The 57,671-nt window shown below is 58.2% G+C and carries 49 protein-coding genes and 2 tRNA genes (2 of these 51 running past the window's edge); 25 read left to right on the forward strand and 26 right to left on the reverse strand.

Features of this window, described 5'->3' with window-relative positions; all coding sequences use genetic code 11:
- The 6 genes from GOV88_RS12930 to GOV88_RS12955 all read right to left on the reverse strand — a co-directional run.
- Positions 1–1,173, reverse strand: the 5' portion of a protein-coding gene (locus GOV88_RS12930; protein WP_171240689.1) for a replicative DNA helicase. 318 nt of this gene lie to the left of the window's left edge; 1,173 of the gene's 1,491 nt are visible here — the first part of the coding sequence; it begins with the start codon at positions 1,171–1,173; the stop codon falls past the left edge of the window.
- Positions 1,174–1,411: 238 nt separating this feature from the next.
- On the reverse strand, positions 1,412–2,089 hold the full coding sequence (locus GOV88_RS12935) for an orotate phosphoribosyltransferase (protein ID WP_171211359.1): 678 nt from the start codon (positions 2,087–2,089) through the stop codon (positions 1,412–1,414).
- Positions 2,090–2,232: 143 nt separating this feature from the next.
- Positions 2,233–3,414 (reverse strand): ammonium transporter, encoded by a 1,182-nt coding sequence (locus GOV88_RS12940; RefSeq protein ID WP_171240690.1) that lies wholly within the window; start codon positions 3,412–3,414, stop codon positions 2,233–2,235.
- Positions 3,415–3,559: 145 nt separating this feature from the next.
- Positions 3,560–4,042, reverse strand: coding sequence for a CinA family protein (locus GOV88_RS12945; RefSeq protein WP_171240691.1), 483 nt, complete (start codon positions 4,040–4,042; stop codon positions 3,560–3,562).
- A complete protein-coding gene (locus GOV88_RS12950) occupies positions 4,039–4,536 on the reverse strand; it encodes a phosphatidylglycerophosphatase A (RefSeq protein WP_171124788.1) in 498 nt (165 codons plus the stop codon). Before GOV88_RS12950 ends, GOV88_RS12945 begins: the two co-directional genes overlap by 4 nt.
- Positions 4,533–5,663, reverse strand: coding sequence for a bifunctional 2-C-methyl-D-erythritol 4-phosphate cytidylyltransferase/2-C-methyl-D-erythritol 2,4-cyclodiphosphate synthase (locus tag GOV88_RS12955; protein WP_171240692.1), 1,131 nt, complete (start codon positions 5,661–5,663; stop codon positions 4,533–4,535). Before GOV88_RS12955 ends, GOV88_RS12950 begins: the two co-directional genes overlap by 4 nt.
- A gap of 184 nt (positions 5,664–5,847) precedes the next feature.
- Here GOV88_RS12955 and dusB point away from each other — a divergent pair, with 184 nt between their 5' ends.
- The 10 genes from dusB (at position 5,848) to GOV88_RS13005 (ending at position 18,537) form a co-directional block, all read left to right on the forward strand.
- Positions 5,848–6,831, forward strand: a complete 984-nt coding sequence (gene dusB, locus GOV88_RS12960) for a tRNA dihydrouridine synthase DusB (protein ID WP_256368395.1) — start codon at positions 5,848–5,850, stop codon at positions 6,829–6,831.
- Positions 6,828–7,895 carry a nitrogen regulation protein NR(II) gene (locus tag GOV88_RS12965; RefSeq protein ID WP_171121604.1) on the forward strand — a complete coding sequence of 356 codons (1,068 nt, stop codon included), beginning with the start codon at positions 6,828–6,830 and terminating at the stop codon, positions 7,893–7,895. Before dusB ends, GOV88_RS12965 begins: the two co-directional genes overlap by 4 nt.
- Positions 7,896–7,934: 39 nt before the next feature.
- Positions 7,935–9,302 (forward strand): response regulator, encoded by a 1,368-nt coding sequence (locus GOV88_RS12970; RefSeq protein ID WP_171121603.1) that lies wholly within the window; start codon positions 7,935–7,937, stop codon positions 9,300–9,302.
- Positions 9,303–9,401: 99 nt separating this feature from the next.
- Positions 9,402–11,690, forward strand: coding sequence for a PAS domain-containing sensor histidine kinase (locus GOV88_RS12975; protein WP_171240694.1), 2,289 nt, complete (start codon positions 9,402–9,404; stop codon positions 11,688–11,690).
- Positions 11,687–13,096: a sigma-54 dependent transcriptional regulator gene (locus GOV88_RS12980; RefSeq protein WP_171240695.1), complete on the forward strand. Its 1,410-nt coding sequence runs from the start codon at positions 11,687–11,689 to the stop codon at positions 13,094–13,096. Before GOV88_RS12975 ends, GOV88_RS12980 begins: the two co-directional genes overlap by 4 nt.
- 589 nt (positions 13,097–13,685) lie before the next feature.
- Complete coding sequence (trkA, locus tag GOV88_RS12985) at positions 13,686–15,062, forward strand: Trk system potassium transporter TrkA (protein WP_171211366.1); 1,377 nt, start codon at positions 13,686–13,688, stop codon at positions 15,060–15,062.
- Positions 15,062–16,600, forward strand: a complete 1,539-nt coding sequence (locus tag GOV88_RS12990; protein ID WP_171240696.1) for a TrkH family potassium uptake protein — start codon at positions 15,062–15,064, stop codon at positions 16,598–16,600. The genes trkA and GOV88_RS12990 overlap by 1 nt, the downstream gene beginning before the upstream one ends.
- A gap of 125 nt (positions 16,601–16,725) precedes the next feature.
- Positions 16,726–16,965, forward strand: coding sequence for an RNA chaperone Hfq (hfq, locus tag GOV88_RS12995; protein WP_010440340.1), 240 nt, complete (start codon positions 16,726–16,728; stop codon positions 16,963–16,965).
- Positions 16,965–18,236 (forward strand): GTPase HflX, encoded by a 1,272-nt coding sequence (gene hflX, locus GOV88_RS13000; protein WP_171240697.1) that lies wholly within the window; start codon positions 16,965–16,967, stop codon positions 18,234–18,236. Before hfq ends, hflX begins: the two co-directional genes overlap by 1 nt.
- 16 nt (positions 18,237–18,252) lie before the next feature.
- On the forward strand, positions 18,253–18,537 hold the full coding sequence (locus tag GOV88_RS13005) for a putative quinol monooxygenase (RefSeq protein ID WP_171240698.1): 285 nt from the start codon (positions 18,253–18,255) through the stop codon (positions 18,535–18,537).
- A 6-nt stretch (positions 18,538–18,543) separates the two neighbouring features.
- Here the strand turns inward: GOV88_RS13005 and GOV88_RS13010 are convergent, their stop codons facing one another.
- From GOV88_RS13010 to hemB, 4 genes are all read right to left on the reverse strand, one after another.
- Positions 18,544–18,939, reverse strand: coding sequence for a nuclear transport factor 2 family protein (locus GOV88_RS13010; RefSeq protein ID WP_171240699.1), 396 nt, complete (start codon positions 18,937–18,939; stop codon positions 18,544–18,546).
- Positions 18,940–19,046: 107 nt separating this feature from the next.
- Positions 19,047–21,509, reverse strand: coding sequence for a penicillin acylase family protein (locus tag GOV88_RS13015; RefSeq protein ID WP_171240700.1), 2,463 nt, complete (start codon positions 21,507–21,509; stop codon positions 19,047–19,049).
- A gap of 174 nt (positions 21,510–21,683) precedes the next feature.
- Complete coding sequence (locus GOV88_RS13020; protein ID WP_171240701.1) at positions 21,684–22,256, reverse strand: YSC84-related protein; 573 nt, start codon at positions 22,254–22,256, stop codon at positions 21,684–21,686.
- Between the two features lie 140 nt (positions 22,257–22,396).
- A complete protein-coding gene (gene hemB, locus GOV88_RS13025) occupies positions 22,397–23,395 on the reverse strand; it encodes a porphobilinogen synthase (protein ID WP_171240702.1) in 999 nt (332 codons plus the stop codon).
- A 120-nt stretch (positions 23,396–23,515) separates the two neighbouring features.
- Between hemB and GOV88_RS13030 the strand changes: the two genes are divergently transcribed.
- Both GOV88_RS13030 and mfd read left to right on the forward strand, forming a co-directional pair.
- Positions 23,516–24,040, forward strand: coding sequence for a component of SufBCD complex (locus tag GOV88_RS13030; RefSeq protein WP_171121592.1), 525 nt, complete (start codon positions 23,516–23,518; stop codon positions 24,038–24,040).
- A 21-nt stretch (positions 24,041–24,061) separates the two neighbouring features.
- The gene (gene mfd, locus GOV88_RS13035; RefSeq protein ID WP_171240703.1) at positions 24,062–27,514 is read left to right on the forward strand and encodes a transcription-repair coupling factor; all 3,453 of its coding nucleotides are present in this window, start codon (positions 24,062–24,064) and stop codon (positions 27,512–27,514) included.
- A 26-nt stretch (positions 27,515–27,540) separates the two neighbouring features.
- On the opposite strand, the gene GOV88_RS13040 is transcribed toward mfd, so the two are convergent.
- The 5 genes from GOV88_RS13040 to GOV88_RS13060 all read right to left on the reverse strand — a co-directional run bounded on the left by GOV88_RS13040 (position 27,541) and on the right by GOV88_RS13060 (position 33,371).
- The gene (locus GOV88_RS13040) at positions 27,541–28,194 is read right to left on the reverse strand and encodes an SH3 domain-containing protein (protein ID WP_171240704.1); all 654 of its coding nucleotides are present in this window, start codon (positions 28,192–28,194) and stop codon (positions 27,541–27,543) included.
- Positions 28,191–29,855 carry a hypothetical protein gene (locus GOV88_RS13045; protein ID WP_171240705.1) on the reverse strand — a complete coding sequence of 555 codons (1,665 nt, stop codon included), beginning with the start codon at positions 29,853–29,855 and terminating at the stop codon, positions 28,191–28,193. Before GOV88_RS13045 ends, GOV88_RS13040 begins: the two co-directional genes overlap by 4 nt.
- 57 nt (positions 29,856–29,912) lie before the next feature.
- Positions 29,913–31,121: a multidrug effflux MFS transporter gene (locus GOV88_RS13050; RefSeq protein ID WP_171124817.1), complete on the reverse strand. Its 1,209-nt coding sequence runs from the start codon at positions 31,119–31,121 to the stop codon at positions 29,913–29,915.
- 76 nt (positions 31,122–31,197) lie between these two features.
- Positions 31,198–31,857 carry a DsbA family oxidoreductase gene (locus GOV88_RS13055; RefSeq protein WP_171121587.1) on the reverse strand — a complete coding sequence of 220 codons (660 nt, stop codon included), beginning with the start codon at positions 31,855–31,857 and terminating at the stop codon, positions 31,198–31,200.
- The gene (locus GOV88_RS13060; RefSeq protein WP_171240706.1) at positions 31,854–33,371 is read right to left on the reverse strand and encodes a class I adenylate-forming enzyme family protein; all 1,518 of its coding nucleotides are present in this window, start codon (positions 33,369–33,371) and stop codon (positions 31,854–31,856) included. Before GOV88_RS13060 ends, GOV88_RS13055 begins: the two co-directional genes overlap by 4 nt.
- Positions 33,372–33,436: 65 nt before the next feature.
- Between GOV88_RS13060 and GOV88_RS13065 the strand changes: the two genes are divergently transcribed.
- Positions 33,437–34,060 (forward strand): helix-turn-helix domain-containing protein, encoded by a 624-nt coding sequence (locus tag GOV88_RS13065; protein WP_171121585.1) that lies wholly within the window; start codon positions 33,437–33,439, stop codon positions 34,058–34,060.
- On the opposite strand, the gene GOV88_RS13070 is transcribed toward GOV88_RS13065, so the two are convergent.
- Together GOV88_RS13070 and GOV88_RS13075 are read right to left on the reverse strand one after the other, a co-directional pair.
- Entirely contained in the window at positions 34,049–34,285 is a 237-nt protein-coding gene (locus GOV88_RS13070; protein ID WP_171121584.1) for a hypothetical protein, read from the reverse strand. The two genes, GOV88_RS13065 and GOV88_RS13070, sit on opposite strands and share 12 nt — an antisense overlap.
- A gap of 483 nt (positions 34,286–34,768) precedes the next feature.
- Positions 34,769–36,583, reverse strand: a complete 1,815-nt coding sequence (locus tag GOV88_RS13075; protein ID WP_171240707.1) for an extracellular solute-binding protein — start codon at positions 36,581–36,583, stop codon at positions 34,769–34,771.
- A 292-nt stretch (positions 36,584–36,875) separates the two neighbouring features.
- On the opposite strand from GOV88_RS13075, the gene GOV88_RS13080 reads away from it, so the two are divergent.
- A complete protein-coding gene (locus GOV88_RS13080) occupies positions 36,876–37,649 on the forward strand; it encodes a 3-hydroxybutyrate dehydrogenase (RefSeq protein WP_171121582.1) in 774 nt (257 codons plus the stop codon).
- Positions 37,650–37,712: 63 nt separating this feature from the next.
- Entirely contained in the window at positions 37,713–38,738 is a 1,026-nt protein-coding gene (locus GOV88_RS13085) for a patatin-like phospholipase family protein (RefSeq protein WP_171211379.1), read from the forward strand.
- Here the strand turns inward: GOV88_RS13085 and GOV88_RS13090 are convergent, their stop codons facing one another.
- From GOV88_RS13090 to GOV88_RS13105, 4 genes are all read right to left on the reverse strand, one after another.
- The gene (locus tag GOV88_RS13090; RefSeq protein ID WP_171121580.1) at positions 38,739–39,416 is read right to left on the reverse strand and encodes a DUF502 domain-containing protein; all 678 of its coding nucleotides are present in this window, start codon (positions 39,414–39,416) and stop codon (positions 38,739–38,741) included.
- Positions 39,417–39,478: 62 nt separating this feature from the next.
- Positions 39,479–40,384, reverse strand: a complete 906-nt coding sequence (locus GOV88_RS13095) for a pseudouridine-5'-phosphate glycosidase (protein WP_171124827.1) — start codon at positions 40,382–40,384, stop codon at positions 39,479–39,481.
- Positions 40,381–41,274 (reverse strand): PfkB family carbohydrate kinase, encoded by an 894-nt coding sequence (locus tag GOV88_RS13100; protein ID WP_171240708.1) that lies wholly within the window; start codon positions 41,272–41,274, stop codon positions 40,381–40,383. Before GOV88_RS13100 ends, GOV88_RS13095 begins: the two co-directional genes overlap by 4 nt.
- A gap of 45 nt (positions 41,275–41,319) precedes the next feature.
- A complete protein-coding gene (locus GOV88_RS13105; RefSeq protein ID WP_171240709.1) occupies positions 41,320–41,937 on the reverse strand; it encodes a thiamine phosphate synthase in 618 nt (205 codons plus the stop codon).
- A gap of 162 nt (positions 41,938–42,099) precedes the next feature.
- On the opposite strand from GOV88_RS13105, the gene GOV88_RS13110 reads away from it, so the two are divergent.
- Genes GOV88_RS13110 through GOV88_RS13120 form a run of 3 tightly spaced genes read left to right on the forward strand, consistent with a single transcriptional unit; the run spans position 42,100 to position 45,519 of the window.
- Positions 42,100–42,843, forward strand: coding sequence for an RNA methyltransferase (locus GOV88_RS13110; protein ID WP_171240710.1), 744 nt, complete (start codon positions 42,100–42,102; stop codon positions 42,841–42,843).
- A gap of 59 nt (positions 42,844–42,902) precedes the next feature.
- A complete protein-coding gene (gene ctaA / locus GOV88_RS13115; RefSeq protein ID WP_171240711.1) occupies positions 42,903–44,048 on the forward strand; it encodes a heme A synthase in 1,146 nt (381 codons plus the stop codon).
- Between the two features lies 1 nt (position 44,049).
- Entirely contained in the window at positions 44,050–45,519 is a 1,470-nt protein-coding gene (locus tag GOV88_RS13120; RefSeq protein ID WP_171240712.1) for a carboxypeptidase M32, read from the forward strand.
- 212 nt (positions 45,520–45,731) lie between these two features.
- Here the strand turns inward: GOV88_RS13120 and gyrA are convergent, their stop codons facing one another.
- Complete coding sequence (gyrA, locus tag GOV88_RS13125) at positions 45,732–48,455, reverse strand: DNA gyrase subunit A (RefSeq protein WP_171240713.1); 2,724 nt, start codon at positions 48,453–48,455, stop codon at positions 45,732–45,734.
- A gap of 192 nt (positions 48,456–48,647) precedes the next feature.
- Between gyrA and GOV88_RS13130 the strand changes: the two genes are divergently transcribed.
- Entirely contained in the window at positions 48,648–48,917 is a 270-nt protein-coding gene (locus tag GOV88_RS13130) for an usg protein (RefSeq protein ID WP_171121572.1), read from the forward strand.
- A 69-nt stretch (positions 48,918–48,986) separates the two neighbouring features.
- A complete protein-coding gene (locus tag GOV88_RS13135; protein WP_171121571.1) occupies positions 48,987–49,685 on the forward strand; it encodes a hypothetical protein in 699 nt (232 codons plus the stop codon).
- Here the strand turns inward: GOV88_RS13135 and GOV88_RS13140 are convergent, their stop codons facing one another.
- Entirely contained in the window at positions 49,686–50,639 is a 954-nt protein-coding gene (locus GOV88_RS13140; RefSeq protein WP_171240714.1) for a radical SAM protein, read from the reverse strand.
- 162 nt (positions 50,640–50,801) lie between these two features.
- On the opposite strand from GOV88_RS13140, the gene zwf reads away from it, so the two are divergent.
- From zwf to GOV88_RS13160, 4 genes are all read left to right on the forward strand, one after another.
- Positions 50,802–52,250, forward strand: a complete 1,449-nt coding sequence (gene zwf, locus GOV88_RS13145; RefSeq protein ID WP_171121569.1) for a glucose-6-phosphate dehydrogenase — start codon at positions 50,802–50,804, stop codon at positions 52,248–52,250.
- Positions 52,247–52,918 carry a 6-phosphogluconolactonase gene (pgl, locus tag GOV88_RS13150; RefSeq protein ID WP_171121568.1) on the forward strand — a complete coding sequence of 224 codons (672 nt, stop codon included), beginning with the start codon at positions 52,247–52,249 and terminating at the stop codon, positions 52,916–52,918. The genes zwf and pgl overlap by 4 nt, the downstream gene beginning before the upstream one ends.
- Positions 52,919–52,923: 5 nt before the next feature.
- Positions 52,924–54,534 carry a glucose-6-phosphate isomerase gene (pgi, locus tag GOV88_RS13155; RefSeq protein ID WP_171240715.1) on the forward strand — a complete coding sequence of 537 codons (1,611 nt, stop codon included), beginning with the start codon at positions 52,924–52,926 and terminating at the stop codon, positions 54,532–54,534.
- Positions 54,535–54,698: 164 nt separating this feature from the next.
- A complete protein-coding gene (locus GOV88_RS13160; RefSeq protein ID WP_171240716.1) occupies positions 54,699–56,318 on the forward strand; it encodes a long-chain-fatty-acid--CoA ligase in 1,620 nt (539 codons plus the stop codon).
- Positions 56,319–56,338: 20 nt separating this feature from the next.
- Here GOV88_RS13160 and GOV88_RS13165 read toward each other — a convergent pair.
- The 3 genes from GOV88_RS13165 to GOV88_RS13175 all read right to left on the reverse strand — a co-directional run bounded on the left by GOV88_RS13165 (position 56,339) and on the right by GOV88_RS13175 (position 57,609).
- Positions 56,339–56,413: transfer RNA gene (locus tag GOV88_RS13165), tRNA-Asn, on the reverse strand.
- 131 nt (positions 56,414–56,544) lie between these two features.
- Positions 56,545–56,619, reverse strand: a tRNA-Asn gene (locus GOV88_RS13170).
- A 75-nt stretch (positions 56,620–56,694) separates the two neighbouring features.
- Positions 56,695–57,609: an MBL fold metallo-hydrolase gene (locus GOV88_RS13175; RefSeq protein WP_171240717.1), complete on the reverse strand. Its 915-nt coding sequence runs from the start codon at positions 57,607–57,609 to the stop codon at positions 56,695–56,697.
- Positions 57,610–57,653: 44 nt separating this feature from the next.
- Between GOV88_RS13175 and GOV88_RS13180 the strand changes: the two genes are divergently transcribed.
- Positions 57,654–57,671 carry the 5' portion of an ATP-binding protein gene (locus GOV88_RS13180; RefSeq protein WP_171240718.1) on the forward strand. The gene runs 1,302 nt beyond the window's last position, so only the first 18 of its 1,320 coding nucleotides appear in the window; it begins with the start codon at positions 57,654–57,656; its stop codon lies beyond the right edge, outside the window.

A 57,671-nucleotide genomic window follows, 5' to 3' on the forward strand; every position in this document is an offset into this window, starting at 1 on the left:
GACCTGACGGGAAAGCTGCGACAGAGCGATGACCGGGATGTTCAGTTCCTTGGCGATGGCCTTCATGCCCATCGAAATCTCGGCAATTTCGTTCACCCGATTGTCGGACATACCCCGGCAGAGTTGCAAATAGTCGATCACCAGCAGGTCCAGCCCATGTGTCCGCTTCAACCGCCGCGCGCGGGCGGCAAGTTGTGAGATCGGCAGGGCCGGGGTGTCGTCGATGAACAACGGGCAGGCTTCCAACTCCTTCGCGGCGTCCACGAAACGGCGGAATTCGGATTCCGTCATGTCACCCTGACGGATTTTGTGGCTTGAGATTTCGGACGCTTCGGCCAGAACCCGGCCCGCCAACTGCTCGGCGCTCATTTCCAGTGAAAAGAACCCGACCACGCCGCCGTCAACCGCTCCTTCGGACCCATCCGATTTGGTGCCGCGCTTGTATGCTTTGGCCACGTTGAACGCCACGTTGGTCGCAAGCGAGGTTTTCCCCATCGACGGACGCCCGGCCAGAATGATCAGGTCCGAGGGGTGCAGGCCCCCAAGCTGTTTGTCCAAGTCGGCCAGACCGGTGGATATCCCCGCCATGCCACCGCCGCGCTGGTACGCTTCGTTGGTGACGTTGACGGCTTCTGTGACCGCCTTGAGGAAGGATTGAAATCCCTGTTCGGTCTGGCCCTGCTCGGATAACTGATAAAGCTGTTGCTCGGCCTCGACGATTTGTTCTTTTGGTTCGCTTGATACATCGACCCGCGCCGCCTTGTCCGAAATGTCCCGACCCAGTCGGATCAACTCGCGCCGAATTGCCAGGTCATAGATCATCTGGGCATAATCATGCACGGCAAACGCACTGATCGAAGCGCCCGCCAGTTTGACCAGATAGGCGGGGCCGCCCAATTCCTTCAGGCCCTCATCCTCGGCCATGAAGGATTTCAGCGTGACGGGTGAGGCCAGCGCATTCTTGGCGATGCGGTTGGCGGCGACTTCATAGATGCGGGCGTGGACCGGGTCATAGAAATGCTCGGCCCCGATGATCGAGGCTACCCGGTCATACAGATCATTATTCGTCAGGATCGCGCCCAGAAGCTGCTGCTCGGCCTCGATGGAGTGCGGCATAGTTTCGGCACTCTGAATCTGCGCCGCTGCCTGCTCGATGCTGCTAATCTCGTTCATTTTGTCCCCGCTGCCCGTGCGACAGTTCTAATCAATCCGGCGCCCGTTGGGCCATCTGTAAATCTCTGAAGATAAGTTGCGTATAACTCAGCTTCAGCTTGGGATAAGTTTGGACAACTTTGCCAAAGAACGCTGCGCCGCGCAACATTTAGTGCGCCATCCAGCCGGCGACACTAGATGCAAGCGTCTGGGGGCGATTCTACGCCGAGTTACCCCCAGCTTATGCACAGGTGGATTATCAGCTTTTGTGGGTTTCCTGCCATCCACGCGGATCATTCAGGAAGGCTTCGACCCCATCAAGTGTCTCTGCATCAAAGGCTTTCTGCGCCTTTGCTTCGGCCAGAACATCCCACCAGGTGCACAGGTGATGCAGCTTCACGCCGTGGTCGCCCAGGGTTTTTTCGGTCTCGGGGAAGATCCCATAGTAGAAGATCACCGCCGTATGGCCGCAGATGGCACCCGTATCGCGGATCGCGTCGACGAATGACAGCTTGGAACCGCCATCGGTGGTCAGGTCTTCGACCAGCAAGACCCGCTCACCCTCGGACATTGCGCCCTCAATCCTGGCATTGCGGCCATAGCCTTTGGGTTTTTTGCGTACATAGGTCATCGGCAGGGCCATGCGTTCGGCCACCATGGCGGCAAACGGGATGCCAGCGGTTTCTCCACCCGCGATGTTGTCGAACGCTTCGAACCCCGCGTCGCGCATCACGGTGACGGTCAGGAAATCCATCAGAGTCGAGCGGATGCGCGGATATGAAATCAGCTTGCGGCAGTCGATATAGGTTGGGCTAGGCAGGCCCGAAGCGAGCGTGAACGGCTCACGCGAATTGAAGTGGACGGCTTTGATCTCCAGCAGCATCCGCGCGGTCAGGCGGGCGATTTCGGTGCTGTCGGGGTACGAGCTGGGGATCATGGTGCAAACCTCTGGGCTGAAAACACGTTGCGGGCTGATAGCGCGCCCCGCCACCCAGAGTCGAGAGGGCGGGCAAAAGAAAAGCGGACCCCGCAGATGCGAGGCCCGCCATGGCCCAAAAGGGCCCGAGCGCCAAGGTGGGCTTAGCTGCTCATGTCATAGGCCCGCTCACCGTGTACCGACAGGTCGAGGCCGTTTGTCTCGGTCTCGGCGTCTACGCGAAGCGGGGTGATCAGTGCAACCACCTTGATCAACACAAATGTGACAACTGCCGTAAAGGCACCCACGATAACCAACCCGCCCAACTGTGCGGTCCAAGCGCCAAGGCCGAACACCGCGATCATGATCGTGCCGAAAATGCCTCCGACACCATGCACGGCAAAGACATCCAGCGTGTCGTCGATTTTCAGCACGTTGCGGATGACATTGACGGCCTCTTGGCACAACACACCTGCGACAGCACCGATGATCAGCGCCTGCACCGGATCGACATAGCCCGAAGCCGGGGTGATTGACGCCAGACCCGCAATCGTGCCGGTCACCAGACCAACCATCGAGGCTTTGCCGTACTTGATCCGCTCGTACAGCGCCCATGTCAGCGAGGCGGTTGCGGCCGAGATATGTGTCACGGTCATCGCCATCGCGGCACCGCCGTCAGCGGCCAGTTGCGACCCGCCGTTGAAGCCGAACCAGCCGACCCACAGCATCGCGGCACCAATCATCACGAATCCGGGGTTGTGCGGCGGCGTCGTGCGGTTAAGGCGGGGACCAAGCACCACGGCAATGATCAACGCGGCCAGACCTGCGGTTTCATGCACTACAATTCCGCCTGCAAAGTCGCGCACGCCGACCTCACCCAGAATACCGCCATCGGTCAGCATGCCGCCGCCCCAGATCCAATGCACCACCGGCGCATAGCACAGCAGCATCCACAGGCCCGAGAAGGTCAGCACGAAGCCAAAACCAACGCGTTCCACATAGGCACCCACGATCAGCGCGGGCGTGATGATGGCAAATGTCATCTGGAACGCGAAGAAAAGAACCTCGGGCAGATTGCCTGAAAGGCTGTCTGCATCGACGCCGTTCAGAAAGGCTTTGCCCAGACCGCCCCACAGGCCCGACCCGCCGTCGCCGAACGCAATCGAGTAGCCCGCGACCAGCCACAGAATGCTCATCAGGCATGCGATCGAGAAACAGTGCATGAAAACGCTCAGCACGTTACGGGCACGCACAAGGCCGCCATAGAACAGGGCCAGGCCCGGAAGTGTCATGAAAAGGACCAGTGCGGTTGCAACTATGATCCAGGCGGTATCGGCTCCATTCATTGGCCGCTCTCCTCATCAGCATGTGTGGCGGGGCTTGAAGCGGAGGGAGAGCGTGGAAAAAAGAGGCAATGATCGAAAAACCCGCCTATTTTGGGGGCTTTTTGTGAAGTGATGGTTAAATGCGCATCAATTCTGGCAAAATGCCTTATTTTTGGGCGAGTGTGAAAAGCCCAGTTGAAAGCAAGTTCAACGCGTGATCGCGCGCGGCAACGCGAACCTTGTCACGGCCGAGCGCGCCGAATTCGATGGTTTCAACATGCGTTGGCATCCCGCTGGCAGCTAGTCCGAAGCACACGCGCCCTTCGGGTTTGAACTCGGACCCGCCGGGGCCTGCGATACCGGTAATGGACACGGCCAATTGCGCCTCTGAATGCTCTAACGCTCCTTCGGCCATCTCGCGGGCGACCTGTTCCGAGACTGCGCCATGGGCGTCCAGCGTCCCGGCGTTAACACCCAGCATCTGTTGCTTGGCGGTGTTGGTGTACGTGACGAAACCGCGGTCAACCACCGCCGAGCTTCCAGGAATGTCGGTCAGCGCTGCGGCCACCATGCCCCCTGTGCAACTTTCGGCGGTGGCGATCATCACCCCTTGCACCTTGGCGCGGTCAAGCAGGTCAGTCAGGTTCATAGCCCAAGAACTCCATGTGCAAGCCCTGCCAGCAGTATCACACCAATGGCGGCGAATACCCCGGCGATCACATCGTCCAGCATAACGCCCATCGCATCCCCCTTGCGGTCGGCCCAACCAACCGGACCGGGCTTGGTGATGTCGAACAGCCGGAATAGCAGGAAACCGGCAATCCAACCGGGCCAGAGTGCGGTGATGTCGATCCCATGCGCCCATGAGGGGTAGGAAACCGCCCAAAGCGCGATGAACTGGCCCGCGACCTCATCTATAACGATCTCGGACGGATCGTGATCCTCTTGCCCTGCAGTCATCACGCGGGTCGCCCAAAGGCCACCCAGGAACGCTGCCAGCGTGGCGATCACCAGCAGGGGAAAGCCGCCCAGCGTATGCAGCAGCCACGCAAGGGGCAGGGCGACCAGCGATCCCCATGTGCCCGGCGCAGGGCGCAGATAACCCACACCGCAGACCGTTCCGATCAGGCGCGCGGCGGTCATGACTTCACCAGACAGGCGGTGGCAAGCGAGGCGATCCCCTCGCTTCGGCCGGTAAAGCCCAGACGTTCAGATGTGGTCGCTTTGACCGAGACCTGATCGGCCCGTAGGCCCATGATCCGGGCCATTTCCGCGCGCATCGCGCTCGCATGGGGGCCGATCTTGGGGTATTCGCAGACCAGCGTGCAATCCACATTCGAAATTGAGTAACCCATCGTTTCGGCCAGTTCGACCGCGTGACGCAGGAAAATCTCGCTGGCCGCGCCCTTCCATTGCGGGTCCGAGGGCGGGAAGTGCTGGCCAATATCACCCTGTGCCAGCGCGCCATAGATCGCATCAGTCACGGCGTGCATTCCCACATCTGCGTCTGAGTGGCCCTGTAGGCCGCGATCATGTGGAACTTTCACGCCGCACAGGATCACATGATCCCCGTCGCCAAACCGATGCACGTCGTACCCGTTGCCCAGTCTTACATTCATATTCGTTCCCATTATGCGTTCAGCCCGGGCAAAATCCTCGGGCCGTGTAATTTTCAAGTTGTCCGCATCACCTGGAACAATCGCCACGTCCAGACCCGCCGCGCGTGCGGCTTCGACATCGTCTGCTGCGCCTCCGGGATGGGCCGCGTGGGCTGAGACAATCGCACCATAGTGAAAGCCTTGTGGCGTTTGCGCAGCGAACAGGCCGGTTCGGTCCTGTGTTCCCGAAACGAAATGTCCATCTCCGGTCCATAAGGCATCCGTGACGGCAAGCCCCGGAGCGGCAGCAGGGGAATCGTTCAGGGCCGACAGAACACACTGAATAAGATCGGTGGTCACGCAAGGGCGCGCCACATCGTGAATCAGAACATGTTCGATTTCCAAATCGGCCAGCGCGTCCAGTCCGTTGCGCACAGACGCTGCCCTGTCCGACCCACCTGCGGCGAGGATCAGGTTCGTTCTTTCAAACTCGCTCCAGGCGGATTGATCGCCCTCGGACAGGACAAGAACGATGTGGTCGACCTGACCCTGAAAGCGGTCAATCGTCCAGTCCGCGACGCGACGCCCCGCAAGTGGTCGCCACTGTTTTTGAATATCCCCTCCAACGCGCGTTCCGCGTCCTGCGGCGACGATGATTGCGGCGGTGGTCATGGGGCGGTCACTCCGGTGATTTGAGCGCAATGTTTAGGGTGCGGTGAATGCAGAGGCAATCACCCGCGTAACCGTGCCTAAAAAATAGGCACGTGATGATTTTCCGGGCTTTTACCCCCCCGTTTTGTTGTTCATATACGCTCAATTCGATATCAAAGCCGCAACTGCCCAAGGATTAAGCACGTTGACCCTGCAACTCGCTGACAAACACCTAGACCCGCCAGTCATGCTGGCTCCGATGGCCGGAATCACCGACCGACCGTTTCGTGATCTGGTGATGCGCTTTGGCTCCGGGATGGTCGTCAGTGAGATGGTCGCCAGTCAGGAGATGGTTCAAGCTAAGCCCGGCGTGCGCGAACGGGCCGAGCTTTCGGCCGAAGTCGAAAACACCGCCGTTCAACTAGCAGGGCGCGAGGCATATTGGATGGCCGAAGCTGCACGGCAGGTTGCAGATCGGGGTGCACGGGTGATTGACATTAACATGGGGTGCCCGGCCAAGAAGGTGACGAACGGCTATTCCGGATCGGCGTTGTTGAAGACACCGGATCACGCGCTGACGCTGATCGAGGCAGTCGTGAATGCCGTTGACGTGCCGGTCACGCTGAAGACGCGCCTTGGCTGGGACGATAAACTGTTGAATGCCCCGGACGTTGCCCGGCGTGCGCAGGACACGGGTATCCGTATGGTCACGATCCATGGCCGCACGCGGTGTCAGTTCTATAAGGGGCGCGCGGATTGGGCCGCAATTCTGGCCGTGAAAGAGGCTGTATCGATCCCTGTCATTGCCAATGGCGATATCGTGGACGCAAGCGCGGCGCGGACTGCACTGGAAAAGTCGGGCGCAGATGGGGTCATGATCGGGCGGGGTGCCCAGGGTAAGCCGTGGTTGCTGGCGCAGATTTGCCACGACTTGTATGGCGCCCAAGCTCCGGTCGTTCCGACAGGGGATGATCTGGTTGAAATGGTGCAGGGGCACTATCAGTCAATGCTCGAATTCTACGGTGCAGACCTGGGGCTGCGGGTCGCACGAAAACACCTTGGCTGGTACATGGATGAGGCAGATACCCCCCCGAGTTTGCGTCGCGCTGTGCTGACGTCCCGCGACACGGCTGAGGTTCTGCGTCTGCTGGGCGATGCGCTTATAGGCGATGCGGAGGCTGCGGCATGACTTCGGATCAGAGCATTTGGGCCTCATTGCCGGTTCCAGCCTTCATTATTGACGCCGAGGACCGGATCACCGATGTAAATTCGGCGGGTGAAGGGTTTTTGAATGCGTCCCGCAAGTCCGTAATCGGCAACCCAGTCTGGGACCAGATCGCTGTCGATGCCCCGCTGGAAGAGGCGTTTCTGCGCGCCCGTCAGCAAAGCACACCATTGTTCGTGAACGACGTCGACGTGGGGTCCGGCAGCCGCGCACCGCTGCAATGCGCGTTGCAGATTGCACCTTTAGTTGGGCATACGGGGTCGATGATCATGATCATCTCGCCGCGCGAATTGGCAGGGCGGATGACACGCGGCAATACGGTCAAATCTGCGGCGCAGTCCGCCATCGGCATGGCCGAAATGCTGGCGCACGAGATCAAGAATCCGTTGGCCGGAATAACTGGGGCAGCGCAGTTATTGAGCATGAATATCTCGCAGCAAGACCTTGAATTAACGGATCTTATCGTCGCTGAAAGCCGCCGGATCGTAAAGCTGTTGGAGCAGGTGGAGCAGTTCGGCAACCTCTCGCAGCCCGATTTCAAGCCGGTCAATATTCACGATGTTCTGGACCGTGCAAGGCGCTCTGCGCTGCTGGGGTTTGGTGCCCATATGACGATCATCGAAGATTACGACCCCTCGTTGCCGTTGGCCTATGGAGACCCGGATCAGTTTCTGCAAGTTGTACTGAACTTGTTGAAGAACGCGTCGGAAGCAGCTGATCCTAAAGGGGGAACAATCCGGCTTCGCACGTATTTCGAACATTCCTTCCGATTGCGGCGCAGCGATGGATCGGGGCATTCGCTGCCCCTGCAGATCGAAATCATGGATGACGGGCCGGGTTTGCCGGACAAGATTCGCAGCGATATTTTTGACCCGTTCGTGTCGGGCAAGGAAAACGGCACCGGCCTTGGGCTGGCGCTGGTGAGCAAGATCATCTCGGACCATGACGGCTGGATTTCCGCCGACTCGGTGCCGGGTCGCACGGTGTTCCGCATCTCGCTGAGGCGGGCGCCAAAAGACGCAACGTAGAACACAGCCGGCAAGAGCTGAAGATAAGGAGAGCACCCGATGGATGGAACAGTATTGGTCGCAGATGACGATCGCACAATCCGCACGGTCCTGACACAGGCCCTGACGCGGGCAGGGTGCAAGGTACATGCGACATCCTCGCTGACCACGCTGATGCGCTGGGTCGGTGAAGGTAAGGGTGACGTCGTGATCTCGGACGTTGTCATGCCGGACGGGAACGGGTTGGAGATGTTGCCCAAGATCGCCCAAGATCGGCCCGGTCTGCCGGTGATCGTCATTTCCGCGCAAAACACGATCATGACGGCGATTCAGGCGGCAGAGGCGGACGCATATGACTATTTGCCCAAACCGTTCGACCTTCCAGACCTGATGAAGCGCACCGCGCGGGCGTTGGAGCAGAAACAGCGGGTTCAAACCGAGGTCACGGAACCGTCGGATGATCGCCCCGAAGAACTGCCGCTGGTCGGTAGGACACCGGTCATGCAGGCGCTTTATCGTCTGGTTGCGCGGGTGATGAATACCGATCTTTCAGTGATGATTTCGGGTGAAAGCGGAACAGGTAAGTCTCTGATAGCACGTGCTATTCATGATTTCTCTGATCGCCGGACGTTGCCGTTTGTCACAGCCACGGCTGCGGACTTGCGTGATCTGGAAGGTCCGGCCCGCGTGATGGCCCGTGTGCGTGGCGGCACGCTGCTGATTGATGAGATCGCGGATATCGAAGATGAATTGCAGGCCCGGATTGTGCGGATGATGGACACACCGGGCGATCATGTCCCCCGATTCATGGCCACCAGCCAGTCGGACCTGACTGAAGCGATGGAAAGCGGTCGTGTTCGGCAGGACCTGTATTACCGGCTGTGTGGCGCAACAATCCATGTTCCGGCCCTGCGCGAACGGGTGGATGACATCACGCTTTTGGCCGATCATTTTCTGGCGCGAGAGGAGCGCGAGCATGGCGCAAAACGCTGGCTCAGCCCCGAGGCGGTGGAACTGGTACGCCGGTATTCGTGGCCCGGCAACGTGCGGCAGCTTGAAAATGCGATCCGCCGTCTAAGCCTGACCAGCCGCGCCGACGAGATTTCGAAGGCCGAGGTCGAGATGGTCTTGGGCAGTCAACCCGAAGCCGAACCGGTTCTGGGGGATGGTGAGCGCGAAAAACTGTCCGCCTCTGTCGCGCGTCATTTGCGTCGTTACTTTGATCTGCACGGCAATTTATTGCCACCTCCGGGCCTGTATCAACGCATCCTGCGCGAGGTTGAGGCCCCTTTGATCGAGCTGGCATTGGACGCAACCGGCGGAAATCAGGCGAAATGTGCCGATCTGCTGGGCATAAACCGGAATACGCTCCGGAAAAAGATTACTGATCTCGATATTCAGGTGACACGGCGACGCAAACTGATGTAATATAGCCACACAAAGCGTGGCATCCGGGCCTATGTCCGGCAACGACCACGAAATATGGCGGTAAGCCGCGCAAGCGGCACATCAGGATGAGGGCAGACGGTGGCAACCCGGGCACAGAGCGGGCTGATACTATCGATCAATCGGTGGAGAAAGTCACGAAAGCTGCGCAATTTTAGCACCTTGGGTCTGGTTTTGCTGGGCCCCGTCCTTGCGTTGGCCACTTACCTTGTCATTGGTCCATTCGATCTGGGAACGACGGCGCCGACGCTGCGCCTGATCTTGCTGGCTGACCTGGTATATGTTCTGGTCGTTGCGGCACTGGTCCTAAGCCAACTTGGAAGCCTGATCGCCGCGCGAAGGGCTAAATCCGCGGGTTCTCGTCTTCATTTGCGTCTGATCGGCGCTTTCACGCTGTTGGCGCTGGTGCCAACAGTCACCGTCGCGATTTTCGCAGGGCTGACGGTGAATATCGGGCTTGAAGGTTGGTTCTCGGACCGCGTCCGCGAAGTTGTAGGCTCGTCCTTGACCGCTGCTGAGGCTTATGAACAGGAGCACCGCGAAGGACTTACCCAAGACGCCACCGTTCTGGCGCGGTTCTTGGATACGGCTCGAGCGCGGGATTACTACATTTCGGACGCCGAATTGCGCACCGTTCTGGCGCAGGGTCAGTCGCAGATTCAGCGAGGCTTGCGCGAGGCTTACGTCATCGACGGCAGTGGCGAGATCAAATCCCGGGGCGATCGTTCGTACCTGTTCAACTACGAAGCCCCTACGCCTGAGCAGATGATCGAAGCGACGGACACCGGATTGCTGATAATTGCCGATTGGCAAAACAGCGAGTTTCGGGCCTTGGTACCCCTTCAGGCCTATTTGGATCGCTATCTTTACGTCAGTCGTGAGGTAGACGGGCAACTGCTTACCTTGTTGGATGACACCAAAGAAACAGTCCAGTTCTATCAACAGCTTGAAAACGAACGGGGCAGGGTACTGTTCGAGTTTGGCCTGCTTTATCTGGGCTTTGCGGTGATCCTGATTTTGGCGGCTGTGTCTTTGGGCATGTGGTTTGCCGAGCGACTGTCACGCCCTGTCGGACGATTGACCACGGCGGCGCAGCGGGTTGGGGCGGGTGACTTGAGTGTGCAGGTGATCGAAGAGGCCAGCGACGACGAAATCGCCATGCTGGGCCGTTATTTCAACCAGATGACTCGGCAACTGAAAGGCCAACGCGACACTCTGCTTGAAAATACGCGCCAGATTGAGCGGCGTCGGCGGCTGTTCGACTCGGTCCTCAGCTCTGTAACGTCCGGCGTTGTGGGTGTGGATTCCGATGGTTGCGTGACATTCGTGAACCGGTCGGCGGAACGCCTTTTGGACTGGTCCAGTAAGGAAGAACATCTGGCCATCGGTATTGCCGTGCCGGAGTTCCTTCCTTTGTTTGAAAGCCTCAAGGACAGCGGTCAGGAAGCCGTTCAGGGCGAGGTCAAAGTGACCCGAAAGGGCAGGTTGGAGAACCTTCTGGTGCGCATGGCAATCCGGCGGGGCGAGGATGGTGGTCTGGAAGGTTACGTTGTGGCCTTTGATGACGTAACCGATCTGGTCAGCGCGCAGCGCATGGCGGCCTGGGGTGATGTGGCCCGCCGCATTGCGCATGAGATCAAGAACCCGCTGACCCCAATTCAACTGAGTGCCGAGCGGATCAAACGAAAATTCTCTCGCAAGCTGGATGAGGAAGATTGCAACAGCCTCGAATCCATGACGGACGTGATTGTGCGGCAGACCAATGATCTAAGGCGGATCGTGGACGAGTTTTCGAAGTTTGCGCGTATGCCCGAACCTGACCGACACGAGGAAAACGTCGTCGATCTGGTACGCGAGGCGGTGTTGCTGCAACAATCCGGTCAGCCCGACGTTCAGATTGATGCAACGCTTCCGAACCACCCAGTCGTGGCGGATCTGGACGCGACGATGCTGAATCAGGCTTTGACCAATCTTATCAAGAATGCCGGAGAAGCGATTGAAACCTTGAAGAAAAAAGGTGCTCCGAAAAATCTCAAACCACAGATAAAAGTGGATGTAACCTGTGATGATGCAGGGACAATCATCACCATTGCAGACAACGGAATAGGGTTGCCCGAAGATCGGGCGCGGCTGTTTGAGCCATACGTAACCACACGTGACGAGGGAACCGGTCTGGGACTGCCTATCGTCAAGAAGATTATCGAAGAACATGGCGGTGCGCTGACGTTGGAAGATGCACCGGTATTTGACGGACAGGACCATTTTGGCGCGATGGCCGTTATCCGTTTGCCGGGGGGCAAATTTACCCAGACGGCTGCGCCACAAAAGCAGGCAAATCATATAAACAAACTGAAAGCAGGCCAAAGATGAGTGACATTCTGATCGTAGATGACGAACGCGATATTCGCGAGCTGGTGTCCGACATTCTGGAGGACGAAGGCTATTCAACCCGGCTGGCTGGCAACTCGGACGAGTGCATGGCGGCAATCAATTCGGAACCGCCGGGGCTTTTGATTTTGGACATTTGGCTAAAGGACAGCCGCATGGACGGAATCGACATCCTCAAGGCTGTGAAACGTGACAATCCCGATGTGCCAGTGGTGATCATCTCGGGGCACGGGAATATTGAAATTGCCGTGGCTGCAATCAAACAGGGGGCTTACGACTTTATCGAAAAGCCTTTTAACATTGATCAGTTGATGGTGGTGATCCGGCGCGCAATGGAAACCTCGCGCCTGCGCCGCGAGAATGCATCGCTCAAGCGCAAAGAAGTCACGAATTCGGACATGATCGGCAAGTCCGCCGCCTTCCGTTCGATGCAAAGTCAGTTGGACAAAGTTACCAAATCGAATGGCCGTGTAATGTTGAGCGGCCCTGCCGGGTCCGGCAAGGAAATCGCGGCGCGTTATATTCACGCCCATTCTAATCGGGCGAATGCACCTTTCGTGACTGTAAACTGCGCAGGTATCGAGCCTGAGCGGGTCGAAGAGGTTCTGTTCGGACGAGAGTCGTCGGAGCGCGGTGTTGAATCCGGGCTTCTGGAAGAAGCGCATGGGGGCGTGGTCTACTTTGACGAGGTTGCGGATATGCCGCTTGGCACGCAATCCAAGATATTGCGCGTATTGGTCGATCAGCAGTTTCAGCGCGTCGGCGGATCTGACAAGGTGCGAGTGGATTTGCGGGTGATCTCTTCGACGAACAAGGATCTTGACGCAGAGATCGCGGCAGAACGGTTCCGGGAAGAGTTGTTTCACCGTTTGAACGTCGTGCCGATTGATGTGCCTTCGCTTGAAGACCGGCGCGAGGACATCCCGGTTCTGGCGCAGCATTTCATCGAAATGTGCAATGAATCCCAAGGTCTACCCATGCGTGAGATATCTGAGGAAGCCGTCGCTCTGCTGCAGACGATGACCTGGCCGGGCAATGTACGCCAGTTGAAGAACCTGATCGAACGGGTGTTGATCCTGGGTGACGGCACGGGCCCAATCGAGGCCAAGGAGCTGCCCGCCGAGGATGAGAAAGCGGACGATTCCGGCCGTGTCGTACTGTCAGGTGCATTGGCCACGTTGCCCTTGCGTGAGGCGCGCGAGGCGTTCGAACGTGAATATCTGCTGACGCAGATCAACCGTTTCGGTGGCAATATCAGCCGCACCGCCAGCTTCGTCGGGATGGAGCGCAGTGCGCTGCACCGCAAGCTGAAATCGCTGGGCGTTGTGACGTCGAACAAGTCGGGTGCACGTGTCGCGCAATTGGATGAACCGGAGCCGGCAGAATAAGCTGCCGGTGACTTTAGCCCGGTACCCCGGGGGTTATGATCTGAAACGCGCCGTCGTTAAATTTTACGAAACACGACTCGGTGCTCAGCGGCGGGAGTTGTGTTGTTCGCTGCGCAGGAACCCGTGATTTCACATTTTGCCTGCACGGCGGCAAGCTGACGGGTCGATATCCCTTTTTGGCCATGCACTGCGCTTCGACATTGTTGCGCAGGCCTTGGTTCACATCCACGGTGTAGACTTGCCCCGGCTGCCACCATCCAGCCGATCGGTAGCATCTTCCGTTACCGTGACAATAGGTTCGACCGGGCCAATATGTTGGCGGGGATTGCCGCACTTGAGTGGCGACTGGCACGTTGTTGACCGCCTGCACCCGACACTCGGTCGTGTCCGTTTGCATGCGCGATACGCTTTCACCCTCACGGTAATACATGGAAAGTGGGCCGCATGAGGTGAGCGTCAGAACAGGAATAAGCAATCGAAGCACTGTTTTCATAGGGTTATCTTGCCTTGATTGCACGGGTATGACAATTCAATTGACCGCTATAAGGGCATCTGTCATTCAAAGATTTCAGGCAAGAGGGCCAAAAACATGAAGGTCATCATATGCGGTGCTGGTCAGGTTGGCTGGCAGATTGCACGGCACCTGTCGGGCGAATTGAATGATGTAACGGTTGTGGACAATAACCCGGACCTCGTGCGGCGGGCGACGGAAACACTGGACGTTCAGGGCATCGCCGGGTTCGCCAGCTACCCCGACGTGTTGGAACGCGCAGGTGCGCGCGACGCCGAGATGATCATTGCCGCCACCCATTCGGACGAGGTGAATATGGTCACCTGCCAAATGGCGCATTCGGTATTCTCGATTCAGCGGAAAATCGCGCGACTGCGGTCAAAATCTTATCTTGAGGCGATCCACTCGGATCTTTATCGCCGGGATCACCTTCCCATCGACGTGGTGATCAGCCCAGAGCGAGAGGTCGCAGCCGCCGCCATGCGCCGCCTTTCGGCGCCTTCAGCCTTTGATACCGAAATGTTCATGGACGGCCAGGCGCAGCTTTTGGGGATTCGCATCGACGAGGATTGCCCAATTGTGAACACCCCTTTGCGGCAATTGACCGATCTATTCTCTACGCTCAGCTCTGTTGTCGTCGGGGTGCGGCGCGAAGGCACCCTTTTTGCCCCCGAATCCGAGGACCAACTTTTCGTCGACGACGAATGCTATGTCTTTGCCAATGTCAAAGACGTGGACCGCACGATGGAAGTGTTCGGAAAGGCGCAAAAGAAACAGGATCGCGTCGTCATCGTCGGCGGCGGGAATGTCGGGCTCGAAGTTGCCCGCACGCTGGAAGAACGCGAAAGCCGCGTACGTGCCAAAATCATCGAACGGGACCGCAATTGCGCCGAACTCGCGGCCGAGGCGCTGGAGCGTACGATTGTTCTGAATGGCGACGGGCTTGATGCCGCTTTGCTGCGCGAGGCCGGGATTGAACGTGCAGATGCGATGCTGGCCGTCACTGACGACGACCGTGCCAACATGCTGGCTGCCGTGCGCGCCAAGGCCGAAGGCTGTGCACTGGCGATTGCGCTGATCAATGACCCCAGCATGGTCGCTTTGATGGGACCTTTGGGAATTGATGCCTATATCAACCCACGCGCGACCACGGTCAGCTCGATCCTGCGTCACATTCGCCATGGACGTGTTCGGCAGGTTTATTCCATCGGCGATGCCGAGGCCGAAGTGATCGAGGCTGAGGTTCTGTCCACCTCACCTATGGCGGGGCAGCGGTTGCGCGATATCGACTTTCCCGAAGGTGTCCTTGTTGGCGCGGTTCGCAAAGGGGAAGAATTGTTTCGGCCAACCGGCAGCTTGCGGATCGAGGAAAAAGACGTGGTCGCCATCTTTGCCATGGCCAAGGACGTGCCCGAGGTCGAACGGTTGCTACAGGTCTCGATTGATTTCTTCTGATGGAGCGGGCGCAGGCACACAGGATCGGGCTGGTGCGGCGATTGCCGTTGTTCCTGCTCATCTGGGGCATCGCTGCTTTGTCGATGTGGGTCCCCGCGATCTATGCGCTCGCGCTGGATGACCACGACACGTCCCGGTCTTTCTTCTATTCGGGGTTGTTGGGGTTGTTTGTCGTTGCAACCGTTGCGCTTGCATCATCCAACCGGGTTCCACGGCGCGGCACATTGGGGCAGTTGGCTGTGTTGCTGGCCTGTTTTACAATCCTGCCGATCTTTCTGGCGATCCCGCTGCATGATGCTTTGGGGAACACCACGTTCCTGAATGCGTATTTCGACATGGTCAGCGCATTGACGACGACCGGAGCGGACATTTTTCCCGACCCTGACCGATTGACCGCGCCGCTACATCTATGGCGGGCGCAAGTGGGATGGATGGGTGGCTTGCTGATGTGGATTTCTGCCGCAGCTATTCTGGCACCCTTGTCACTGGGTGGGTTCGAAGTAACGGCCCGAGGGCAGCCGGGACGCCCGGTCTCGGGCGTGGCGCAGAGTGAAAAGGTCGATCCGCGTGGTCGTTTGATGCGTGTCGCGCGTACTCTGACGCCCGTCTACGCAGGTCTGACGGCAGTGATCTGGTTGCTTCTGCTGATCGCGGGTGAGCAGGGTTTGACCGCGATCTGCCATGCCATGTCTACCATGGCAACGTCCGGCATTTCGCCTGTGGGGGGGCTTGAGGGCGCGCAGGCGGGAATTACCGGCGAGGCGATTTTGTTTCTGTTTCTCTTCTTCGCGCTTTCCCGTCTGACGTTTTCGACCGATACAGCCATGACAGGGTATTCTCGGCTGGACAAAGACCCGGAGTTCCGGATCGGGCTGATGATTGTCCTTTCGGTCGCGATACTGCTGTTCATTCGTGTGTGGGCGGGTGTGAATGAAATTGGCAACACGATGGAACCGCTGCAGGCGTTGAACGTTATCTGGGGCATGACATTCACGGCCTTGTCCTTTCTCACGACTGCAGGATTCGAAAGTGCCAACTGGAACGACGCGCAGCAATTGTCCGGATTGGGAACACCCGGCCTGATCCTGATGGGGTTGGCCTTAATTGGCGGGGGCGTTGCGACAACGGCAGGTGGCGTCAAACTGTTGCGCGTGTTTGCCCTGTACCTCAACGGTGCGCGCGAAATTGATCGACTGATCTATCCGTCCTCGGTAAGTGGGGTGGGTGGCGGCAACAGACGCATCCAAAGCGATGGTGCCTTCATCGCTTGGATCTTTTTGATGATGTTTGCGCTGACCGCTGCGGCCTTCAACTTGCTGCTGGCCGCGACCGGGGCTGGGTTTGAACAGGCGATGGTTCTGACGGTTGCCGCGCTTAGTACGACCGGGCCGTTGATCGAACTGGCCACGGACGTTCCGCTGCGGCTGGTGGACTTGTCGGAAGGCGCCAAGCTGACAATGTGCGCCGCAATGGTCATTGGTCGGCTTGAAACACTGGCGATTGTAGCGATGATAACGCCAACACTTTGGCGGGGCTAAGAATCCACACCCGCAGAATGTCTTATTTTTCATCTGGAAACTCGGTTAACGACACTCCATACTCTGCCGGAGGGAGCGCGTTGGTCCGCAGCGCGTAGCAAGAACAATGGCGAGATTATAAAAATATGGCTTCGGACAGACAGAATCTGCAGGACGCGTTCCTGAATAATGTACGGAAAGCAAAGGTCCCGGTCACAATTTTCCTGATCAACGGTGTGAAATTGCAGGGTGTGATTACCTGGTTCGATAACTTCTGCGTGTTGTTGCGCCGCGACGGACAGTCGCAGTTGGTCTACAAGCACGCGATTTCGACCATCATGCCGTCGCAGCCGATCAGCCTGTATGAGGGCGAAGACGCCTCTTGATGGAACACGATAGGACGCGCACCCGCGCTTGGGTGCTGCATCCGGAAATCAAGTCAGATGAACAGCGCCGTGTTCCTGAACCGGCGCTGGAAGAGGCGGTGGCACTGGCTGCCGCTTTGCCCGACCTTGACGTGGTCGGCTCGGAAATCGTGCGCCTGCAACGCGCCCAGCCCGGGTTGCTGTTCGGCAGCGGCAAGATTGAAGAACTGGCAGAACGGCTGCACGATAACAAAATCGAACTGGTTCTGATTGACGGGCCGGTTACCCCTGTTCAGCAGCGCAACCTTGAAAAAGCCTGGAAGGTCAAAATCCTTGATCGGACGGGGCTGATCCTTGAGATTTTCAGCGATCGTGCGCGGACCCGCGAGGGTGTTCTGCAAGTCGAAATGGCTGCGCTTAGCTATCAGCGGACGCGCCTTGTTCGGGCGTGGACCCACCTTGAACGGCAGCGGGGCGGGCTGGGATTTGTCGGCGGTCCGGGTGAAACACAGATCGAAGCCGACCGACGCGCCATTGACGAACAGCTTGTTCGTTTGCGTCGCCAATTGCAGAAGGTGGTCAAGACCCGCACCCTGCACCGTGCGGCGCGCGCTAAGGTGCCATATCCCATCGTTGCGCTAGTGGGCTACACGAACGCAGGCAAGTCGACGCTGTTCAACCGGCTGACTGGGGCAGAGGTGATGGCCAAGGACATGTTGTTCGCCACGTTGGACCCGACTATGCGCCGGGTTGAACTGCCTGATGGCCCCGAGGTGATCCTGTCGGATACAGTTGGGTTCATCTCGAACCTGCCGACCGAGCTGGTCGCGGCCTTCCGCGCCACGCTGGAAGAGGTTCTGGGCGCCGATATCATTGTTCATGTGCGCGATATCAGCCATGACGAAACCGACGAACAGGCGCGGGATGTCGAAACGATCCTGAGCTCGCTTGGGGTTGATGATGAACGTCCGCGGCTTGAGGTTTGGAACAAGATCGACCTATTGAGCGACGAGGATCGCGACGCCGCCATAGCGCGTTCGGATCGCGATCCTGCGATCTTTGCGATTTCCGCAGTGACGGGTGAGGGGATAGAGCCGCTACTGGCCGATATCGCGGTCAAACTGCAGGGCGTAAGGCACGAAAGCACGTTGACCCTTGGATTTGCCGAAGGCGACAAGCGCGCGTGGCTATTCCGTCAGGACGTCGTCCGATCCGAAAAGCAGACAGAGGACGGGTTCCAGATCACGGTTCTCTGGACCGACAAGCAGGCCGCTCAGTTTTCGGCGCTTTGAGTTGACGGGGGGCACAGTGTCCGAAAGCAAGGTCTTTTTGACTGGTCATATCGACGTACCGATAGATCGTCTTGAGCAAGTACGCGCCGCATTGCCCAAGCATATTGCGCTGACACGGGCGGAACCGGGGTGCTTGTCCTTCGAAGTCACCGAAGACGCGGAAACCCCGGGTCGGTTTAATGTCAACGAGGTGTTTCGGGATCAAACGTCGTTTGATGCGCATCAGGAACGCACGCAAAACTCGGAGTGGTTCGGGATCACGCAGGGCATCCCACGTTCGTACCAGATTACCAAGGGGTAGGCTGGGTCAGACCCCGTCGATCTGCCGCTGATAGTCTTCGGCGTCGTACCACCACAGCGAAGACTGAACCTTGTTGTCAGCCGTCATGTCCCATTCTTCCCAACCCCGGGTGATGACGTGATTGCGGGTTTCGGCGTGGTGCCCTTCCAGTGTCCAGACAAAGATTGCGTGGGTTCCGGCCCATCTCAGCATATCGCATCGAACTTCTAGGTCGACAAACTCGTCAAAGAACCCGCGCGCCATATCCGCGATTGCCGAGCGTCCGACAAACGGATCACCACGATTGACTGTGATTGTTCCATCCGGTGCAAAAAAACCGGCGACCGCTTCGGGATCGCCAGAGCTCCACGCGATTGCGTAATCCCGCGCGAGGTTGTTCAACGTGTCCCGAATACTGGCCATGAATACCCCCCGGTTCCAATCAATGACCACTGGGATCGTAAGCCAAAACAAGGGGCTGCGTCCACGCAACCGTGAAAAAGGGGCAAGGTCTTGCCGAACAGACGAAATCAGCGCGGGATCAAATTCGTCACGCCAACGGCCGCTGCACGGGCCAGATCAAGATCCAGCGACATCGGAATATACTCCCCACGCCGCCAAAGTTGCGCCTGATCGTCATAGTAGCGCGACAGGAAATGGCCCGATTGACCGGTGGCCGTAATGAAGACCGAACTGTCAGGGTCCGCGAAATCATAGACGCCCCGATAACCCGCGCCGTGCACGTTCTGAAACGGGTCCGGCCCTTCGCCCGAAGTGCGCCCACGCAGCAATGTATTGTCGCCGCCGCTGGTGGATTGGCGGATATTGACGAAGAACCGCAGAACCGGGACCGAGCCCAGCACCGGGTGATCATGGGTCGCCTGATGAGCATCGCCCCAGCGCAGGGATTCCAGCGACCCGCCATATTTCTCGGAAATCCAGATCAGCGCGTCGTCCAGCGCCAGCCGCGCCATGTCGGTGCAGGTTTCCGTGGGCGCACTTTGACGTACGTCACACCATACTGCCGCGCCGTCGATATCGCGGTAAACACGTTCTATGAACAGCGGCTCAACATGTTTGTATTTGGCAGCCAAAGGGCCAAGCTCGTCCGAGATCAGGCGGATTTGCAGCGCACGCAGCCAAGCGGCATAGATCAGAGGTTCGGGCAGATGTTCGTTCATCTCGCCATTCCACTCGGCCAGCAATCCCAGCGCGATCTGGCGCTGACGCTCGGGCGTGCCTTCTGGGGCCGATGCTCCGGTGAACCACAGGTCCGCGCCAATCAAGGGCAGCAGCGAGCGGGCGGTAAAGCTGACGGTGTCCAGTTGCGCCTCGATAAAGCTGTCACGCGTGTGAACCTCGCGCGATTGCATTAGGCGTTCCCAGCGGTGAATGCGCTGCGTGTCACCCCATTCATATGAAACATGCTCGGGGAAGGGGCGGTCTATGACCTTGTTGTTTGTGTTGCCCAGTATGCCACCGGCAGGGGCCACAAACTCGGGGTTGTCCGCATAGGGCAGGCGGCCCTGCCAGCGGTTCTCGGTCAGCCATCCGGGGGTGGGGATGCGTCCACGGCTTTGATTGCGCAGGTCGCGCTTGGGCATGGCCCCGATCAGCTTCATGCCGATCGTGTCCTTATCCACCAGCGACAGGTTCTGAGACGGGGAGATGAACAGTTCGGCTGCGTCAATCGCCTGCGGCACGGTATCAGAATTCATCAAGGCCATCGACGCGGTCATTGACGTGTCTTGCGCACTTAGGGCCGTCCAGGACAGCGATGCAACGTGGCCCTGCGGTGTTATGGTTCCCAGATCGTAGTGGCTGCCGGGCAGAAGGGGTCCATTCTCCGTCCATCGGAGGGTCAGTGTGATGGGCGCCTCATCCTTGATCTCGATGATTGACGGGCGGGTTCGGAATGACTTGTACCCGTCCGGGGTCAGATATTCTTCGGGATTGTCGGGGTTGAGCTGTTCAATATGAACGTCCTGATCATCCAGATAAGATGAGGTCAGCCCCCATCCCAGCCGATCACTGCGCCCCGCCATGACCGAAGGAATGCCCGGAATCGTTGCGCCGATGACGCCACCTTTTTCAAGTTCCAGCCGGGCCAGATACCAAACTCCGGGTGCAGTGAAACCCAGATGCGGGTCGTTCGCTAGCAGCGTCCCACCAATGGCCGATCGTGATGGTGCGGCAGTCCAGGCGTTTGATGCCCCGGCTAATCCACGTTTCGGGAATGGCGAAAGCGGACTGTCTGGCATCGGCGATCCGGCTGCATATCGGGGCAAACCCGGGAACAAGGCGGCATATTCGGGCAGGGCCGCAATTCCGGCACCCGGTACATCGGGCAGGATATCGGCCAGCCGCGCCGGGGTGTTCAGCATGAGCGAGGTGCGCGCCCTCAGCACTTCGTCCTCAAGATGGCCGGACAACTGAAGGCTCATCAATTTGATCACAGCGAGGCTGTCACCGGGTTGCCAAGGGGAAACAGGCGCATTGAACAGGAACATTTCGGGCGCGCCACGCCCAAGCGCCATCTCGTTGATTTCGTCCAGCCGCGCGTTGACACCAGTCGCGTAAGCGCGCAGCGCAGCCTTGGTATAGTCGTCCTGCACATCGACCGAGCGATGGGCAAGGCCGTAAAGGTCAAGCCGTCGCAGCAACTTGTCGATTGAAACCGTGCGCGCGCCGAACACTTCGGACAAGCGCCCTTGGGCGGTGCGTCGCAGGACGGTCATTTGCCACAGACGGTCCTGCGCATGTGCGTACCCAAGCCCGAAGAAGACATCCGGGTCAGTCTCGCCCAGAATATGCGGCACATTGGCGGTATCGCGCACGATTTCCACGGGCGCAGTCAGCCCGCGTACCTCAACGGTTTGATCGTATTCGGGCAGGGATTGGCTGGCCAGAAAGTAGACCAGAATGACGGCGGCCAGACTAAGAAGAACGAGGCCCGTGGCGAGGCGCACCAGCCAACGAAATACTAATCCCATCTGAGGCCCATTTTCTTATCTATCTCCGTTTGGCGTCAGTTTAGTAGAAGCCCATCCCAACCGAAAGAGGAACGCCGGAAGATTGTGTATCTTTGCGCAACGTCGCAAAGAAAAACCCCTGCCACAGAGATACGTCCATGGTAGGGGTTAAGCACTGAGAGGGTTAGTGCTGTGTTACGGGATGATCCGAGTGTATTTCGTGCCATCGACGGTTGCGCCGATCTGCAGACCCGCCTGACCGAAAACGGCGGCCAGTACCGGGGAGCGCAACGTTGTTGTGTTGGTCGAAAGAGAGTCGCCCTGATCGCTGACCACGTAGCCGATATCCGCGCCAGCCGTCCATCCGCTGGAACGACGGAAGTCATTCAGCGCGTCCTGTGTCATGAAGAACAGGACGTGGGCGTATTGCTGTGCCCCGACCTGCAATCCAGCGGTGCCTTTTACGGCAGAATAGTAGTCCACGGTTGCGCCATTGATCCGCAATGCGCCACGGCCATAACCGCCGCCAAAAACGAACCCGGCTTCGGTTATCAAGGGCATGACCAGCATGCCGTTGGCTTTTTCTGCGATTTCCACCGTGTTCGGATAGCGTGAATACATTTCGGTCAGCGTGGCATCGACGCGCGCGTCGATCGTTGCCGCGTTCGAGTTGCCGACACCGTTGCCGCAAGCTGCGATTAGGGTCAGCCCGGCCATGCCAAAGGCAAAGCCACGACGACTTAGTCGAATGGGATTGGAACTGCTCATGTTTTTTCTCTGTATGACTGCCTGAGTTGTCGGGTGTTCCCGATCTTATGGGCGAGGATACGCCTATTGAGTCCACGTGTCACGGGAAAGCTGCATCACCCCCGATCACAATAGGCGAATTATCGCGACAGTTTGAGGTCTTAGCCCTGAAGGTGCCGGGCGACCTCTGGGGCAAAGTAGGTCAGGATGCCGTCACATCCCGCGCGCTTGAACGCGAGAAGGCTTTCCAGCATGACCTTTTCCCCATCGATCCAGCCGTTCTGCGTAGCGGCCTGAATCATCGCGTATTCACCGGACACCTGATAGGCATAAGTGGGGGCGCCGAACGTGTCTTTGACGCGTCGGCAGATGTCCAGATAGGGCATGCCCGGCTTGATCATGACCATGTCGGCTCCTTCCGTCAGATCACGTTCGATCAGGCGCATGGCCTCGTTCGAATTGGCCGGGTCCATCTGGTAGGTCTTCTTGTCACCCGTCAGCGCACCAGACGCGCCAACTGCATCTCGGAACGGACCATAGAAGGCGCTGGCGTATTTGGCGGCGTAGCTCAGAATCATCACATTCTGGTGGCCTGCGGATTCCAGCGCGCGGCGCATTTCCCCGATCCGGCCGTCCATCATGTCAGATGGCCCGATGATGTCAGCACCCGCGTCGGCCTGGGCCAGCGTCATCTTCACCAGCGCCTCAACCGTCTGATCGTTCACAATCTCGCCATCGACGACATATCCGTCATGACCGTTGATGTTGTAGGGGTCCAATGCCACATCCGTCATCACTGCAATATCCGGAGCTGCGGACTTGATGGCGCGAATGGCGCGGTTCGACAGGTTGTCGGGATTCCACGCCTCGGCACAGTCTTCGGTTTTCAGACTGGGGTCAGTGTAAGGAAAGATGCAGATCGCAGGTATTCCAAGTGCTTGTGCTTCGACTGCAGCCTTCGCAATCAGATCGACGGACCGCCGTACAACACCAGGCATAGAAGGAACCGGTTCTTCTATCCCTTCGCCGTCGCGCACAAATACCGGCCAGATCAGGTCATCTGTGGTCAGTGTGTTTTCGCGCACAAGACCCCGAATGGCCTGAGATTGCCGCGCTCTACGGAAACGAGCCAATGGAAAAGGGGCGATGGTCGGTTTCATGTCGCGCTCTCCTTGAATATTCTCGCATTGGGTGGCATGAATTCCGCGTAGTCTCAAGGGTAACGATGGACGCGCCTATGCGAAGAGGGTCCCTAAGGACAGTGAACAAAGGGCTGACGCGTGGACTTATACTCTTCGATTTTTGAACTCATCGACATGCGCAGCTTTTCCAACCTTTGGTATTGGATCGGTTTGGCCGTTCTATGGTCGTCGGCCAGCCACTGGGCCATGGGGGTTCCTTATGACCTGGTCGTTCGCGCACGCCGCATCGGTGGGCAGGCTGAAGAAGACCTGTTGGACGTCGTCAGGATCAACAAGAACCGGCTTTTATACATCGTGGATGTGTCCGGGCTGGTCATTTTGGCGTTAAGTTGCTTTTTCTTTACCGGGCTGGCGATACTTGGGTTTTTCTACGGAGTTGAGTTCGCTCAGGCGGTCTTTCTGCTTTTGTTTCCGCTTTGTGTGGTGATGCTGATCAACATTTCCGCTGCGCGCAAGTTACAACGGACCGAACCGGGCATGGATGTCGTGTCAAAAATTCTCACGCGATGCAGAATCTATACGCAGATCGTTGGAATAATTTCGATCTTGATCACATCGCTTTGGGGTATGTATCAGAACTTTTCCATCGGCGTTCTGGGATAGAGAATTCGGAAAGGCAAGGCGATGACGGCTCCGAACCATGTGACGGTTGGCGGCGCCCCCGAAGGGTTTGACGCACAGCTTGTTCTGAACGAAATGACCCGGAGCGGCGGTCCGGTCTGTCATGTCGCGCGTGATGACAAGCGGATGGAAGCGATGCGCGCGGCGCTGGCTTTCTTCGCACCGGACGTTCCCGTCTTTGTGTTTCCCGGCTGGGATTGCCTGCCATACGATCGGGTGTCGCCGAATGCGGATATTGCGGCGGCGCGGGTCGCGACATTGGCAGCTCTGGTCCATCAGATGCCAGAACGTTTCGTTTTGCTGACAACCCTGAACGCGGCAACACAGCGCGTTCCAGCGCGGGACGTGCTAAGACAAGCTGCCTTTACCGCACGCGTGAATCATCGTGTCGATGAACAGGCCCTGCGCGCGTTTCTGGTCCGCATGGGATTTGCCCAAAGTCCCACCGTGATGGAGCCCGGAGATTATGCGGTTCGCGGCGGCATCATAGACATTTTCCCGCCCGGTGAGTCCGGTCCCGTGCGGCTGGACCTGTTCGGCGATGTTCTGGACGGTGCGCGCCGGTTTGATCCTGTCTCACAACGAACGACCGAAAAGCTTGAGGTCGTGGAATTGGCCCCGGTGTCCGAGGTTATTCTGGACGAGGCCGCCATTACTCGGTTTCGCCAAAACTACCGCATCGAATTTGGCGCGGCGGGGACCGATGATCCTTTGTACGAGGCCGTCAGTGCGGGGCGCAAACATCAAGGTGTCGAACATTGGCTTCCGTTCTTTCACGAAAGGCTGGAGACACTTTTCGATTACCTGCCGGGGGCAACGATCTCGCTGGATGATCAGGTGACGCCCGCGCGTCTTGCGCGGTGGGATACGATTGCCGATCAGTATGAAACCCGGCGCTTGGCTTTGGAAAACCGAACGCGCATGGATACGGTGTATAAGCCGACGCCACCCGGATTGTTGTATCTGGACGATGCTTCGTGGGAACAGGCGATTGGCGACCGGCGGGTTCTGCAGTTCGGCCCCCTGCCACAAGCCAGCGGACCGGGCGTGATCGACGCAGGCGGACGGATCGGTCGAAACTTTGCACCCGAACGGCAGCAGGAAAGCATCAGCTTGTTTGGTGCCCTAGCTGCGCATATCACCGACAAAATGGCCAAAGGCCCGGTGCTGATCGCGTCTTATTCCGAAGGCGCGCGCGAACGTCTGACCGGGCTGATCGAGGATGAAGGGCTGGCCGAGGTGATCCCCGTCACCGATGGCACCCGCGTTGGCAAACGCGGCCTGCATCTGGCCGTCTGGGCGCTGGAGCATGGGTTCGAGACCCCCGACCTGACGGTGATTGCCGAACAGGACGTGCTGGGTGATCGCCTGATCCGTCAGCCCAAGAAACGCCGCAAGGCCGAGAACTTCCTGACTGAGACCCAATCCCTGACGCCCGGCGATCTTGTGGTGCATGTGGATCACGGCATCGGTCGTTATATGGGGATGGAGGTCGTCACTGCCGCCGGTGCCGCTCATGAATGCCTGCTGCTGGAATATGCCGAGCAATCAAAACTGTACCTGCCGGTCGAAAATATAGAGTTGCTGTCCAAATACGGCCATGACGAAGGTCTGCTAGACCGTCTGGGCGGCGGCGCGTGGCAGGCGAAAAAGGCCAAGCTAAAAGAGCGTATCCGCGAAATGGCGGACAAGCTGATCCGCATCGCAGCCGAACGGGCCTTGCGCAAAGCCCCCATCATGGACCCTCCGCCCCATGCGTGGGAGGAATTCAGCGCCCGTTTCCCTTATCAGGAAACCGACGATCAGTTGCGCGCGATTTCTGAGGTGATGGGGGATATGCATTCGGGCGCGCCGATGGATCGCCTGATCTGCGGCGATGTGGGCTTTGGTAAGACCGAGGTTGCCATGCGCGCGGCCTTTGTCGCCGCCATGTCGGGCGTGCAGGTGGCGGTGATCGCGCCAACCACCCTGCTGGCCCGCCAGCATGCGGCCAGCTTCAAGGAGCGGTTTCGGGGATTCCCGCTGGAGGTGCGACAGTTATCGCGCTTTGTCTCAGCGAAAGAGGCGCAGCAAACACGAGACGGCTTGGCGCGCGGCACGGTCGATATCGTGATCGGCACCCACGCGCTGTTGGCCAAGGGCATCCGGTTCAACAATCTGGGCCTGCTGATCATCGACGAGGAACAGCATTTCGGCGTCGGCCACAAAGAACGCCTGAAACAGCTGCGCAGCGACATCCACGTCCTGACCCTGACCGCCACGCCGATCCCGCGCACCCTGCAACTTTCGCTAACTGGCGTGCGCGACCTGTCGATCATCGGCACGCCGCCCATCGACCGTCTGGCGATCCGCACCTATGTCAGCGAGTTTGACGCGGTCACGATCCGCGAGGCCCTGCTGCGTGAACATTATCGCGGTGGCCAGAGCTTTTACGTGGTCCCGCGCATTTCGGACCTGCCCGAGATCGAGGAGTTCCTGAAGGAACAACTGCCCGAACTGACCTATGTGGTGGCCCACGGTCAGATGGCGGCGGGTGAACTCGACGATCGCATGAACGCCTTTTACGACGGCAAATACGACGTTCTGCTGGCCACAACGATTGTAGAAAGTGGGCTGGATATCCCAACCGCGAACACGATGGTTGTGCATCGGGCGGATATGTTCGGTCTGGCCCAATTGTACCAAATCCGTGGTCGGGTGGGGCGCTCAAAAACCCGCGCCTATGCCTATCTAACCACCAAGCCGCGCCAGAAGCTGACTGCCACGGCCGAGAAACGTCTGCGCGTTCTGGGCTCGTTGGATACACTGGGGGCGGGGTTCACGCTGGCTAGCCAAGACTTGGACATTCGTGGCGCGGGTAACCTACTGGGCGAAGAACAATCGGGGCAAATGCGCGATGTGGGCTATGAACTCTACCAGTCGATGCTGGAAGAAGCGATTGCCAAGATCAAAGCCGGTGAGATGGAGGGGCTGTCAGACAGCGATGACCAATGGGCCCCGCAGATCAATCTAGGCGTGCCGGTTCTGATCCCCGAGGACTACGTGCCCGATCTGGATGTTCGTCTGGGCCTCTATCGTCGCCTGTCATCGCTGTCGACAAAGGTTGAACTGGAAGGATTCGCGGCGGAACTGATTGACCGATTTGGAAAATTGCCGAAAGAGGTGAACACATTGATGCTGGTCGTCCGCATCAAAACCATGTGCAAACGCGCGGGTATTGCGAAACTGGATGGCGGGCCAAAGGGCGCGACGATCCAGTTCCACAATGACAAATTCGCGTCACCTCAGGGATTGGTCGAATTCATCCAGAACCAGCGCGGGTTGGCTAAGGTTAAAGACAACAAGATCGTCGTGCGGCGTGACTGGAAGAAGGACAACGATAAGATCAAAGGTGCCTTCTCTATTGCGCGGGACCTGGCCGAAAAAGTTATGGCCGAGAAAAAGGCCAAAACCTAAATCACATTGCTCGGTCCGGTGACACCTTAGTCACCGGCGACGAAGGTGCATAACTGCCATTGACCGCCCTCTGACTTGGCGAATGCGGCCCGATACCCGACCATCGGCCACAGGAACATGCTGTGCATGTAGCCCTGGCCGCCATCGGTCAGCAAAACCTGCTGGTATTCGTCAATCTCGGAATAGTCCCGGACTATGACGACCTCATGGCTGATCAGATCCAGAATCGGCGCGCCCCGGTTTGGAGACTGGCGCAGAGTCACGTCCGCAGCATTGACGAAGTAAGCCATATAAGGGTCTAACGTGGCGGGCAGGGTGATCTGCCACTGATGCGGCATCCAGAACTCACCGTCTTCGTCGAAATAGCCGGGCTGTAACAAGGTGTTTTCAAGATCGGACCAATAGGTCTCGCCTCCTTGTTCAGGCAAGGTGGCCGGATCGGGGGCCAAAAGCTCTCGGAACTCTTCGGGGCCGCCATTCCCGCCGTGGCTAAGGTAAATGTCAGGACAGGCCGCCGCTATGACCGCGTCAGCGTCCCGCGCTTTGACCTTGGTCAACAACTCGGCCCGAAACGCCAAAAGGCTTGGGTCTTGGTCAGCCTCATCCACAGGGGGAAAGGTCTGGCGATCCGCCAGCGCCGGGCCGCAGGTAAAGGTGGCAACAAGCAGAAGGGGCTTCATTCAGCGGCCTTCATCGCCGCCTGCGCGCAAAAGCAGGATGCGCCGACGGCACGGTCGGCGCGGGCAAGTGCCAGATCCAGTCTTTGGCTGATTTGCTTGATCTCGTCGACCTCGCCACGCGCTTTCAGGCAATCGTGCAACCCCTTAAGGCTCCAGACATTGTCTGGATGGATCGAGGCGCGGCTAAGAGTGCCGCCCAGTCCCAAATCTTCGCGATAAACAGCTTCAGCATCGGCAGTTTGGCCCTGTTCGAACAACAACGCGCCCAATGCGTGACGGGTCGGCTGCATCCAGCCCCACGGCTCATCATAAGGCAGGTTGTCGTCCAACTCGACCGAGCGTCGCAGATGGGCATAGGCCACATCGTAATTACTCTTGCGGTACTCAATCTCGCCCCTCAGCATCTCCTGCGCGATCTCCAGCAGGTCAGTAACACGGTTGTTGTGCATCAGCCGGGTGTCGGGGACGCGGGCCTTGGCAGCAAGAAAAAGCTGTTCCTCGGCCTCGGCTTCGGCCACATGTCCCGTCGCCGCAAAAGCGATAGCGCGGGCATAGTAGGTCGTCGCGGTCAGGGTCAGGAACAGGTCGGTGTCTTCTGGTGGCTCAAGCGCCTTGGCTTCTTCCCAGCGGCCAAAACGGATCAGGATGTGAGGGCCCATGGACATATAGCTTTCGAAGTAGTCCGCCATTGGCGGGCTTTCGATGCGCAGCATCTCTTCGGGTGTAGTGTCCCACATGCCCTGATTGGCGCGCAGGGCCGGCTCGATCTGACCCAGGAACAACGCGCCGTAGATGACAAAGTGATAATCGTGCTGGCGATAGCCTGTGTACACGTTGAAAGCGCCCTCGCGCTCGTAATACTTAAGGTCTGCCTCGATCGCCTTTTCGTTCCAATGAACGACGTTTTGATAGTGACCGCACAATACGTCGATATGGGTGGGCATATGCACCAAATGGCCCGCATCAGGCACCAATGTTCGCAGAACATCCCCTGCTTTCAACGCTTTTTCGGGGGTTGGCGACATCTCCATCAGGTGCACATATAGATGGAGAAGACCGGGATGAGACATGGCTGCTGGATCGTTCGCCATCGCATCTTCCAGCGCTTTTTGGGCTTCAAGCGTCGCAGCACCCTCAGCTGGTTTCCCCGACTTCAGGTCCCACATCTGCCAAGGCGTGAGGTTCAGGAGCGATTCAACATAGATGGTACGCAGGTCCAGATGGTCGGGTCGTTCAGCAAACGCCGCGCGCATAGCGTCTGCAAAGTCATAGTCCCATTGGTGCATATCATCTGTTGGGTCGTCCTGCGGATAACGCGTGGGCAGGGCGTGGATCAGTGCCTGCTCGACTGGGGTACAGCCATCGACCAAAGCAAGCGCCCGTTGCGTCGCGTCAAATGCCAATGTCAGCGCCTTCTTCTTGCCGCGGTCATCCAACAGATTCCACGGCACATTATAGTTGGGACCGGCGGCATAGGCGACGCCCCAATGTGCCATTGCGCAATTCGGATCGGCTTCGACCGCTCGCTGGAAACAGGCTACGGCCTCATCGTGGTTATAACCGTAGGTCCAGACCAACCCGCGGTCGAACCATAGCTGCGCTTTGGCCGAGGCGGTGGTGACCGTGCAGGTATGGGTTCCCAGATCGTAATAGTCGCTCATTGAAAATCTCCACTCGGGTTGAGCGGAGGTTAACCTGATTCACCGGGGGTGCACAGATCAGGCTGGCAATCTGTTTTCGATCCGACCCATGTGCAGCATTAGGCCAAAACCCAGTGTGCTCATCGTCAGTATCCCGGTTGCCAAAGGTGCGATTGATCCGTCGAACAGCAGGCCAATGGGTGCAGCGATCGCCGCGGCAAGAACCGTTGAGATCGCTCCGATGACCGAGGCCGCCATGCCAGCGATATGGCCCATAGGTTCCATCGCGATGGCGTTGAGGTTGCCCATGGTCATGCCCGCCATAAAGAATACGGCGGTTTGCCAGCTAACGAATACGGCGAATGACAGGGTCGGTGACAGGTCCATGCTGTTCAGAACGATGACCGAAGTCGTGAAAACGATCTGCGCACCCAGAACCCACGTCACGATCCGGCGCATTCCCAGACGGATGACAAGGGCTGCGTTCAGCAGGCTCGCAGAGCCGGACATAAGCGCCACGAAACCGAACCAGAAGGGAAAGCTTTCGGCGCTGTCGTGGATAACGTCATAGATCGGCTGCACCATGGTCAGCATGGTGAATAGCATCCCAAGGCACAGGGTCTGCACCATAATCGAAACCCTTACCGTTGGATGTGCAAACATCTGGCGCGCCGCGTCCAGCATCAGCGGCAGACGCAAAGGACGTCGGTTTTCAGCAGCCAGAGATTCCGGCAGGCGCAGCCCCATCCAGACGATTGTGATCAGTGAAAACAGCACGAAAGACGCGAAAATTCCGCGCCATCCGGTCAGTGCGATAATTCCGGCGCCCATCATTGGCGCGATGGCTGGAACCAGCGTAAAGATCATCATCGCGATCGAGACAATACGGGCCATTTCGCGGCCGGAATACAGATCCCGGATAATTGCCATCGCGACAACGCGCGGGGCAGAACAGCCGATACCCTGAAAAATCCGCGCGATCAGCAGCATCTCAAGCGAGGAACTGGACCATGCCACCGCCGCCGACAGGATATACAGTGCAGAGCCGACGTAGATGACTGGTTTACGCCCGAATGCATCAGACAACGGACCGGTAAAGAATGTCCCGATCCCCATCCCCAGAACGAATGAGGTCAGGATCAACTGCGCTTGGTTGATGTCATCCGGGCTGAGCTGCGCGCCGATTTCGGGCAGGGCGGGCAGCATGGAATCGATCGAGAACGCTATTGTTGCGAACATCATCGCGACAAGTGCGACGAACTCTCCTCGTGACATACGACCGGCCATTGTGCCCTCCTGACCTGATCGCGCTATCACGGTAGGTCAGGTGGCACCAGAGACTAAATGTGCACAGAGGGCTGTGCTAATTTGCAGGGGAAGCCTCAAGTTGAGACATGATTTCACCGATCACGCGCTCCCACATTTCAGGAGGTTGGGCGCCGGGAACCGCGTGCTGGTTGGCGACGATGAAGGTCGGGACCGAGTTCACTCCCATCTGGCGCGAATGCGTGTCGCGGTCACTGATGTCCTGACGATCAGCATCTGATTTCAGCAGTTTCAGCACGATCGCAGCGTCCATACCGATACCGTCGGCGATGTCCGCCAGAACCTCGTGATCTCCGATGTCGCGTGTCTGAACGAAATAGGCGTCGAACAGTGCGTCGACCGCCGCGTTTTGTTTCCCTTCGATCCCGGCCCAGTGGATCAGGCGGTGGGCGTCCAGCGTGTTGGGAGTGCGCTTCATCCCTTCAAAGTCGATTTTCAGGCCAGCGTTTTCAGCGTGCTCAACAACCGGGGCGTAGGCACGGACAGCACCTTCTTTGCCGCCAAACTTGCGTTCCAGATATTCGCGGCGGCCCATGCCCTCGTCCGGCATGTCTGGATTCAGTTGGAAAGGGTGCCATTCGATGACAAAGGGGTGATCTGGGATCGCGGCCAGCGCCTTGTCCAGATGGGTCTTGCCGATATAGCACCACGGGCAGATCGGGTCGGACATGATGTCAAGCTTGACGGTCTGGGTCATTCGGTGGTCGCCTTGAAATAGGCCGGAAGCGCCCGGCGCAGGAGTTTGCCATTGCCGCCAGTCGGCAGCTCGGGCAGGTGGATAAAGGCGCGCGGTTGCTTGTAGCGCGCCAGATTTGCTTCCACATAGGTGCGCAGGGCATCTTCGTCCAGCTTTTCCGGGCCTGTATAGAAGGCTGCTATCAGGAATGTGTCCTGTTTCACCTCGACGGCGGCGGCACCTGCCTGCGTGATGCCGGGGTATTGTGACAGCACGGCCTCAACCTCGACAGGGGACACGCGGTACCCGCCCGCGTTCATCATATCGTCGTCGCGGCCCAGATAAGTTATCTGCCCATCCACAGCCATCGCGCCCTGATCGCCGGTCAGAAACCAATCGCCCTGCATCCGCGCCTGCGCTTCGTCCGGGGCATTCAGATAGGTTAGCATCAGGCCAGGATCCGAGCGGTGGATGGCGATGGTGCCCTCGGTTCCTTGCGGGACTGGACCATCTGGCCCAAGGATGGCCACGCGCCGGCCGGGCTGCGGTTGGCCCAAGGCCTCACCCCGCGCGGGGTGTTCGGGGCTGGACGAGATGAAGGTCGAGCATTCGGACATGCCATAGGCCTCAAACAGTTCGGTCCCTGTGGCGCGTTTCCATTGTGTATGAAGCGTGGGCGACAGCTTCTCACCTGCGCAGAGCCCATGCCGTAGGTGCGGCAAGGTTAGCTGATCGGTCGTTCCGACGATTTTTCGAAAGACACCCGGTGCGGCCGCGAAAATAGTGGCTTGGTGGTCACGCAGAAGCGCAGGAAGGGTGGACAGATCGGTTCCGGGCTCGGGGATCAACGCTGTCGCGCCGATCGTCCACGGGTCCATCAAACCCGTGCCCAATGTGTAGGTCCAGTTGAACGCTCCGGCGTGGCACAGGCGGTCATTTTCGCGTAGACCGTACCACCCATCCACCATCATCTGCCGGGCCCAGATTGCGCGATGGGCGTGTGCGACAGCCCGAGGTTTCCCAGAGGTGCCCGAGGTATAGACGACGTACGCCATCCTCTCGGGATCGCCCATCTGGAATGTGGCTGGGGACAGGTCCCGCATGGCGGTCAGATCGGGCAAAGTGATCTGCACAGGATGGTTGGCGCAGGCCACGGTCAGGTCACGCAGAACGGCTGCTGGCTTTAGGTCTTGGATGATCTTTGCGGTTTCGGGTTCGGTCAATTGGGACGAGGTCGGCACAGGTACGATCCCCACCGATATCGCACCCAGATAGGCGATGGGGAAGTCGACCGTGTTGCCCAGCCTCATCAAAGCGATGTCTCCGGGGTTTAAGCCAGACTGCAGCAAACCAGTTCCGGTGCCAAGAATGGCGCGTTTCAACTGTGCGTATGACCAGTGTTCCGCCTTGGTCGACCCGACAACTGACAGGGCGGTTTTGTCGGCCAGCCGATTGGCCTGACGCAATACATGCGCCGCCAGATTGAACGGGGATGGACAGGCCAAAGCAGGGCCTTGATCGAAGACAGAAAGCATAGCGACTGGCTAACGCGACGTCTGTTCCGTTGCAAGCAGGTCAACCTAGCCCTATAGAATTGCACATGAGTACGCACGAACAGACATCCCTGATCCGATTGGCCCGAGACTCGGGCGAGCCCGCGGAGGTTGAGCCGCTGGACCTTGGCGCCCGCGTGCGCGAGCTGCGCAAGGCGCGCAAATGGACGTTGGAACAAGCGGCAACTCAGGCAGGGTTGGCGCGTTCGACACTCAGCAAAATCGAAAATGGCCAGATGTCTCCGACCTATGATGCGCTGAAAAAGCTGGCGACCGGGCTTGAGATTTCAGTGCCCCAGCTCTTCACCCCGCCACAGCGGGAACAGGTGATTGGCCGTATGGCCGTCACCCGGATGGGAGAGGGCACAGCCCATCCCACGACGACATACGAGCACGAGTTGCTGGCCGAAACGCTGACGAAAAAGCAGATGCTGCCCTATCGGGCGCGTGTGCGGGCGCGGTCGATGGACGAGTTCGAGGGTTGGGTTCGCCACGACGGGGAAGAATTTCTTTACGTGCTTACAGGCGTTGTACGTCTTTACACCGAGTTTTATGAACCTGTGGAAATGCGCCGCGGCGACAGCGCCTATTACGACGGCAGCATGGGGCACAACGTGGTGTCTGTCAGCGACGAAGACGCGACGATCCTTTGGGTGACGTCACTTAGTTAACGACCGGCTGAATTCTCGGTTCAGGCCTTCCGTGAACAGAAAGTCCTCAAGCTCTTCGTGGGCTTCGTTCACTGTCAGGTGGTGACGTTCTGCAAGGTAAGCCTCAAATCCTTTGCGATCCTTGCTGAACAGCGGCTTGTCCTTGTCGCGCAGGTTTGGAAAGCGCCGTTTGGCGCGCGAATACATTGCGTCCCAGTCTTGCGTCAGGTCATTCCAGTTCAACATCTGCAAGCTTTCCGGTTTCCAGGTTTCAAAGCTGCTCGGCCATAAACAGGGTACGAAGGGGCATGGGTCGTCAGCGCATGACAAAATGTCGCACCCATTTCCGATCTGCTGCAAGGATCAAAATGCCCGTTGCAGGCAATCCGCAACGGGCATACGGACCCAAGTTTGGAGTGAGTGGGGGCTGGTCCGTAAAAGGCGCACGCTGCGAGGCTGAGAAAAGGCTATGTTCCGAAATTCAAAGCAATAATCAGGTCGCGCAAAGCGCTATAATGCTGCAAGGCTACAACGCATGGATGCATTGCGTAAAGCTTTTTGTGCGAAGTTTTTGTTTATTAACTCAAATTAGTATCCGTACCAATCTGTAGCAGCCGTCCCAATTTGTGACGCAAGATGTTGGGCCTATTGGCGCGTGTGCCGTTTTTCGCCGAAAAGCCGAACGCAATTGAATTCCGCCTGAAATCGGGTCTGGTCCGTGCGTTTGCGTTACTCTTCGAACCACCAGACCTGCGGCATATACTCGGGCCCGTCGCCGTAAATTGGCAGGGTTTCCGGTTGCTTCAGTTCTTTGGCGTGCGCGATCCGCCCGACGTCGAAATTCCAGATCGGAATGACGTATCGTCCGGCTGTCAACACGCGGTCCAAGGCGCGGGTGGCGGCAACGAAGTCCTCATGGCTTTCTGACGCAAGCATGGCATCAATTAATCCGTCCACAGCAGGTGAGGCCACGCCCATCAGGTTGCGGGTGCCGGGCGTATCGGCATTTTCACTCCCCCAATACAGCCGTTGTTCGTTGCCCGGCGATAACGAGAGGGCGCGTCGGAAAAATGTCATGTCAAAATCCAGATCTGAGGTACGCCCGGTGAATTGCGCGCTGTCTACCTGTTCTGTTGATACTTGAATTCCCAGACGTTCCAGCGCACGGCTATAGATCTCGATGGCGGTCTCGCCTTCGCTGTCGCCCTGTTGCAGCAACACGTTCAGCGTGAACGCATCACCGTTTGCGTTGCGAAGGACGCCGTCCTGAATGGTCCAGCCTGCTTCAGACAGCAGCTTGGTCGCTTTACGGATGTTTGACCGGTTGCGGGCCGAGCCGTCACCTTCCGGCAGGACGTATCCCTCAAGCGTTCCGGGCGGCAGGTCTGCCGCGTAGGGTTGAAGCAGCTCTTCCACGCGGCCTGTTGCTGCGCCAGGTTGCATGGCGAGAACGGAGCCCGAGAAATAGGACGTGATCCTGGGCTGCGCCCCACCGGTGATCGTGTCGTTGATGAACTCGAAATTGAAGGCCAGCGTCAGGGCTTCGCGAACGCGCCAGTCTTCGAACGGCGCTTTGCGGGTGTTCATGACATATCCGGTCATGCCCGATGGCTTACCATGAGGGATTTCGGTTTTTACTACATCGCCGCGCTGAACGGCTGGGAAGTTGTACTGTGTTTCCCACTTGTCTGCGTTGAACTCGCGCACGGCGGTCAGTTCACCAGCTTTGAAAGCCTCAAACAGAACGGTGCCGTCCCCGTAGAATTCGATCCGCATCTCATCAAGATTCATCGTACCCCGACGGAAGGGAACATCGCTTCCCCAGTAATTGGGGTTACGCCGCAGGTTGACGTATCGTCCCGGCTCATAGCTGTCGATCACATACGGGCCGGTGCCGACGGGAATATCGTGCAGCGTGGCATTGGCAAAATCCTTACCGTCCCACTGTGCCTTTTGCAGGATCGGGCGCAGACCGGCGATCAAGGCCAGTTCGCGGTCGGGCTCGTTGAATGTGATCCGCACGGTGCGCGGGCCGGTTGCTTCGATGCTGTCGATCTTGCTCCAAAGACCGCGATACCGCAGATGCCCTTCGGTTCCCAAAATCTCATAAGACCAGATGACATCATCAACGGTGACGGGTGTGCCGTCCGAAAATTGTGCCCCTTCGCGTAGTGTAAATTCGACCCAAGACCGGTCCGGCGCCGTCTCAACTGATTCGGCTAACAGGCCGTAAAGTGTGAAAGGTTCGTCCCAAGATCGCCCCATCAGGCTTTCATGCGTCCAAAACCGCAACTGCCATGGGGAGGTCCCTTTTTGCACAAACGGGTTCAAACTGTTATAGCCGCCCGTATTTCCGAAAACGACTTTTCCGCCTTTGGGCGCGTCGGGGTTTGCGTAAGGCAGAGACACAAAATCCGGTGGTAGGGCGGGCTCTCCGTACATAGCTATGCCATGCGCCGATTCTGCGCTGGCGATTGCGGCCCCCAAAAGGAAAGTGATTCCCGTGATCACTGGGCGTGCGGGTCGTAGAAAATCGGGGCTCATTTTGGAAACAATCCTGCTCTGGCCTTATTTTGTTGGGATTCATCGTACCGATGATTTTTCTTCTTTTCAAACTTTTAGCTTGGACGAAGGCGTGGAATTGCTTATAAAGGGTGCACTGCTCGATAGGTTTCTTGCCTGTATGAAACCTGCCTCAATAACTTAACGCCCGCTTCGTGCGGGCGTTTTTTTTGGCCGAGTTTTTGTCAATCCGTTCCGCGAGGTCATTCTTCGTTTTCTTTGCACGTGCAGCATGGCACTGTGTCGCCGATACGGATTCTAAGGGAGAGCGGCCATGAGCCTTAAGGGAAAAACGGCAATCGTAACGGGGTCGAACTCAGGGATCGGATTGGGGGTTGCCCGTGAATTGGCCAAGGCCGGCGCAGATGTGGTTCTGAATTCCTTTACCGACCTTGACGAAGACCACGCCCTTGCTGCGGAAATCTCTCAGGAGACTGGCACCAACGCGCGCTATATCAAGGCAGATATGTCCAAGGGGGACGAATGCCGCGCCCTGATCGAACAGGCCGGGGCTTGCGATATCCTTGTTAATAACGCGGGTATTCAGCATGTCTCGCCGATCGACCTGTTTCCGGTCGACAAGTGGGATGCAATCATTGCGATCAACATGAGCTCGGCCTTTCACACGACTGCCGCCGCTTTGCCGATGATGCGAAAGGCAGGATGGGGTCGTGTGGTTAATATCGCGTCGGCGCATGGGCTGACCGCCTCTCCTTATAAGGCGGCGTATGTCGCTGCCAAACACGGGGTCGTGGGGATGACGAAGACAATTGCGCTTGAGACCGCGCAGGAACCAATCACCTGCAACGCGATTTGTCCGGGCTATGTGCTGACGCCTTTGGTGGACGCTCAGATTCCGAACACGATGAAGGAATACAACATGAGCCGTGAGGACGTCGTGAAGAACGTCCTGCTGGAGCGGCAACCGTCGAAAGAATTTGCAACGGTTGAGCAACTGGGGGGCACGACGGTGTTTTTGTGCTCGGACGCGGCGGCGCAGATCACGGGGACGACGATTTCCGTGGATGGCGGTTGGACCGCTTTGTAAGATTACGTGGGGGCGCTGCCCCCACACCCCCGAAGTATTTCTAAACAGAAGAAGGGGTGGGTCGTGAAGAGGATCAATCTGGCTTTGCAAGGCGGTGGCGCACATGGGGCGTTTACCTGGGGTGTGTTGGATCGAATTCTTGATGAAGAGGATATCGAGGTCGCGGCGATCACTGGAACCTCGGCCGGGGCGTTGAATGGGGCGGCGTTCAAATCGGGCATGGTGCACGATGGCCGCGCGGGGGCGCGGGAAAATCTGAATGGTCTTTGGTCCCGGATGGGTGCGGTTGGTGACATGCGCCTTGCCAACTGGATGCAGTCGTTGGAGCCCGCGCAGATCGCACAGGCCATGGAATATTCGCTACCGTTTTCCGTGGGCGATGCATGGTCGAGATTGGTCTCGCCTTATGCGTATGGTCCCTTTTATCGCAATCCGCTTGAGCCCGTGGTGGATCGGTTCAATTTTGACGAGATTTGCGCAGATGACGGGCCGCAGCTTTTTGTCTGTGCAACCTGTGTGCGCAGCGGAAAGATACGAGTTTTTACCGGGCAAGAGGTTTCGACTGGTGCCATTTTGGCCTCGGCCTGTTTGCCGAACCTGTTTCAGGCGGTCGAGATTTTTGATCCCAAGTCCGGCAGAACCGAAGCTTATTGGGACGGTGGATATACCGGCAATCCGGCGCTTTATCCGTTGTTCAATGGCGATCTGCCTGACGACGTGGTGATCGTGAATATAAACCCGCTGGAACGGGACGAGATACCGCGGACGCCGCAGCAGATTCAGAACCGTATCAATGAGATCAGTTTCAATTCCTCCCTGTTTCGAGAACTGCGCGCGATCAGCTTTGTTCAGCGCTTATTGGCGGATGGAAAACTAAAGGCCGGAGAGATGAGCCGCGTTCTGGTTCACATGATCGCAGATGATGATCTTATGAATGATTTGTCGGTGGCCACCAAGACCGTGCCAAACCCGGTCGTGTTGCACAAGCTCAAGGATGCAGGGCGCAGAGCCATGGATCGGTTTCTGGCGGAGCACAAATCCGACCTTGGCACGCGCAGCACGGTCAATCTACCCGAAATGTTCGGCTGATCACTCGGGCGGCTGCGACGGGTCTTTTTCGTTTGGATAAACAAGACCTGCCGAAATCACCAGTTTGGCCGCGTCCTCGATCGACATGTCCAGCAGGATCACGTCCTCTTCCGGGAAGAACAGCAGAAATCCAGAGGTCGGGTTGGGTGTGGTTGGCACAAAAACACTCAACAGGTTGCCACCGGTTTCAGCGCGGTCGCTGACCTCACCCCGCGCAGTGGTCGAGACAAATCCGATCGCCCAGATACCCCGGCGGGGATATTGGATCAGGCAGGCTTTTTCAAAGGACCGTTCCGTCTGGGCAAACACCGTTTCCGATATTTGCTTGATCCCCGAATAAACCGAGCGCACCACCGGCATCCGGTTTACGAGGCTTTCGGCAAAGTGGATCAGCGAGCGGCCAAGAATTCCTTTGGCAATCCAGCCGACAAGCACGGTGAAGATCAGGAAGATCACCACGCCCACGCCGCGCAGGTTCACCCCCACATATTCCGAGGGTTGGAATTTCTGCGGGATCAGCGGCAGGACCGCGCTGTCGATCCAGCCCACCACGGACCAGATCAGCCAGATGGTCAGCCAGACCGGAGCGATGACAACGATGCCCGTCAGAAATGACGCGCGCAGCCGGGAAAACAGGCCCGGTCGGCGGTGAGGTTCTTCGTCAAAGGGCGTGTTCATTACGGTCCTGCGTGTTTGCCAATTTAGTTAAGCAGTCCGGGGCTTTGGTACAATAGCTTTGCTCACTCGGACAGGGCACGGGCGATGCCGGCGGCCAATTTTGCGTTATTTCTGACCAATGCGATGTTCGCGGTCAGCGACCGCCCCTCGGTCTGTTCATAAATGCGCTGCAGTAGGTAGGGAGTAACGTCTTTGCCGGTGATCCTGTGTGCGTCGGCATCAGCCTGAGCCGAAGCGATGATCGGGGCCAGTTCCAGCGCCGGGATTTGATCAGCGGCGGGGATCGGGTTGGCGACCAACTGGCCGCCGGGCAGGCCAAGGGCGCGACGGGTGGCGTGGGCCTTGGCGATTTCTGCTGCGCTGTCCATGCGCAATGGCGCTGCGTAGGGAGATTGCGCCGACCAGAAGGCGGGGAATTCGTCCTGGCCATAGGCGATCACGGGCACGCCCAGCGTTTCCAACACCTCGAGCGTTTTGGCCAGATCAAGGATCGCTTTGGCCCCTGCTGCCACCACGGTCACGCGGGTTTGCGCCAACTCATGCAGGTCTGCCGAGATGTCAAACGAAGTCTCCGCCCCTTGATGCACGCCGCCAATGCCGCCGGTGGCAAAGACCTCGATCCCGGCATATTGCGCGGCGATCATCGTGGCGGCAACGGTGGTGGCGCCGGTTCCACCGGTGGCGATGCAAGCGGCCATGTCGGCGCGTGAGATTTTGGCGACGCCCTGCGCCTGTCCCAGTGCCTTTAGCTGGTCGGCCTCGAGCCCCACATGCAGCTTGCCTTTGATCACCGCCATGGTGGCGGGTACTGCGCCTGCGTCACGGATATCTTGTTCGACCTGCGCTGCGACCTCGATATTCTGCGGGTAGGGCATGCCGTGGGTGATGATGGTGCTTTCCAGCGCAACAATGGGGTGGCCCGCGTCTTTGGCGGCGCGCACTTCGGCCGAGTATTGGATGTCGATCACAGTGGGGTTTCTCCGGAAACGTAAGTGGCGGCGGCGTGCAGGGCGCGGGTCAGGGCAGCGTCGGGGGCGGCCCCGGCGGCCTCGGACGCGATATGCGCCGCCATGAAAGTATCGCCTGCGCCGGTCACACGGGTGACCAGAACGGACGGGGGTTTCTGGGTCAGGATTTCATCCGAGGTGCCGACAGTGGCAGAGTTACCGCCATCTGTGACCAACACCCGCAACGCGCCCCGGTCTAGCAGACCTTTGGCGGCGCTTTCGGAATCGGCGAACTCGCGTTGGCACAGAATGCCAGCTTCCTCAAGGTTCACGTATAACGTGGCGCGAGCGTGTTTGAGGAAGGGCAGCAGGCGCTCGGCCTTGCCGGGTGAGGCGGGAGCTACGCGCAGGTCGGCTTTGGCGAAGGCTGGGCTTTGGGCGATTTCTTCCAGCAGGGTCAGTGTCAGGTTGCCGTCCAGCGCGATCGGGCCTTCGAACGGAGTGTTCTCGTAGCCCAATGGCCCGTGCATCAGGGGGCGCAGAATTTTGGCCCCCGCAGCCTCGAGCGAGTGCGCGTCGGCGATGGCTGCGATCAGCCCGTTTGCCCCTTCGACAGCCATGTAACGATCGGTCGGCAAGTCCAGTGAGCGATAGATGTGATCCGTGACCATGCCCAGCCGGGCGCAGGCATTAACCAGCTCATCCCCTTCGGGGTCACGGCCAATGGCGGTCAGCAAGGTGGGCGTCATGCCGAACCGCACCAGCGTCATGGCGATATTCATCGCCACGCCGCCAGGCAGGCGTGTAATCCGCCCCGGTACGTCTGATCCCTGCCGCATGGCGCTGGCCGAGCGTCCGATCACGTCCCACAGGACCGAGCCGATACACAGGATGTCACTAGTCTGGGTCATGCCCGTGTCATGCCGCAGCGTCACAGCAGGTGCAAGGGTTAACGCTCACATCGCGTCGGTGAGCGTTTTTAGCGCAGCAACCGGATCGTCTTGCGACCAAATTTCGTCGCCTATGCCAAAGAAATCGGTATGGGGAGCAAGGTCGCGGATCAGGTCTGGGGTCAGGCCGCCTTCGGCCACGACCGGAACCTCGATCATCTCGGACCACCATTGGAACAGGTCCTTTTCAGCGATGCTGCCATCACCCAAAGCTGACGAGCCGACTGGGCCAAAAGCCACGTAATCCGCTCCGTTTTCGCCTGCGGTCATGCCGTCATGGCTGGAGGCCGCGCAAAAGCTGCCGACGATGGCATCCGCGCCCAGTTCTTTGCGCGTAGCCCGAACTGATCGGGCACCATCATCCAGATGTACCCCGTCCAAACCCAGCCGTTGCGCCAGCAGGACATGGTTTGAGATGACGATGGCGACATCACGCGCGTGGGCAACCTCGCGGCAGGCATCAGCCGCGCGGGCGATGGTGTCTTCGTCGCTGCCCGCCAAGGCCAACCGGATGCAGGCGATTTCTGTGCTGTCCAGCACGCGGCCCAATTGGTCGGGGAAGGTACTAAGCGCAATGGTCGGAGGCGTAATCAGGTAAATCTGCGGCTGCTCGGGGGTATCCATGGCGCGTCCTTCAGTTTTCAGTTCTCGGCGCGGTTTAGCGGATTGAGCGGGGGAAGCAAACTTTTTAGCCTGCCGAGCGGGTATTTGGGAACAGAAGAAGCAGCGGCGGCTTGCCCTAATCAGGCGGGGCGATTAGAGCAGGCGGAACTTTCGGAGTAAGGTATGCCCAGCGATCAACCTCAGCCTTCTTTTGTGCTTGTGCGCCCTCAGATGGGGGAAAACATCGGCGCCGCCGCGCGCGCGATGTGGAATTTCGGGCTGGACCGAATGCGGATTGTGGCGCCGCGCGATGGCTGGCCGAACCCCAAGGCCGTTGCCATGTCCAGCGGGGCTGGGCGGTTGCTGGATGAGGCGCTGTTGTTTGACGATCTGGCTGGGTCGTTGGCGGACAGCACGTTTGTCTTCGCCACCACGGCGCGCCAACGGGGGCTGACCAAGCCGGTCTACAGCCCCGAGCGCGCGATGCAGATCGCCGCTGAAAAGGTCGCGGCGGGCGAAAAGGTTGCCGTGCTGTTCGGCCCCGAACGCGCCGGGCTTGAGAATGAGGATATTGCCAAGGCCAACGCCATCATCTCGGTCTCGGTGAACCCCGAATATGCCTCGCTCAACCTTGGGCAATGTGTGTTGCTGACTGCATATGAGTGGATGCGCCAAAGTGCCGATGTGGTGCATGAGGCCACCGATCTGGGCAAGGGTGACTGGGCCACGGGGATCGAGGTCGAAAAGCTGGTCGAACATTATGAGGACCGGCTGGACGAGGCGGGCTTTTTCTATCCCCCCGAAAAGGCCGAAGGCATGAAGACCAACCTGCGCAACCTTTGGTCTCGGATGCGGCTGACGCGGGCGGATGTGCAGATGCTGCACGGGATCATGCGGCAGATGGTCCGCTGGAAGGACAAGGGCTGAGGCTGGACCTATCTTCCGCTTCACCCTAGCGTGCGACGAAACAAGGACATGAGGACAGCATGAGCGGCAAGCGCAGCATCTTCGAAGAGGTCTCGGGCGACCAGAAACAAGAGGCAATTCAGCCCGGTATGATCGACCGTGGGCGTGGCGGTGCACGCAAGGCGATCCGGGCTTGGCTGATGATGCTGTTTGCGCTGGTTGTGATCATGATCGCCGTGGGCGGTCTGACGCGCCTGACCGACAGCGGCTTGTCGATCACCGAGTGGCGGCCCTTCACCGGGGCAATCCCGCCGATGTCCGAAGCCGACTGGCAGTCCGAGTTCGACAAATACAAGGAAATCGACCAGTGGCGCATCCAGAACCAGTGGATGGAATTGGACGATTTCAAAACGATCTACTGGTGGGAATGGGGCCATCGCCAACTGGGCCGCATGATTGGTCTGGTCTGGGCAATCGGGTTCTTTGGCTTCCTTATGGCGCGGAAAATTCCAACTGGTTGGACGGGTAAGCTGCTTATACCCGGTGCTTTGGGCGGGGTTCAGGGCGCCGTGGGCTGGTGGATGGTCGCCTCGGGCGTAACGCAGGGCGAGGGTATGACCGCCGTCGCCAGCTATCGTCTGGCTGTGCATCTGGGGCTGGCTTTTGTGATCCTCGGGTTCCTTGCGTGGTACATCTTTGAGCTAGGCCGCGAAGAACGTGACCTGATGCAGGCCCGCCGCGCGAAAGAGGCGAAATTGTTCTCGTTATCGACTGGCCTAATGCACTTTGCGTTCCTGCAAATCCTGATTGGCGCTTTGGTCGCGGGGATCGACGCGGGGCGGTCCTATACCGACTGGCCTCTGATCGGTGGGCAGTTTTTGCCGCCCGATGCCACGATGCTGGAGCCGATGTGGCGTAACTTCTTCGAAAGCCCCGGATTGGTGCAGTTTATTCACCGTTGCGCGGGCTATCTGCTACTGATCTTCAGCGTCATCATCTGGCGACGGGGTGGCACCAGTGCGCATCCGCAGACGCGTTTCGCCTTTAATGCCGCCTTTGCGGCGCTGGCGCTGCAAGTGGTGATCGGCATCGTTACCGTGGTCTATGCCGCGCCGTGGCAGATCGCGATCTTCCATCAGTTCATGGCCGTTGTCGTCTGGACACTGATCCTGCGCGCGCGCTTCCTGACCGCCTACCCAATCGCAGCCTCGATCCGAGGAGTTTGACATGACCGCCTTTGATGACCTGATGGCCTTTCAACGCGAAACCTCGGCGCTGGGGCAGATTGCCGGGCGGCTGGGCTGGGATCAGGAAACGGTGATGCCGCGCGGGGCGGCCCCGCAACGGGCCGAGGAAATGGCTGCGATCGAATCCGTTCTGCACGCCCGCCGATCCGACCCACGCGTGGCCGAGTGGCTGGATCAGGCCGACCCGCAGGATGAGGTCGGCAAGGCACAGATCCGCGAAATTCGCCGGTCTTTTAAGCGCACGGTCAAAGTGCCCGCCGATCTGGCCAAGGCCATCGCCCGCGTGACTTCGTCGGCCCAGGGCACATGGGCGCAGGCACGAGCGGATGAGGACGTAGCGGCGTTTCTGCCTGTGCTGCAAGAGGTCGTCGCCCTGAAACGTGAAGAGGGTGCGGCGCTGGCCCAAGGCGGTGACGTCTATGACGCCATGGTCGAGGATTACGAGCCCTACACAACCGGCACCCAGATTGCCGATATATTCGACCAGATGCGTCCACGTCTGGTGGCCTTACGCGCCGCTGTACTGGACCGCCCTGTGCCGCAGAGCCTGACTGGCACATTTGACGAACTGACCCAGATGCGCCTGTCGCAGAAGCTGGCGACCACCTTTGGCTATGACCTGAACACAGGTCGTGTGGACAAGGCTGTGCACCCATTCAGCTCGGGTAGTGGACTGGATGTGCGTATCACCACCCGTACCAGTGAAACCGACCCGTTCAACTGTTTCTACTCGACCATTCACGAGGTCGGCCACGCCGCCTATGAACAAGGCATCGACCAAGCCTATGTGTTGACCCCGCTGGGCAGTGGGGTGTCGATGGGTGTGCATGAAAGCCAAAGCCGGATTTACGAAAACCAATTGGGCCGATCCCGCGCCTTTACCGGTTGGTTGTTCGCTCAGATGACAGCAGCCTTTGGCGATTTCGGGATCAGCGACGCCGACGCCTTCTACGCCACCGTCAACGGTGTCCATAACGGGTACATCCGGACCGAGGCGGATGAGGTGCAATATAACCTGCACATCATGTTGCGCTTTGATCTGGAGCGCGCCCTGATGGCCGGGGACTTGCAGGTCAGCGATCTGGAAGCTGCGTGGAATGACCGGTTCAAGGCCGATTTCGGCTATGCGGTCGACAAGCCGTCTAATGGTTGTCTGCAGGATGTGCACTGGTCGGTGGGGCTGTTTGGCTATTTCCCGACTTATGCACTGGGTAATGTCTATGCCGGTTGCCTTTACCAGACCCTGCGCGCGGCGCTGCCTGATCTGGATACGCAACTGGCGCAGGGCGATACCTCGGGCGCAACGGGGTGGCTGCGCGAAAATCTACAGCAATATGGCGGGCTTTATGCCCCGCGGGACATCATTACCCGTGCAAGCGGGGTTGAGCCGGGGCCAGAGCCTTTGATGGCGTATCTGGAAGACAAATTTGGCGAGATTTACTGCCTGTAACATGCCCGCTTGAACGCGTAGGCACGTGAATTCCATCCCCCGGTCAATAGAGTGTCCCAGGTACGGATGGAGAGGGGTGTTCGTCTATCCGGAATGCGCTGAAACCTGTGTAGTGACTGTGGTCCTTTGAAACCGGTCAAGCAGAGCGCGACGTTTGATAAAAAACCCCGCAGGCTGGCCTACGGGGTCTTACAAATTCTTTTGGGGCTGGTTTATTCGTCTTCGTCCTCGTCGCCCTGATCGGCGATCCAGGCGACGCTGACGACTTCTTCGCCCTTGCCGGTGTTGAACACACGTACACCGCCCGCGCTACGCGAGCGGAAGGAAATGCCCTCAACCGGCACACGGATCGATTGGCCTTTGGAAGTGGCCAGCATGATCTGGTCGTCGATTTCAACCGGGAACGACGCCACCAGTTCACCGCCGCGCATGGCCTTGTCCATTGCCGCGACGCCCATGCCGCCGCGCCCGCGCACGGGGTAATCGTGGCTGGAACTCAGCTTACCCGCGCCCCCCGAGGTGATCGTTAGGATTAGGTTCTCGGCTGCCGACATCTCGGCATAGCGTTCCTGCGTGATCGTGCCGGATGCGGCTTCATCCTCGTCCGTTTCGCCGTCATCGGCGATGCCCGCAACGGCACGGCGCATCTTGAGGTAGGCCGCGCGCTCGTCCGGTCCGGCCTCGAAATGGCGGATGACAGACATCGACACAACGCGGTCGCCATTGGTCAGCTTGATACCGCGCACCCCGGTCGACTCGCGCGAGTTGAAGACGCGCACGTCAGTGGTGCGGAAGCGGATCGCACGGCCAGAATTGGTGACCAGCATCACATCTTCATCTTCGGAACAGATGCGTGCATTCACCAGTTCAACATCTTCGGGGAGTTTCATCGCAATCTTGCCGTTGCGGCGCACATTGGTGAAATCTGACAGGCGGTTTCGTCGCACGTCGCCTGCGCTGGTGGCGAAGACGATTTGCAGGTTTTCCCATTCGTCGTCCGGCACATCCACTGGCATGATTGCGGCAATCGACACGCCCGTGGGGATCGGCAGGATGTTGACGATCGCCTTGCCCTTTCCGGTGCGGCTGGACTGCGGCAAGCGCCAGGTCTTGAGCTTGTAGACCATCCCCTCGGTGGTGAAGAACAGTAGTTGCGTATGTGTGTTCGCAACGAAGAGGTTGGTAACGACGTCCTCTTCCTTGGTCTGCATCCCTGACAGGCCCTTGCCGCCACGCTTTTGTGCGCGGAAATCAGCCAGCGGCGTTCGCTTGATATAGCCGCCCGAGGTTACGGTCACGACCATGTCTTCGCGCTCAATCAGGTCCTCGTCTTCCATGTCGCCGGACCAGTCGACGATCTCGGTGCGGCGCGGAACGGCGAACTGATCACGCACTTCGCGCAACTCATCGCCGATGATCGACATGATGCGTTCGCGCGAGGACAGAATATCAAGGTATTCCTTGATCTTGGCAGCCAGTTGCTCCAACTCATCCGTGACTTCTTTGACGCCCAATTGGGTCAGGCGTTGCAGGCGCAGCTCCAGAATCGCACGGGCCTGTACCTCAGTCAGGTTATAGGTGCCATCGTCGTTCATCTTGGACAGTGGATCGTCGATCAGGCGTAGATAGCCTTCGATCTCGGCCGCAGGCCAACGGCGGGTCATCAGCTTTTCGCGCGCCTCGGCGGCATCTGCTGACGACCGGATGGTGGCAACCACTTCGTCCACGTTTGAAACGGCCACAGCCAGGCCACACAGGATGTGGCTGCGTTCGCGCGCCTTGCGCAGATCATATGCCGTGCGGCGAGCGACAACATCTTCGCGGAAGTCGATGAACGAGGTCAGGAACCGGCGCAGAGTCAACTGTTCAGGCCGACCACCATTCAACGCCAGCATGTTGCAGCCGAAGGACGTTTGCATCGGCGAGAAACGGTAGAGCTGGTTCAGAACCACTTCGGGCGTTGCATCGCGTTTCAGTTCCACAACAACCCGTACGCCGTTGCGGTCAGATTCGTCCTGTACGTGCGCCACGCCTTCGATGCGTTTTTCCCGCACGGCCTCGGCGATCTTTTCGATCATCGACGCCTTGTTCACCTGATAGGGGATCTCGTCCACGATGATGGCATAGCGGTCTTTTCGAATTTCCTCGGTCCGCGTTTTGGCGCGGATGATGACACTACCGCGACCTTCCAGATAGGCTTTGCGCGCACCTGACCGGCCTAGCATCACACCGCCGGTCGGGAAATCAGGGCCGGGGACGTATTCGATCAACTGTTCAGAGGTCAGGTCCGGATCGTCGATCAGTGCAAGCGTAGCATCGACCACTTCGCCCAGATTGTGTGGCGGGATGTTCGTGGCCATGCCCACGGCGATACCACCGGCCCCATTGACCAGCATGTTCGGGAACCGCGCGGGCAGGACAGTCGGCTCTTTGTCCTTGCCGTCATAGTTGTCCTGAAAATCGACCGTTTCTTTTTCGATATCGGCCAGCAGGGATGCGGCAGGCTTGTCCATCCGCACTTCGGTATAACGCATGGCCGCCGGGTTATCGCCGTCCATCGAACCAAAGTTGCCCTGACCGTCCAGCAGCGGCAGCGACATCGAGAAATCCTGTGCCATCCGCACCAGCGCGTCATAGATCGCGCTGTCGCCGTGCGGGTGGTACTTACCCATCACATCACCAACGGGACGCGCCGATTTACGATACGCTTTGTCATGCGTGTTCCCGGTTTCGTGCATGGCGTACAGAATCCGCCGATGCACCGGTTTCAAGCCATCGCGCAGATCAGGGATCGCACGGGACACGATGACCGACATGGCATAGTCCAGATAGGACGTGCGCATCTCGGATTCGATGGACACCGTCGGACCGTCATAAACGGGACGCTCAGGCGGGGTTTCATCCATGTTTTCTGGGGTTTCTGGCGTATCGCTCACGTAAACTGCCCGATCTTTGGCTTGGGTCTATATCTTGTGTGTGCATCTTATCAGACCCGGCACATAAGGTGCAAGCCAGCTGAGCATTTCCGGCAAAAAACCACAGTAACACCGGAGTAACATATTGTTATTCAATAGTTTGAGGGTTTCCATGTTACCCTAACGAGACCTTGCAAGAAATTGGAGGTCTGCATGGAGCAAAGCGAAACTGAATTAATGCTCAAGGGATATGGGCTGACGACGGCGGAATTCTTCTATCACATGCCCGACTATATCCACGTTCTGAATACGTTCATCTGGCAGGATTACGATCTTGCCCCGGACCACCCGAAACTGTTTGATTTCATCGAATTCTGGCAGCGCGAGATTGAAGGACCGCTGCATTCGGTGAGGTACACGCACCGGAAAATGATTGCCCCCGGAGAATGGCGCAACATGGTCGGTGAATTCAGGATAAACTGAACAGGCATTCTCAACGCGGTTTTATTGAGTAGAGTGGCATGCAAACCGTTTGCCATATGGAAAGTCACAATGTCTCGAATTCTGTATCTCGCTTTTGCCGTCACAATGCTTGGCGGTCCCGTCGCTGCCGAAGGCGTCCTGGATAAAATCAAGAAGGGTGCTGAAAACACTGCAAACGCCATTGGGCGTGGGGCCGAGTCGGTTGGGAACACAGTCGAAAAGGGCGTGAGCGCCGTGGATGACACCATCGACTCCACTGCCGATCTGATGTCGAACGAAGCCACCCCGGAAGAGACACGCGCGAAACTTGACGTCATGGCAAACGAGGTTCTTACCCAGCTTATGGCAGAGAACCCCGAGGCTCAGGCGCTTTACGATGTCAGCGCCGGATACGCGGTTTTTGATTCCAGAAAGGTGACGGTATTCCCGGTGTCCGCCGGATACGGGCGTGGTGTGGCCGTGTCGAAAGAGACCGGACAGCACACCTATATGAACATGGGAACCGGAGGGGTCGGTGCCGCGATTGGAATCGGTGGGTTTGAAACCAAGTTCGTTATCCTGTTTGAAACGCAGGCGGATTTGGACAAGTTCATTGACTATGGATACGACGCTACGGCCCAATCGGACGCCATGTACGGTGAAGAACGCACTGACGAGACACTCAGGTTTACCGATGGCCGTTCCTTCTTTGTCCTTAGCAAGAAGGGGTGGCGCGTTTCGGCAGGGGCGTCGGGAACCAAATACTGGAAATCGCCCGAGTTGAACTGATCAGCCCGAACAGCTTGCGCCGCCCAATACGCAGAACTTGGCGCAGTGCGGGTGGTTCAGGTGCACATCAGCTTCGGCCTCGGCCAATGTTTCTCCCATCTCGAACTCTGGTTCGTAGGCCAGCAGGGTGCAGGCAAGCACGGCGGGTTTGTCAGAGCCCTTGCGTTTCACGACCATCCTTGCGTTTGAGCACATGACCGCCTCGGGTGATTTATCCAGAATGCCCCAGCAAGCGGTTGTGATCTCAGGCACTTCGATGGTTTCGTCCATCTCGGGGAACAGAACGGTCCGCGCGGGGTCCTGCGCGTCGATGTCAAAACCATGGGCCTCATATAATGCGGCATATCCTGCACGGCTTTCTGCGTCGGTATCCCCCCAAACCGAACGCCCGGCCACTGCCATTTGAAACCCGTTGTCGCGTAGCCATTTCATACCTTCGACGGTCTTGTCAAAGCTGCCTTGCCCACGCTCTTCGTCGTGAAGGTCAGGGCGGAAGTGATCGACAGAAATCCGCAAAGTCAGCTTGTCGCCGAAGTCACGTTGCAGGTCCAACAAGCCTTCGCGGACCTTGGGACGCATCATGGGCTGCATTGCGTTGGTGAGGATCAGCACCTCGAACCCACGTTCAAGCGCGGCGCGCGTCATCCCGATCATTTGGGGATTCATGAAAGGTTCACCGCCGGTGAAGCCTATTTCACGTACCGGCCACGCGCGTTCTTCGATCTGGTCCAGATATGCGCAAACCTCATCTGCGGTTATGTAAACCAGCGCGTTGTTGGTCGGGCTGCTTGCGATATAGCAGTTGGTGCATTCGATATTGCACAGCGTGCCAGTATTGAACCAAAGCGTCTGAGGATCCTTCAACGCCACGGATGCACGGGTTTGCCCGTCTGCTGTCACCAATTTGTTCTGAAATTTGCCAATATTGGCGCTTTGAGGGGCGTTGTCTTTCATTCCGGTTTCCGGTTCTTTGAGCTCGTGTGAAAGACTTAGCGCCTTGGCCTGTGTTCGTTAAGTGGGCAGAACCGAACTGACAGAGTTGTGAAGACGCAGATTGCCGCAAATATGGTTGCGCTAACATTGGACATGGCCTTAGGGGCAAGGTAAGGAAAACACATGGTTTCTCGTGTCATACCCGTCGACCCCTTTGATCTGGTCATTTTTGGCGGAACCGGTGATCTGGCGCAGCGCAAGATCCTTCCGGCGCTGTTCCGTCGGTTTTGTGCTGGTCAATGGGCCGATGGGGTGCAGATTATTGGCGCCGCCAGAACAAAGCACGACGGCGCAACCTTTCGGCAAGTTGTGGCCGAATCGCTGAAAACGCATGCCTCGGTCCAGTGCAAGGATGCGGCGGCGCTGGCGGCATTTCTTCATTGCGTCGATTACGTTGCACTAGATGGTGGTTCCGACGAAGGGTGGTCGACATTGGCGGCCAAGCTTCAGCCCGACATGGTGCGCGCCTTCTATTTTTCCGTTGGGCCAAGGCTGTTCGGTTCGTTGGCCGAGCGAATTCAGTCACATGATCTTGCGACCGAACAGACCCGAATTGTCGTTGAAAAACCGTTTGGTCACGATTTGGACAGCGCGAAGGTGTTGAACGCGACCTTGGCTGCGCATTTCAGGGAAAAGCAAATCTACCGGATCGACCATTATCTGGGCAAAGAAACGGTTCAGAACTTGATGGCAGTACGGTTCGGAAACATGTTGTTTGAGCCTCTTTGGAACAGCCAGTACGTAGATCACATTCAGATCACCGTGGCCGAATCCGTAGGTATAGATGGGCGGGAAGAGTATTATGAGCGCGCCGGTGCGATGCGCGACATGATGCAGAACCACCTGATGCAGCTTTTGTGCCTGATCGCGATGGAACCGCCGGCGAAATTCGACCCAGACGCCGTGCGAGATGAAAAACTCAAGGTTATCCGCGCCTTGGACCCGGTTGAACCGCACCATATCGTGCGCGGTCAGTTTGAAGGGGGCGGGCCAAGCTATCGTCAGATCGTGGGCAATCCACGATCGACCACTGAAAGTTACGTGGCGCTGCGGGCGCATGTCAGCAACTGGCGATGGGCTGGTACACCGTTTTATTTGCGAACGGGCAAACGGTTGGTGGCGCGCTCGTCGGTCATCAATGTTATGTTTAAGGATGCGCCGCACTCGATCTTTGGTGAACAGGCTGGCCGTCACGCGAATGTCCTGTCGATTCGACTGCAGCCGAACGAAGGGATCACCCTGAAGGTGACGATCAAGGAGCCTGGGCAGGGGGGCATGCGTCTGGTCGACGTGCCCTTGGACATGAGCTTTGCCGAGGCGCTGGGGCCTGAAAACCAAGAGCCGCCGGACGCATATGAACGGCTGGTGATGGATGTGATCCGCGGCAATCAGACCCTGTTCATGCGCGGCGACGAAGTCGAGGCCGCATGGGCGTGGACCGACCCTATTATTGCGGGTTGGCAGTCGCGTGGGGACGTGCCGAAACCATATGAAAGTGGCAGTACCGGCCCGGGCGACGCCGAACTGCTGATGAAACGGGATGGTCGCCGGTGGCAAGGGATAAACCCATGAAAATACAGGAATACGCCGACAGGGACATGCTGGCCATCGACGTCGCCAACGTCTTGGCCGGAGATCTGGAAGCCGCGTTGCTGCATCACGACATGATTTCGCTGGCGGTTCCCGGCGGCACTACTCCGGGGCCGATTTTTGACGGGTTGTGTGCCGCTGATCTGGAATGGGACAGAGTGCGGATTTTACCGACGGATGAGCGTTGCGTGCCAGGCAGTAGCGACCGATCCAACGAAAAACTGATCCGCGAGCGTCTGCTGACAAATCGCGCATCAGCGGCGCAATATGTTCCGCTGTATCTGGACGGCAAGGACCCCGAGACAGTACTGCCGGAAGTCGAAAGCCTGATCACTCCGGTCCTTCCCCTGTCGGTTCTTGTTCTGGGGATGGGAGAGGACATGCATACGGCGTCACTTTTTCCTGGAATGCAGGGATTGGAAGAGGCCCTTGATAGGCACGCGCCGCCGCTGGCCATCGCCCGGACCGAAGTCCAGCCAGAGGCGCGCATAACCCTGACGGCACCGGTTCTGGACGGGGCCTTGTCCAAACATCTGGTGATCTTCGGGGCTGCAAAGCGCGAGGCGTTGAAACAAGCACTTACCTTGCATCCGGAAGAGGCACCGATCGCAGCGGTGCTAAGTGGGATGACGGTTCACTGGGCGGAGTGACGACAATGAAACTGGATAACCTCAGAACTCTGGCAGCCGGCGCGCAGGACCGCGCGATTTTGGACTTGTTCGAACATTCGGCCGACAGGGCGCGCATTTTCTCGGCTTCGACCGGGGACTTGCTGTTTGATTACTCGAAGACCCAGTTGGATACGACGATCCGCGATGCCCTAATTCAGTTATGCGATGAGGCAGATTTGGCCGACCGTCGCGAGGCGATGTTCAGCGGTACCAAGATCAACGAAACCGAAGGCCGCGCGGTGCTGCACACGGCTCTTCGCAATTTGGACGGTGGCCCGGTAGAAGTTGATGGTCTGGATGTCATGCCTGACGTTTTGGACACGCTTCAACGTATGCGGGTCTTTGCCGAAGAGGTGCGCGGCGGTGCCGTCATCGGGGCAGGGGGCAGCTTTACGGATGTGGTGAATATCGGAATCGGTGGGTCCGATCTGGGTCCGGTTATGGCCACTCATGCTTTGTCCCCGTATCACGATGGGCCAAGGTTGCATTATGTGTCGAACGTGGACGGCGCGCATATCGCCGATACGTTGAGACAACTGGATCCGACGCGGACGCTGGTCATTGTCGCCTCGAAAACCTTCACAACCATTGAGACCATGACCAATGCGCGAACGGCTCGGGCGTGGATGACCGAAGGTGGGGGCGACCCGGCGACACAATTCGCGGCGGTGTCCACCGCTTTGGACAAGACGCAAGCCTTTGGCATTCCCGAAAACAGGGTATTCGGCTTTGCGGATTGGGTCGGCGGAAGGTACTCGGTCTGGGGGCCGGTTGGTTTGCCCGTGATGATCGCCGTCGGATCGAATGCTTTTGATGCCTTCTTGCGGGGCGGTCAGGCCATGGATGTGCATTTCCGAGCGGCTGACTGGGGTGAAAACATGCCTGTCATGCTGGCTCTCGTCGGTATCTGGCACCGGCAGGTTCTTGGCCATGCCAGCCGTGCGGTTCTGCCTTATGATCAGCGGTTGTTGCGGTTGGCCGCGTATTTTCAGCAACTCGAGATGGAGTCGAACGGAAAATCCGTGGCGATGGATGGCGCTGCATTGGCGGTTCCTTCCGGACCAGTCGTTTGGGGCGAGCCTGGAACCAATGGGCAGCACGCTTTCTATCAATTGATCCATCAAGGCACCGACGTGATCCCCTGCGAATTCATGGTTGCAGCCGAAGGGCACGAGCCGGAGCTTTCGCATCACCACCGTCTATTGTTGGCGAATTGTTTGGCTCAATCCGAGGCGTTGATGCGAGGGCGTTCGCTGCCCGAAGCACGGCAACGCATGGCCGCGAAGGGGTTGGAAGGCGCCGAGCTGGAACGTCAGGCCCGCCACCGGGTCTTTTCCGGAAACCGACCTTCAACCACATTGATATACCCAAAACTTACGCCGTTTGTTTTGGGGCAGATAATCGCGCTGTATGAACATCGTGTATTTGTCGAAGGTGTGCTGTTGGGAATTAACTCGTTTGACCAATGGGGTGTCGAACTAGGTAAGGAACTGGCAACATCGCTTGGCCCGATCGTGGAAGGTGAGGAATCGGCGTCTGAAAAGGATGGTTCGACCGCCGCGTTGGTGGCGTATGTGGTGCGCCATCGGGACTGAGGAAAAAACTTCTTTTTGCCGCAGCGGAATGCTGCATTCTATTATTGTCAGCAAATTAAATGCTTGGCAGGGTGGGTCCCCGAACAGATGCCCTGCTGGTCGTTGCAGGGGGCGGAACAAATGCACTGTCGCAAAGAAATGGTGCAACTACAGGGAGGATGTCCATGCTGGGACAAATGATGACGCAGCCGCTGCTGATCTCGTCACTGATTGAACACGCGGATCGCTATCATGGTCAGACCGAGATCATCTCGGTTGAGACCGACGGGTCCGTGACCGAAAGCGCTTGGTCACAAGTGGCGGTGAATGCGCGAAAGCTGGCGTCAGCCTTGACCAAACTGGACCTCGAACCGCAAGCGCGTATCGGGACACTGGCGTGGAACAATCGGCGGCACCTGGAAATATATTATGGAACTTCTGGTGCAGGCTTTGTGTGTCACACGATCAACCCCAGACTGTTTCCCGAACAGCTCACCTACATCATCAACCACGCGAAAGACCGGGTTCTGTTCTTTGACGCGACCTTTATTCCGCTGGTTGCGGCGATCAAAGAACATCTGACCGAAGTTCAGCATTTCGTGCTGATGGGGCCAAAGAACGATGACGCGATCGCGCGGGTTCCCGGTGTTCAGTTCTATGATGAGCTGATCGAAACAGGTGATGAAGGGTTCCAATGGCCCAGCTTTGACGAAAACACTGCGTCCAGCCTGTGTTACACATCCGGCACAACGGGAAATCCGAAGGGCGTGTTGTATTCCCACCGTTCGACCGTGTTGCATAGCTTCGGTTCGAATACGCGGGATGTCATCGGGTACTCCGCCGTGGACGTTGTGATGCCGGTGGTGCCGATGTTCCATGTGAATGCGTGGGGGTCGCCTTATGCCTGCGCAATGTCAGGCTCGCGCATGGTTCTGCCTGGGCCTGATCTGCATGGTGAGGCGTTGGTGAACTTGATTGACACCTATGGCGTTACACTGGCGATGGGTGTTCCGACGATCTGGCAGGGTTTGCTGGCCCATGCTGGAAAGTCGGGCAGTAAACTTACCAGTCTGGAGCGAACGGTTATCGGCGGCGCGGCCTGCCCACCCTCGATGATCGAAACATTCCGTGACACCTATGATGTAGACACTGTTCACGCCTGGGGCATGAGCGAGATGAGCCCGTTGGGTACGGCGAATCAACCCATGGCGAAACACGCTGATCTGCCGATTGAACAGCAGCACAAGCTGCGCGAGAGTCAGGGCCGGCCGTGCTATGGCGTCGAACTGAAAATCGTTGACGATGACGGCAATGAACTGCCCCGCGATGGTGAAACTCAGGGTGATTTGCTGGTTCGCGGGTATTGGGTGCTGGACAGCTATTTTGAACTGCAGGATCAGAACCTGCTGCAGGATGGCTGGTTCGCCACTGGTGATGTGGCGACTTTGGATGCCGACGGGTACATGACCATCCGTGACCGATCCAAGGATATCATTAAATCTGGTGGCGAATGGATCAGTTCAGTTGAGTTGGAGAATATCGCCGTTGCCCATCCCAAGCTTGCGACGGCCGCTGTGATCGGTGTTCCGCACCCCAAGTGGGACGAGCGTCCTCTATTGGTTGCGGTAAAGGCCGAGGGGCAGGACCCGTCGGAGGACGAACTGCTGTCATACTTCGACGGCAAAATTGCCAAATGGCAGATTCCTGACAAGGTTGTCTTTGTGGACGCGCTGCCACTGAACGCTACGGGCAAGGTGCTTAAGCGCAACCTTCGTGCGGACTTTTCGGATGCCCTTACGGGCTAAGTATTTGAAATAAGGGAAAATGGCTCCGGCGGTAGGGATCGAACCTACGACCAATTGATTAACAGTCAACTGCTCTACCGCTGAGCTACGCCGGAACGGTCCGCGCCGTATATCAATACGACTCTGCGGCGTCCAGAGGGGTGCGCGAAGTTTTTTTGACGAAGGTTGACTGTCCACGGCGCGGGGAAATTCGCCGAACCATTCTTCTGAAATCTGAAGGGGAATTTGGCTCCGGCGGTAGGGATCGAACCTACGACCAATTGATTAACAGTCAACTGCTCTACCGCTGAGCTACGCCGGAACTGAGGGCCGTATAGCAACCTCGTTTTTGGCCGACAAGACAAGATCGTCATAAGAGCTGAAAAAAGTTCTTTGGTTAGCCCAACCTTTCAAAAAGCGCATTCACGGAAAGCTGGCCTTTTGGTGAAGCCTTTGATTTTCCGCATAAATCGACAAGATGTGCAAAAACATTGCGCTCGGCGGCGGGTAGAAGGGCCGCAGGGGTTTCTGTGTATATCCTTTCGGCCAGGTCGCGTGCGGTGCCGGGCTTTTCCTCCAGTGCGGTCAGAATCTGGGCTTCGCGTTCAAGCCGGTGATTGATCAGCCAGTCCAGACGCTCGGTTGGATTCTGAATCGGTGCTCCGTGACCGGCATGAAAACTGCTCCAGTCACGTTCGCGCAGGCGGTAGCAGGCGTTCATGAAATCAGTCAGATCACCATCTGGTGGTGACACAAGAGAGCTGGCCCAACCCATGACGTGATCTGCGGTAAAACAGACATCCGACCAACCCAGCGCGATATGGTTGCCCAGATGACCGGGGGTGTGAATGACGTCGAGTTGCCAGCCGTCGCCTTGGATAACTTCGCCGTCTGAAACCTCGATATCCGGACGGAAATCGGTGTCGATGCCTTCGCCGCCGCCTGCGAGGCCCTGTTCCGCCAATTCGGACATAACTGCGCTGCGGCCAGATTCGGGGCCGCCAAATGCCAAAATCGGGGCACCTGTGCGGGCGGCCAATGGTGCGGCAAGGGGCGAGTGATCAAGATGCGTGTGCGTTACAATAATATGGCTGATCCGCTGGCCGGGCTGCAAAGCACCCAGAATCGCCTGAAGATGACCCTCATTCAGTGGGCCGGGATCAATGACGGCGCAGTCCTTTTCACCCAATAGATATGTGTTGGTGCCCCGATATGTCATTGGCGATGGATTGGGGGCCAGAATGCGCCTTAGGCCCGTCTGTAACTCGACAGCCATACCTGGGCGCGGGTTGAAATCGTCGGGAGCCTGCATTCTGTACTCTTTCTCTTGTCGGATCAGCCCGTTAGGTTTAGCGCATGTCCAGTCGGTGGCTC

This window comes from Ruegeria sp. HKCCA5491, assembly GCF_013034565.1.
In the GTDB taxonomy this organism is placed as follows: Bacteria; Pseudomonadota; Alphaproteobacteria; order Rhodobacterales; family Rhodobacteraceae; genus Ruegeria.

Bases quoted from the DNA above. Each gene is read 5' to 3' on its own strand.
- GOV88_RS12935 (WP_171211359.1), bottom strand. From the start codon at position 2,089: ATGATCCCCAGCTCGTACCCCGACAGCACCGAAATCGCCCGCCTGACC.
- GOV88_RS12940 (WP_171240690.1), bottom strand. From the start codon at position 3,414: ATGAATGGAGCCGATACCGCCTGGATCATAGTTGCAACCGCACTGGTC.
- GOV88_RS12945 (WP_171240691.1), bottom strand. From the start codon at position 4,042: ATGAACCTGACTGACCTGCTTGACCGCGCCAAGGTGCAAGGGGTGATG.
- GOV88_RS12950 (WP_171124788.1), bottom strand. From the start codon at position 4,536: ATGACCGCCGCGCGCCTGATCGGAACGGTCTGCGGTGTGGGTTATCTG.
- GOV88_RS12955 (WP_171240692.1), bottom strand. From the start codon at position 5,663: ATGACCACCGCCGCAATCATCGTCGCCGCAGGACGCGGAACGCGCGTT.
- GOV88_RS12965 (WP_171121604.1), top strand. From the start codon at position 6,828: ATGACTTCGGATCAGAGCATTTGGGCCTCATTGCCGGTTCCAGCCTTC.
- GOV88_RS12970 (WP_171121603.1), top strand. From the start codon at position 7,935: ATGGATGGAACAGTATTGGTCGCAGATGACGATCGCACAATCCGCACG.
- GOV88_RS12980 (WP_171240695.1), top strand. From the start codon at position 11,687: ATGAGTGACATTCTGATCGTAGATGACGAACGCGATATTCGCGAGCTG.
- trkA (WP_171211366.1), top strand. From the start codon at position 13,686: ATGAAGGTCATCATATGCGGTGCTGGTCAGGTTGGCTGGCAGATTGCA.
- GOV88_RS12990 (WP_171240696.1), top strand. From the start codon at position 15,062: ATGGAGCGGGCGCAGGCACACAGGATCGGGCTGGTGCGGCGATTGCCG.
- hfq (WP_010440340.1), top strand. From the start codon at position 16,726: ATGGCTTCGGACAGACAGAATCTGCAGGACGCGTTCCTGAATAATGTA.
- hflX (WP_171240697.1), top strand. From the start codon at position 16,965: ATGGAACACGATAGGACGCGCACCCGCGCTTGGGTGCTGCATCCGGAA.
- GOV88_RS13010 (WP_171240699.1), bottom strand. From the start codon at position 18,939: ATGGCCAGTATTCGGGACACGTTGAACAACCTCGCGCGGGATTACGCA.
- GOV88_RS13015 (WP_171240700.1), bottom strand. From the start codon at position 21,509: ATGGGATTAGTATTTCGTTGGCTGGTGCGCCTCGCCACGGGCCTCGTT.
- GOV88_RS13020 (WP_171240701.1), bottom strand. From the start codon at position 22,256: ATGAGCAGTTCCAATCCCATTCGACTAAGTCGTCGTGGCTTTGCCTTT.
- hemB (WP_171240702.1), bottom strand. From the start codon at position 23,395: ATGAAACCGACCATCGCCCCTTTTCCATTGGCTCGTTTCCGTAGAGCG.
- mfd (WP_171240703.1), top strand. From the start codon at position 24,062: ATGACGGCTCCGAACCATGTGACGGTTGGCGGCGCCCCCGAAGGGTTT.
- GOV88_RS13040 (WP_171240704.1), bottom strand. From the start codon at position 28,194: ATGAAGCCCCTTCTGCTTGTTGCCACCTTTACCTGCGGCCCGGCGCTG.
- GOV88_RS13045 (WP_171240705.1), bottom strand. From the start codon at position 29,855: ATGAGCGACTATTACGATCTGGGAACCCATACCTGCACGGTCACCACC.
- GOV88_RS13050 (WP_171124817.1), bottom strand. From the start codon at position 31,121: ATGGCCGGTCGTATGTCACGAGGAGAGTTCGTCGCACTTGTCGCGATG.
- GOV88_RS13055 (WP_171121587.1), bottom strand. From the start codon at position 31,857: ATGACCCAGACCGTCAAGCTTGACATCATGTCCGACCCGATCTGCCCG.
- GOV88_RS13060 (WP_171240706.1), bottom strand. From the start codon at position 33,371: ATGCTTTCTGTCTTCGATCAAGGCCCTGCTTTGGCCTGTCCATCCCCG.
- GOV88_RS13065 (WP_171121585.1), top strand. From the start codon at position 33,437: ATGAGTACGCACGAACAGACATCCCTGATCCGATTGGCCCGAGACTCG.
- GOV88_RS13070 (WP_171121584.1), bottom strand. From the start codon at position 34,285: ATGTTGAACTGGAATGACCTGACGCAAGACTGGGACGCAATGTATTCG.
- GOV88_RS13075 (WP_171240707.1), bottom strand. From the start codon at position 36,583: ATGAGCCCCGATTTTCTACGACCCGCACGCCCAGTGATCACGGGAATC.
- GOV88_RS13080 (WP_171121582.1), top strand. From the start codon at position 36,876: ATGAGCCTTAAGGGAAAAACGGCAATCGTAACGGGGTCGAACTCAGGG.
- GOV88_RS13090 (WP_171121580.1), bottom strand. From the start codon at position 39,416: ATGAACACGCCCTTTGACGAAGAACCTCACCGCCGACCGGGCCTGTTT.
- GOV88_RS13100 (WP_171240708.1), bottom strand. From the start codon at position 41,274: ATGACCCAGACTAGTGACATCCTGTGTATCGGCTCGGTCCTGTGGGAC.
- GOV88_RS13105 (WP_171240709.1), bottom strand. From the start codon at position 41,937: ATGGATACCCCCGAGCAGCCGCAGATTTACCTGATTACGCCTCCGACC.
- GOV88_RS13110 (WP_171240710.1), top strand. From the start codon at position 42,100: ATGCCCAGCGATCAACCTCAGCCTTCTTTTGTGCTTGTGCGCCCTCAG.
- ctaA (WP_171240711.1), top strand. From the start codon at position 42,903: ATGAGCGGCAAGCGCAGCATCTTCGAAGAGGTCTCGGGCGACCAGAAA.
- GOV88_RS13120 (WP_171240712.1), top strand. From the start codon at position 44,050: ATGACCGCCTTTGATGACCTGATGGCCTTTCAACGCGAAACCTCGGCG.
- GOV88_RS13130 (WP_171121572.1), top strand. From the start codon at position 48,648: ATGGAGCAAAGCGAAACTGAATTAATGCTCAAGGGATATGGGCTGACG.
- GOV88_RS13135 (WP_171121571.1), top strand. From the start codon at position 48,987: ATGTCTCGAATTCTGTATCTCGCTTTTGCCGTCACAATGCTTGGCGGT.
- GOV88_RS13140 (WP_171240714.1), bottom strand. From the start codon at position 50,639: ATGAAAGACAACGCCCCTCAAAGCGCCAATATTGGCAAATTTCAGAAC.
- zwf (WP_171121569.1), top strand. From the start codon at position 50,802: ATGGTTTCTCGTGTCATACCCGTCGACCCCTTTGATCTGGTCATTTTT.
- pgl (WP_171121568.1), top strand. From the start codon at position 52,247: ATGAAAATACAGGAATACGCCGACAGGGACATGCTGGCCATCGACGTC.
- pgi (WP_171240715.1), top strand. From the start codon at position 52,924: ATGAAACTGGATAACCTCAGAACTCTGGCAGCCGGCGCGCAGGACCGC.
- GOV88_RS13160 (WP_171240716.1), top strand. From the start codon at position 54,699: ATGCTGGGACAAATGATGACGCAGCCGCTGCTGATCTCGTCACTGATT.
- GOV88_RS13175 (WP_171240717.1), bottom strand. From the start codon at position 57,609: ATGCAGGCTCCCGACGATTTCAACCCGCGCCCAGGTATGGCTGTCGAG.